Raw genomic sequence first — 56,645 nt, forward strand, 5'->3', positions numbered from 1 at the left:
ACGCGGCTTCGCCACCCTCAAAAACTGGCGCATCCTCACCCGCGCCCGCTGCAGCACCCACCACGTCACCACCCACGCCAAAGCCATCCTCACCCTCGAACACCAAGGATGAAAAAGGCTCATTGCAGGTCGGCCGGTCCACGGGGCCGGCGGCGAGCGCCGGCGTGCCCCGTGAGCGGGGTGGGTGGTCGTGCCCACCCACGGGCATCGGCATTGCCTGGGCTCCATGAGGTGAGCGGGGAAGATTCGGGACGTTGACCGTCCTGAACCCTCCCCCTCGACTGATCCGAGGGTGAACGACGAAGGACCAAACCCGAGGCGCACCCGCGACGATGGAGGAACCGGGACACTCAACGTCCCGATTCCTCCATCGTCAGCGCCGGAACCCCACCCGGGCGCGCGAGGCTAACACGAAAATCCGCCGATGTAACATCTTGAAAGTTAAGTTAACACGATCCATGATACGCTGAACACGACGTCATGGAGGCGTGCATGAACCAGGTAACATCGCCGTTATCGCGATCCGGGAGCGGGTTCGCCCGCGTACTGAACCGCTGGGGTCTCCCCGCTCCGCTGTTCCTCGGCTATGCCGGCCTGCTGCTGTTCATGATCGGCGACGGGGTCGAGTCGGGCTTCATCGCGCCGTTCATGGCGGACAACGGCGCGGGCACCGAGATCAAGGCCTCGTACGTGATCACGGTGTACGGCGTCGCCGTGATGCTGGCGTCGTGGCTGTCGGGCGCATTGTCGGACCTTTGGGGGCCGCGTCGCGTGATGATGATCGGCCTGGCCATCTGGCTGGTGTTCGACGTGCTGTTCCTCGCGGTCGCGGTCTCCGGTGAGAGCTACCCGTTGATGCTGGTGTTCTACGGCCTCCGCGGTTTCGGCTATCCGATGTTCGCGTTCGGTTTCCTGGTCTGGATCACCGCGGTGGCGCCGGTCGCCAGGCTCGGTGCGGCCGTCGGCTGGTTCTACTTCGCCTTCACCGGCGGGTTGCCGACGCTGGGCGCGCTGGTCGCGAGCTTCACGAACCCGGTTTTGGGCCAGTACGGCACACTTTGGGTGTCGGTGGTGCTGCTCGCGCTCGGCGGCTTGCTGGCGATCTTCGGCGTCCGGCAGCGGACGGGGTACACGCGGCTCGCGCCGCCGGACGTGAAACCGGTGCAGAGCCTGGTTTCCAGCGTGTCGATCGCCTGGAAGAAACCCCGCGTCGGCGTCGGGATGCTCGTCCGGGTCATCAACACCGCCCCCGAATTCGGGATGCTGGTGTTCTTCCCGACGATCTTCATCGAGGGCATCGGGTTCGGGGAGAGCCGCTGGCTGCTGCTGGTCTCGGTCATCTACGGCACGAACATCTTCTTCAACCTGATCTTCGGCGTGCTGAGCGACCGGATCGGCTGGCGCACCACGATCTTCTGGTTCGGCGCGATCGGCTGTGCGATCTCGATCCTGCTGCTCTACTTCGTCCCGGTCGCCATGGGTGCGGAGTACTACTGGCTCGCGCTGCTCGTCGGCGCGCTGTACGGCGCCACGCTCGCCGGGTTCGTGCCGATCTCGGCGCTGCTCCCCTCCCTCGCCCCGGAGAACAAGGGCGGCGCGATGGCCCTGCTGAACCTGGGCGCGGGCGCGGCGGCGTTCGTCGGGCCGGCGATCGTCAGCCTGTTCCTCGGCCCGCTGGGCGCGGCCGGCGTGGTGATCGTCTTCGCCGCGCTGTATCTGGTCGCGGCGGTCATGGTGCGCTACCTGAAATTGCCCGAGGAGACGGCGAAGGCGATCGAAGAGGACAAAAGTCTGCAGGAAGTCGGAGAGAAGGTCGTCACCACGTGAACCAACCCGTCACGATCGGCATCGACGTCGCCACCGCGGGGGTCCGTGCCCTCGCGGTGTGCGGCGGCACCGTTCTCGCTTCGGCCGCCGCGCCGCTGCCCGCGCCCGTCCGCGACGGTCGCGGGCGCAGCGAGCAGGACGCCCGGTCCTGGTGGCCCACGGTGAAGACGGTGCTGGCGAAGGTCACCGGCGAGCTGCCGGGCAGGGGCGGCGAGGTCGCCGCGGTGGCCGTCGCCGCGACGTCGGGGACGATCGTCGGGGTCGACGCCTCGGGCGAGCCGGTCACGCCCGCGCTGATGTACGACGACAGGCGCGGTGCCGAGCTCAACCGCGAGGCCACCGAACTCGGCGCGGATCGCTGGCGGCGGCTCGGCTTCGGAGTGTCCGCCACGGCCGCGCTCGGCCGCATCGCCTGGCTGGCCGAGCGCGTCCCCGGCGTCGCCGGGATCCGGCACACGCCCGATCTGATCGCCGGGGAACTCACCGGCGGGCCGGTGGCGAGCGACTGGTCGCATGCCTTGAAAAGCGGTTACGACCCGCTCGCCCTGGAATGGCCAAACGAGGTCTTCGATGCCTTGCGGGTACCGGAGAGCTTGCTCCCGCCGGTGGTCGCGCCGGCCACCGTGCTGGGCACGGTGGCCCGTCCGGTCGCCGGGCTCCCGGCAGGCTGCCCGGTCGTGGCCGGGATGACGGACGGCTGCGCGGGCCAGCTCGCGGCCGGCGCGGTCACGCCAGGGAGTTTCGTCGGGATCCTCGGCACGACGTACGTGCTCAAGGGAGTCACCGAAAACCTGGTGCCGGATCCGACGGGAGCGATGTACAGCCACCGTCATCCGGACGGCTGGTGGCTGCCCGGCGGCGCGTCGAACACCGGCGGTGAGGCCGTCGCCCGCGAGGGCCGCCTACCCGAACTCGACGCGGCGGCGGCCGCGGCGGGCCCGGCGAAGGTGGTCGCGTATCCGTTGCGGCGCAAGGGCGAGCGCTTCCCGTTCGCCAGTGCGGACGCCGAGGGTTTCGTAACCGGCAAGGGCGGCGAGGTCGGCGTGGTGGAGCTGCACCGCGCCAGGCTGGAGGGAGTCGCCTTCCTCGAGCGGCTGGCGCTGGACCATCTGCGCCGTCTCGGCGTCACGCTCTCCGAACCGCTGCTGGCGGCGGGCGGCGGCAGCAAGAGTCCTTTGTGGACACGAATCAGGGCGACCGTCACCGGGCTCGGCCTGCGGGTGTCACCGCAGGCCGAAACGGGTTACGGCGCCGCCCTGCTCGCTGCGGCGGGAATCCTGCCGGGTGGGCTCACCGAGGCGTCCGAAGGGCTCGGCCAGGGAACACTGGTCGAACCCGACGAGCGCGAAAGTGCCGCGCTCGCCGAGTCCTACCTGAGGTTCTGCACCGAACTGCACACCAGGGGCTGGATCGACGACGAGCTGTTCGCCGTCGTCCGGCGTTGAGGCATCAGGAAGGACGTGGTCCATTGGTCTTGTTGGGAGTCGGCTTCGGTGTGGACGCCGCAGGTTTGGCGGCTTCCGGCTTCGCGACCTCGGGCGCAGCAGTGGTCTCGGGAGCGGGAGACAGCAGCCGGATGGCCTCCTGGACGGCGACGTCCGTGGCGGAAAGCCGCTCGGCGACCTTCGACCGGAGTTCCAGTGAGAGCTTCCGAGCCTGCTGAGCGTCGGCCTGCTGGGTCCTCGCGTCGGTGAGGGCCTCCGCGACCTGCTCCTGCTTCGCGGCGATGTCCTCCGCCGAAGACTTCTCCGCCTTGGCGATCTTCTCGGCGGAGATCCGCTCGGCTTCGGCACGCTTTTCCGCCGACACCCGGTCGGCTTCCGCGATCTTGTCCGCGGACGCCTTCTCCGCCTCCGCGCGACGAGCCGCCGAAGCCTCCTCGGCCTTCTTGTCCGCGGCGGCGCGGTTCCGGACGCTCTCCATGTCCAGTTCCTTGCGCTTCTGTGCCGCCTCGGCGTTCAGCCGCTCGATCTCGGCCTTGGCGTCCGCGAGCAGCTTCTCGCGTTCCGTCTGCGCGTCCTTGGCCGCCTTGTCGCTCGCGCGCTGCGTCTCGTGGGCGTACCTGTCCGCTTCGGCCCGTGTCGACTTGGCGTCGGCTTCCGCGGCGGCCTTGAGGTCGGCGATCTCCTCCTCGGCGAGCTGCATCATCATGCGGACACGTTCGGCCATCGCGCCGGCGCCGGACGGGCTCGCGCTCATCCGCACGAGTGCGGCCTTGGTCTCGTCCAGTTCCTTCTGGGCGTGGCCGAGCGCCTTGGTGAGTTCGGCGGCGGTCGCGACGGCCTCGTCGCGGTTGCGCGAGAGCTGCTTGAGTTCGATCGACAGTTCGGCGAGCCGCTCGTCCACCTGTCGCTTGTCGTAGCCACGCACGGAGCCCGCGAATTGGGGCGATTTCGCTGAGGGCGCCTGAGGCGCCGTCTTCTCAGGAGCGACCATGGCGGCCACCTTAATGAGCAGGGGCCCGTCAGGCAGTACCGCCAAACGGCTGCACTCGGAGTGCGACGGGGCGATCACATGGCATCCTGCATTGTTGACAGGTCGTAAGCAGGGGAGGCCCGGTTGGACATCTCGGCGATCCTCGAAGACATCCGTGAGCACTGGCACATCTACGCCACGATGCCCTTCATCGCCGCGCTCATCGGCTACATCACGAAACGCGTCGCCATCGAGATGATGTTCCGGCCGCTGGAGTTCGTCGGGATCAAACCCTTCCTCGGCTGGCAGGGGGTCATCCCGGCCAACTCGCGCCGGATGGCGACCACCGCCGTCGACCTGCTGACCAACAACCTCGTCGATCCGCAGGAGATCTTCTCCCGGCTCGATCCCGACGAGGTCGTCAAGGAACTGGAAGAGCCGCTCCTCAAGGCCGTCGAGGACGTCACCCGCGAGGTGATGGAGCAGTACCAGCCCAGACTGTGGGAACTGCTGCCGACCCGGGCGCAGCGCATGCTGGTCGATCAGGTGCGGGCGCAGGCGCCGAAGGTCGTCGCGCGGCTGATGCGCGAGGTGTCGACGAACATCGACGAGGTCCTCGACGTCAACGAGATGCTGATCAACGCGATGGTCCGCGACAAATCGCTGACCTGCCGCCTGATCAAGGAGGTCGCGACCCCGGAGCTGCGCTTCATCGCCCGGTCCGGCATCTGGTTCGGCTTCGTCATCGGCCTGATCCAGTTCGTCGCGTGGGCGCTGACGAAGCAGCCGTTGATCATGCCGATCTTCGGTTTCGTCACCGGCTTCGTCACGGACTGGCTGGCCCTGAAGATGATCTTCTATCCGCGTGAGCCGCGCCGGTTCCTGTTCTTCAGCTGGCAGGGCATGTTCCAGAAACGCCGCCAGGCGGTCGCCAAGGACTACGGCGCGCTGATCGCGGACGAGGTCCTCACCGTGCGGAACGTGATGGAGGCCGTGCTCACCGGGCCCAAGTCGGACAAGCTGTTCGCGATGATCACCCGCGAGGTGCAGCGGACCATCGACGCACAGGCGAGCATCGCGAAACCGTTGGTGGCGCTGACCGTCGGCGGCGTGCAGTACCAGGAGATGAAGAAGGCGGCGGCCGAGAAGGCGATCGCGTATCTCCCCGAAACGGTGAAACACGTGGAGAGCTACGCCACTGACGCGCTCGACGTCCGCAACACCATCGTCACGAAGATGCAGCAGCTGACCCCGCTCGAGTTCGAAGGGATCCTCCGACCCGCCTTCCAGCAGGACGAATGGAAGCTCATCGCGGTCGGCGCGGTGATCGGCGGGCTCGTGGGTGAACTTCAGGTCCTGCTACTCCTCCATTGAGGACAGGCGGCTAGGTTCCCCTCAATCGAGACGCGGGAGGGGCTTCAAGTGGACGCCGTCATCGCCGACCTCGGCGAGCACTGGCCGGTGTACGTCACCATGCCGTTCATCGCGGCGCTGATCGGTTACGTCACCAAACGCGTCGCCATCGAGATGATGTTCAAACCGGTGGAGTTCGTCGGGATCAAGCCGTTCCTCGGCTGGCAGGGGGTGCTGCCGGCGAACGCCGAGCGGATGGCGGCCACCGCCACCGAGATGCTGACGAGCAACCTCGTCGATCCGAAGGAGATCTTCGCCAGGCTCGACCCGGCTCAGGTGGCGAAGGAGATCGAACAGCCGCTGCTCCGCGTCGTCGAGGACGTCACCCGCGAGGTCATGGAGCAGTACCAGCCCAGACTGTGGGAAGTGCTGCCGAACACCGCCCAGCACCTGCTGCTCAAACGCGTGCAGGCCGAGGCGCCGCGCGCGATCACGAAGATCATGGGCGAGATCGCCGAGAACATCGAGGACGTGCTCGACCTCAAGCACATGGTCGTGACGAACCTCGTGCGCGACAAGGCCTTGCTCAACCGGCTGATCCGCGACATCTCGCGGCCGGAGATGCGGTTCATCGCCCGGTCGGGGATCGTGTTCGGGTTCTCCCTCGGCTGCGTGCAGCTGCTCGTGTGGGCGCTGACGAAGTCGCCGATCGTGCTGCCGCTGTTCGGTATCGGCATCGGCTGGTTCACCGACTGGATCGCCTTGAAGATGATCTTCCTGCCGCGCGAACCGAAACGGTTCTTCGGCTTCTACACCTGGCAAGGCGTGTTCCAGAAACGCAAGGACCAGGTCGCCGCCGACTACGGCGACATGATCGCGCGAGAGATCATCACCATCCCGAACCTGCTCGAAGCCGTGTTGAGCGGGCCGAAGTCGGACAAGCTGTTCACGATGATCACCCGCGAGGTGCAGCGGACCATCGACGCGCAGGCGAGTGTCGTGAAGCCGTTCGTCGCGATGGCCGTCGGGAGCAGGCGGTTCCAGGAGATGAAGCAGACGGCGGCGGCGAAGGCGGCGGCACGGATCCCGGAGACGATCCGGCACGCCGAGAGCTACGCCGTCAACGCGCTCGACGTCCGGAACACCATTGTGGACAGAATGCGGCGGCTGAACCCGCTCGAATTCGAGCAGTTGCTGCGCCCGGCGTTCCGGCAGGACGAGTGGAAACTGATCGCCGTCGGCGCGGTGATCGGTGGCCTCGTCGGTGAACTTCAGGTGCTTCTGCTGCTCCACTGACGGCCACCCGATACCGTTTCCCCCTTCCCTGAGCGAAGCGAGGAGGTCGTGTGGACGCCGTCCTGGACGATCTCGCCCGCCATTGGTGGCTGTACGCCGCGATCCCGTTCGTCGCCGCGCTGATCGGCTACGTCACCAAACGCGTCGCCATCGAGATGATGTTCAAACCGCTGGAGTTCGTCGGGATCAAGCCGTTCCTCGGCTGGCAGGGCGTGGTGCCCAAACACGGCGGGCGGATGGCGGCCGTCGCGACCGAGTTGCTGACGTCGAACCTGCTGGACGTCAAAGAGGTCTTCCGCCGGATCGACCCGGCGATCATCACGCGCGAGATCGAGCAGCCGCTCCTGCGGGCCGTGGACGAGGTCGCCCGCGAAGTGCTCGAAAAGCACCATCCCAGGCTCTGGGAGGTCATGCCGACGATGGCGCAGGAACTGCTGATCAAGCAGGTCCAGTCGGCGACGCCGCGGCTGGTGCGCGAGTTCATGGAAGAAATGACCGCGAACCTCGACGAGGTGCTCGACTTCCAGCATATGACCGTGCAGCGGCTCACCAGGGACAAGAAGCTGCTCGTCCGGCTCATCCGCGAGACGTCGCGGCCGGAGATGGCGTTCATCGCGCGCACGGGGATCTACTTCGGCTTCGGGCTCGGCATCGTGCAGGCGTTCGTCTGGGCGCTGACGAAGGAGCCGTGGGTGCTGCCGATCTTCGGCGGCTGCATCGGGCTGTTCACCGACTGGCTGGCGATCAAGCTGATCTTCGTGCCGCGCGAGCCGGTGCGCGTCGGCCGGGTGATCCTGCAGGGCAAGTTCCAGCGGCGGCGGGCGGAGGTCGCGCATCAGTACGGCGAGATGATCGCGAACGAGATCCTCACCGTGCCGAACCTGCTCGACGCCGTCCTGCGCGGGCCGCGGTCGGACCGGCTGTACTCGCTGGTGGAACGGCTCGTGTCGCAGGCCGTCGATCGGCAGGCGAGCGTCGCGAAACCGATGGTCGCGATGGCCGTCGGCGGGCAGCGGCTGAACGAGATCAAACAGGCGGCCGCGCGGAAGGCGCTGGAGCGGCTGCCGCCGACGATCCGCCACGCCGAGGGCTACCTGACCGAGGCGATGGACGTCGCGAAGATCGTCGAGCGGCGGATGCTCGGGCTGACGCCGCTGGAGTTCGAGGGCCTGTTGAGGCCGGCGTTCCGGCAGGACGAGTGGAAGCTCATCGCGGTCGGCGGGCTCATCGGCTTCCTGGTCGGTGAGCTGCAGGTCCTCCTGATGCTCCACTGACGCCGGATCGCGTTTAGCCCGCTGAACGCGCTTTGGGGGCGGTTCTCATGTGCGGGAGACACGGGATGATTACGGTGGAGGGGTGGCGTCCGAACCCCAGCAACTGCCAGCCGTCCACGAGGCGTGGCTTCCGCGTGAACACGCGTTGCACCGTCCCCGCCACGGTGGCAGGCAGCTGACCGCGCTGATCAGCGCGCTCCTGTTCTTCACCACCCCCGCGTTGCTGTGGGTGTTCGGCGTGCGGCCTGGTGAGATCGAGAACCACAAGCTCGCGAGTTTCCCCGGCCTGGACAAGGGCTGGGGGTTCTTCACCGATCTGCCGACCTGGGCCATCGACCAGCTGTCGTTCCGGCCGGGCGCGATCGCCGCCGCCGACGCGATCAGCCGCGGTGTCTTCGGCGAGGGCGCCCCTCTGGACCAGCCGCCGCCACAGCAGCAGGCAGGCCCGATCCCCGCGCCGCCGGCGCCGGCACCGTCCAAAACCGCGCCCACGCAGGGGCCGACGCCGAACGCCGCGTCCGGTTACCGCCGGGTGGTGCAGGGCCGCGACGGCTGGCTGTACTACGGCTACGACGCGGACGCGAAATGCGATCCGTCCCGTCCGCTGACCGAGACGATCGCCAAGATCAACGAGCTGCGGCGCGCGGTCGAGCAGTCCGGGCGGCGGTTCGAGCTCGTCGTCGCGCCGGACAAGTCGACGATGGTCCCGCAGTTCCTGCCCGGCACCTATCCCGGCAAGGACTGCTCGCGGTCGGCCGAGGCGGCCACCTGGCACCGGATGCTCAAGGACGCGCGCGCGATCGACCTGCGGCCCGAGCTGCGCGCGTCCGAGGGCCGGGTGCAGCGGCCGGTGTACCCGCCGAACGACACGCACTGGGCCGACGAGGGCGCGCTGGTGATGACGCGCGCCATCGCGAACGCGATCAAACCGGGCGTCACGCAGACCTGGGTCAGCGTTCCCGTCGGCCAGTACGACACCGTGGCCGATCTGCCGCCGCTGATCAGCAAGCAGGGCACGAAGACGAACACGCTGTACAGCCTCCGCCCGGACGGCGTCGTCGAGCGCGCGGGCGAGCCGAACGGCGACATCGACCGGCCGGTGTACCGCACCGCGAGCCCGCTGATCGGGACCGTGGACGACAAGATCCTGATCTACGGCGACTCGTTCACGAAGGCGTCTTCGCGGTATCTCTCGGGCGCGTTCACGAACCTGACGATGCTGGCGCACTTCACCCAGAAGACGCCACAGGCCGAGGCCGTCGACGCTTTCGTGAACGCGAACGTCGTGGTCATCGAGGCCGTGGAGCGCAGCGTGGCCGGCGGTCAGCTCGCGTTCATCGACCCCGCCTTCCTCGAAGCGGTCAAGAAGGCATTGGCCGAGCACCCGGTGCGCTGAGCGCCGGTTCCGGATCGGCGGGCTCGACGCGGATCCGCGAGTTCCTGCCGCGCAGCCACGCGATGAGGCGGCAGACCAGGTAGATCACGAACGAGATCGCCGTGACGAACGCGCTCACCGGCTTCCCGGGCGCGAGCGAGAGGATGATCCCGCCGAGTGCCGCGATCTCCGCGAAGACGATCGACAGCACTGTCGCCTTCCACGGGCTCGCCGTGACCCGCGCGGCCGCCGCGGCCGGGGTCACCATCAGCGAGACCACGAGCAGCGCGCCGACGATCTGCACGCCGAGCGCGCTCGAAATCCCGACGAGTACCGCGAAGATCAGCGACAGCAGCCGCACCGGCACGCCGCGCGCCGTCGCGACCGCCGGGTCGACCGTGGCGAACAGCAGCGGCCGGTAGATCACCGCGAGCACCACCAGTACGACGACCGACGCGCCGACGAGCAGGTTCAGGTTGGTCGAGTCGATCGTGATGATCTGGCCGACGAGGATGCCGAACTTGTTGGCGCTGCGGCCCTCGTAGAACGACAGCAGCAGCACGCCCATGCCGAGGCCGAAGGCGAGGATCACGCCGATCACGGAGTCGCGTTCGGACTCACGGCCGCCGAGGATCCCGATCAGCAGCGGGGCGATGACGGCGCCCGCGAGGCCGCCGAGTTCGACGCCGACCCCCAGCAGCAAAGCACCCGCCGCGCCGGTGAAGGCCAGTTCGGCGGTGCCGTGCACGGCGAACGACATCCGCCGCATGACCACCAGCGGCCCCAGCACCCCCGCGACCAGGCCGAGGACGGCGGCGGCGAGCAACGCCGTCTGAACGAAGTCGAGGCCGAGCAGCTCACCGGTGAGCGCGAAGTCGAACATCTTGTCCACGGTGCTAGCTGGCCCGTTCGTCGATGTGGTGGGGTTCGTCCTCGCACAGCGCGCTCTGCGCCCCGGCGACGTGGATCTGACCGCCGACCTTGAGCACCTCGATCCGCGTGCCGTACAGCTCGGACAGCGTCTCCGAGTTCATCACCTCGTCCGGCTTGCCGACCCGGAACTGGCCGTTCACCAGATAGAGCACCCTGTCCACATAGGACAGGATCGGGTTGATCTCGTGGGTGACGAACAGGACGGCGGTGTCCGCCGAACGCCGTCGCTCGTCGATCAGCTCGCTGACCGCGCGCTGGTGCGCGAGGTCGAGGGAGAGCAGCGGCTCGTCGCACAGCAGGACTTCGGGGTCGCCGACCAGCGACTGCGCGACGCGGAGCCGCTGCTGCTCGCCGCCGGAAAGCCGCCCCACCGGCTGTTTCGCGTACGCCTGGGCGCCGACGGACTCGATGGCCCTCGACACCAGTTGACGTCGTTTCGAAAGCCCGAAGAGCCCGGTGCCCCACCGGTGCCCGTCCAGGCCGAGGCCGACCAGGTCCACCCCGCGCATCGTCAGGCCTTCGTCGAGGGCGCGCTGCTGCGGGATGTAGCCGATCCGCCGGTTCGTCCCGCCGGGACGCCGCCCCGCGATCTCGACCGTGCCCTCCGGCAGCCCCTGCTGACCGAGCAGGACCTTGAGCAGGCTGCTCTTCCCGGAGCCGTTCGGCCCGAGGATCGCGAGGAACTCGCCGGGTTCGACGTCGAGGTCGAGCCCGGACCAGAGGGTCCTGGAGCCGAACGCGAGGCTCGCCCCGCGGACATGGACCGCGGGGCGAGCCTCGGCAGGTACGGAACTCACTACTTCAGCGCTCCCGCCAGCGAGTCCACTTCCTTGGTCATCCATGCAATGTAGTCGGTCACACCCTGGGGAAGCGTTTCGGTGACGTCGACGACGGCGATCCCGGCGTTCTTGGCGTCGCCGACGACCTGCTGGGTGACCGGGGTGGTGGTCTGCGCGTTGTTGATCAGCGCCTTGACCTGCTTGCCTGCGATCAGCTGCTTGACCTCGTTGAGCGCGGCGGCGGGCACGTCCTGCTCCGCTTCCACGGCCTCGGCGAAGGCGGGCGGAGTCGCGTCCGTGACCTTCGCGCTGTCGAGGAGGTAGTGCGCGACGGGCTCTGTCGCGACGACGTTGACACTCGAGCCGTTCGAGCCGCCCAGGCCCGAGACCTTCTTCAGCAGTTCCTGGGTCTTGCCCTTGAACGCGGTCGCGTTGGCGGTGAAGGCGTCCTTCGAGGCGGGCTGGATCTCGCCGAGCTTCGCGGCGACCTGGTCGGCGATCTTCTCGACGCCGGGCAGGCTGTACCAGACGTGCTCGTTCTCGTTGCCGGTCGCGGCGATGTCGACGGCGACCAGTTTCTGCGCGCCGGTGGCCTGGTCGGCGAGCTTCGAGAAGAAGTCGTCGTAGCCGCCGCCGTTGGACAGCGTCAGCTTCGCGTTCTTCGCGGCGATGGCGTCGCTCGCGGTGGTCTCGTAGGAGTGCGGGTCGGCCGAGGGGTCGTGGATGATCGAGGTGACCTCGACCTTGTCGCCGCCGACGGCGGTCACGACGCTGCCCCAGACGTCGGTCGAGGCGACGACCTTGATCTTCTCGCCGCCGCCCGGGTTCGCGGCGGACGCGTTCTGCGAGCCGGAGCTCGTCGACGCCTTGTCGCCGGACGCGCAAGCCGTCGCGCCGAGCGCGAGGACGGCCAAGGCCGACACGGCCGCGAAAACACTCTTAGTACGGCGGGAATTCATTTACTGCACTCCTGCGGAAGCCCAGGCCAGGTGTCCCCAATGCCGGGTAATGGAAACCGTTGTCAGATTCAACTGTACCCCATACGGCTGACAGGTCCCTCCGCGCTGGTATGACCTGTACCCAGGGTCACTCTGAATCGAGACCTGCCACACGTCGGGTGATGCTTCTGCAAAACGTTCTGAACCGTTACGGTTTGCGGATGGGCCGTCCTATCCGCACCAGGAGGCAGGCGACACTGGCGTCGTTGGCCGCAGAGCTCGGTGTGTCGAGGACCACCGTCTCGAACGCCTACAACCGGCCAGACCAGCTGTCTCCCGAGTTGCGCCGTCGCGTCCTCGAGACCGCGCGCCGCCTCGGCTACCCGGGCCCGGACCCGGTGGCCCGTTCACTGCGGACGCGCAAGGCGGGTGCTGTCGGTCTTTTACTCACCGAAAACCTCTCCTACGCCTTCCGCGACCCCGCCGCGATCGGCGTGCTCGAAGGGCTCGCGCTGGCCTGCGAGGACGCGGGCGTCGGCCTGCACCTGGTCCCGGCGAGCCCCGGCCGCGAGGACGTCGCGGCCGTGCACCGCGCCGGCGTCGACGGTTTCGTCGTCTATTCGGTCCCCGACGACGACCCGCATCTCGGCGCCGTCCTGGAGCGCCCGGTGCCGACGGTGATCGTCGACCAGCCGCGCGTGGACGGGGTCGACCGGGTCGGCCCGGACGACGCGGCCGCGGTCACCGCGATGGCCGAGCACCTCATCTCTCTCGGGCACCGGCAGATCGGCGTGCTGTGCATGCGGCTCGCCCGCGAGCGCAACGACGACTTCGTCTCCATCCAGCGGCAGAGCGCGGCGCATTTCCACGTCCAGCGGATCCGGCTGGAGGCGCTGGCCGCCGCGTTCTCGGCGGCCGGGGTCGACTGGGCGACCGTGCCGGTGGTCGAGCGCTTCGACCACACCGTCGACGACGGCGCTTCGGCCGCACGGCAGCTGCTCGACGCGTATCCGCAGGTCACCGCCGTGATCTGCACCTCGGACATCCTCGCGCTCGGCGCGCTGGCCGAAGCCGAACGCCGGGGGCTGCGCGTGCCGCAGGATCTGACGGTCACCGGTTTCGACGGCATCACCGAGGCCGAACGGTCCGGGCTCACCACGGTCCACCAGCCGGTGCTCGAGAAGGGCAAGGCGGCGGGCAAGCTGCTGCTCAGCTCGGCGGACCGGGTCGGGCCGAAGGTGATCACCCTGGCCACGGAACTGCGGGTCGGCCGCACGTCGGCACCGCCGCGGACAGCCGAAGAGCGCTGGTTCGGGCCGTGACATGAGCCCCGAAGTGTTGCCCTCCTCCGGCCCGCCCGGTTCCAATGAGCCGGTGACCTCCATCGACGTACTGCTCAAGCGCAATCAGGAGCTGGGCGATGTCACCCCTGGTGACCGTTCTTCCCCGAGGCCATCGCTCCACGTGACGATTTTGACCTGCATGGACGCCCGTATCCGGGTGTTCGAGATCTTCGGCCTGATCCAGGGCGAGTCGCACATCCTGCGTAACGCGGGCGGCGTCGTCACCGACGACACGATCCGTTCGCTCGCGCTGAGCCAGCGGAAACTGGGCACCCGCGAGGTGCTGATCGTCCAGCACACCGACTGCGGCCTGTCCATGGTCACCGAAGACGACTTCAAGGACGAGCTCGAAGCCGCCAGCGGGCTCCGGCCGACCTGGTCGGTCGAGGCGTTCCGTGAGGTCGAGGACAGCGTGCGCCGGTCGGTGCAGCGCGTCCGGCGCAGCGACTTCCTGCCGCACACCGACAACGTGCGCGGCTTCGTCTACGACGTGAAACTGGGCCGCCTGACCGAGGTCGCGTACTGACGGAAACCCGCCGAAGGGGCGCGGAGCGCCCTTTGGGAGACGCCTTCGGGCCTGGCGGGTCGCACCTTTAAGCTTGGCCCGGTGGGCGTCGACGCGGATGTGCTGACCGAATGGTTCGACGAAGTGGGCCGCGACCTGCCCTGGCGCGAGCCGGAGTGCACCGCGTGGGGCGTACTCGTCAGCGAGATCATGTTGCAGCAGACGCCGGTCGCGCGCGTCCAGCCGATCTGGCTCGAATGGATGGCGCGCTGGCCGGTGCCGTCGGCGCTGGCGGCGTCGTCGCAGGGCGAGGTCGTACGTGCCTGGGGCAAACTCGGCTACCCGCGGCGCGCGTTGCGGCTGCACGCCGCGGCGGCCGTCATCGCCGCCGACCACGGCGACGTTGTTCCGTCCGATGTGGACACTCTGCTCGCGTTGCCGGGTATCGGCGCGTACACGGCGCGCGCGGTCGCGGCCTTCGCCTACGGCAAGCGGGCGCCGGTGGTGGACACGAACGTCCGGCGCGTGGTGGCCAGGGCGGTGCACGGCGCGGGTGACGCCGGGCCGCCGTCGAACACCCGCGACATGGCCGACGTCGAAGCGCTGCTGCCGACGGAGGACGCGCCCGCCGCGAAGCTTTCGGCGGCGCTGATGGAACTCGGCGCGCTCGTCTGCACCGCGCGGTCACCGCGGTGCGCGGACTGCCCCATCTACGAAGACTGCGCCTGGCAGCACGCGGGCAGACCCGCCTACGCCGGGCCCGCGAAGCAGGTCCAGAAGTTCGCCGGGACCGATCGTCAGGTGCGCGGGTTGCTGCTCGACGTCCTGCGCGGCAGCGAAGGTCCCGTCGAGAAGGCGCGGCTCGATCTCGTCTGGAGCGAATCCGGGCAGCGCGACCGCTGCCTCGACTCGCTACTGGTCGACGGCCTGCTCGAACAGACCGGGGACGGCCTGTTCGCACTCCCTGGCGAACACTAACGCATTACGACAAAAGTTGGTCAATGGTTGTCATCGGCGCGATGGCGGGTTAGTTTTCCGGCCAACGCGCATGATGGGAGTTTCGCCCGTGGCCGACTTCGACCGACGTACCGCGCTCAAGGGCGGCCTGACGGTAAGCGCCGTCGGGCTACTGGGGACAGCAACGATTTCCGCCGCGAACGCGGCGTCCGGGGTGGCAGAACCGAAGATCTACGGCACGTCCGCGTGGAGCGCGCGGCCGCCGAACGGCGCGATCGAGGTGCAGAACCACAAGCCGACGTACATCGTCGTGCACCACACGGTCGACCCGGGGAACGTCACCGACTACACGCTCGAACACGCCTTCTGGGCGTCACGTTCCATCCAGAATTTCCATATGGACACCCGCGGCTGGATCGACACCGGCCAGCAGTTCACGAACAGCCGCGGCGGGCACATCACCGAAGGCAGGCACCGCAGCCTGGAGATCCTGCGCGGCGGGACCCAGCACGTGCTGGGCGCGAACGTGGGCAACAACAACAGCACCTGCATCGGGATCGAGAACGAAGGCCTCTACAGCAAAGAGGACGTCACTCCGGCGCTCTGGGACTCCCTGGTGAAGCTGGTCGCGTACATGGCTTCGCAGTACGGGATCTCGCCGGAGTTCATCAAGGGACACCGCGACTTCAACTCGACCGAATGCCCGGGAACCGTGCTGTACAACCGGCTTCCGGAGCTGCGCACCGAGGTCGGGAAGCTGCTGGGCACCGCTTCGCCCAAGGTGGACCTGCCGGAGTGGCCGCTGCTGAAACCCGGTGACAGCGGGCCGCGCGTGCGGACGGCACAGGAACTCCTGCGGGCACGCGGTTTCGCCGTGCCCGTCGACGGCCTGTTCGGACAGTCCACAAAGGACGCCGTCGTCGCGGTGGCGGCGCGGCACGGGCTGGAGCGCGACACCTGCGGCGCGACCGCGGCGACCGACGAGACCGGGTTCCTCGGCTCCGACGTCTGGCCGCTCATCGTCGGGTCCGGTACCGATCCGCGGGCGCTGAAAGCACGACTCGCCGGCTGAACAGCAGTGGCGAGAGGACGACCAAGGCGGCGCACCAAGGGAGCAGGCCCGTTCCCAGTGGCAGCGGCGATCCGCCGATGAGCGCTCCCCCTGCGACGGCGCCGTTCCAGGCCGCGATCGTGAGCGACTGGGCGGCGTCGGCCGCAGGGCCCGCGATGAGGGCGGTGACGGCCTGGAAGGCGGTCGGCGCGCCGCCGGACCCCAGGCCCCACAGGCTCGCGGCGGCCGGCGCCAGACCGTGGCCCCCGTCGCTCACCCCCAGCAGGACGATGCATCGCCGCGTCGAGCCCGGCGAGAACCGGCCCGATGCAGGTGTAGGCCATGTTGTGCCCCACGGCGCCACCTGGTGCCCGCCGTGCCGCCAGATGACGCCGGTGATCGAACGGCTCGCCGGTGAATACGGCGGCCGGTTCCTGCTGGGCGAGGTCGACGTCGACCAGAGCCGCGCCTGGATCGACGCTCAGCTGGCGAAGGGCTGACCGATGACGTCGGAGAGAAACGCTTCGACGGCGCCGAGGTAGGTCTCCGGCGCTTCGTCGTGCACCACGTGCCCGGCGCCTTGGACGACGATGTGCCGTCCGAGGCCGCCGGGCACGCGGGCGGCCAGCTCGGCCTGCTGGCCGTGCGGCATCGCGGTCCGCTCGCCCTCGATCGCGAGCAGCGGGCATTTCACGCGTTCGACGAACTCCCAGAAATCGCGCCGTCCCCATTCCGCCGCGATCTCGTACAGGTCCGAGAGCGACGCGATCAAGTGGTAGCCGTCCTCACGTTCCTCGACGCATTCGATGAAGTAGTCGCCGGTTTCGCCGAAGAACTCGCGCACGTGGGCCAGCGACCGGAACGGGACCGGCCACGACTCGAAGTACCCGCGCCAGGTGTCCACGGTCCGGCCTCGCTGATCCGGCGCGAAATCCTCGCAGACCACGGCGCGGACAAGGCCGGGATGGATCGCCGCGGTGACCCAGGCGTGCAGGCCGCCCATCGAATGCCCGATCAGGACGGCGGGCTCGTCGAAGGTCCGCAGCACCGCGGCGACGTCGTCGGCGAACCGCTCGGTGCGCCAGGGCCCGCCGCGCGGCCCCCGTCCGTGACCACGCGCGTCGAGGCCGCGGACACGCCCGTACGGTTCGAGCCTTCGCGCGACCCGCCACCACGTCGTCGCCCTGCCCATGAGCCCGTGCAGCAGGACGATCGGCGGCCCGTCGCCGCCGAAAGTGATCAACCCGTCGCGCTGGATCACCACTAAGCTCCCCTCCATGCGCAGCCGTGTCCCCGCCGCCGGCCTGGTCCTGGGGCTGGTCTGCGCCCTGATTATCGGCTGTACCGCCGATCCTCCGCCTGCCACGCCCCCACCGCCGCCCCCGATGAACCCGGCTCCCGGCGCTTCGGGCGCGGGCGACCCGTATTACCCGATGGACGGCAACGGCGGTTACGACGCGGCCGAATACCAGGTCGGGATCACTTACGACCCCGCGAAAGGACGTCTCGACGGCGACACCACGGTGATCGCGAAAGCGACCCAAGACCTCAATCGGTACAACTTGGACTTACGCGGCTTGACGGTCCAATCCGTTGAAGTGGAGGGGAAACCGGCGAAGTTCGCGCGCGAAGGCGAATTCGAACTGGTGGTGACGCCCGCCGAGCCGATCCGGAACGGGACCACCTTCCGCACGAAGATCCTCTACGGCGGCGACCCGTCGGCGACCCCCAAGGCGGGGGGCAGCGAGAACGGCTGGCAGAAGTCGAAGGACGGCGGCGCGTTCATCGTCGGCGAGCCGCATTCGGCGTCGTTCTGGTATCCCGTCAACGAAACCCCGCGCGACAAGGCGATGTTCACCCTTACCGCGCGGGTGCCGGACGGCTGGACCGTCATCTCGAACGGGCGCGAGATCCAGAAGACCTCGGCGAACGGCTGGAGCACGACGTCCTGGCAGGAACGCACGCCCGTGGCGGCCTATCTGACCACGGTGGCGATCGACAAGTTCACCGTCGACCGGATGGCACTGCCGGACGGGACACCGGTCGTGAACGCGTACGCGCCGGGTGCCGAAGACCGGCGCGACACCGGCAGGCGGCTGCCGGAGATCATCGGCTTCCTGAGCTCGAAGTTCGGACCGTACCCGGTGGACGCGGCCGGCGGCATCTACCTCGACGAGGACATCCATTTCTCGCTGGAGACCCAGACCAGGCCCACCTATGCGAAATGGGCCGACCTGATCACCGTGGTGCACGAAACCGCACACCAGTGGTTCGGCGATTCGGTGACGCTGAATTCGTGGTCCGACATCTGCCTCAACGAGTGCCTCGCCTCGTACGCGCAATGGCTGTGGCAGGAATCGCGGGACAACGAGAACCTGGACGACCGCTACCGCGCCGCCCTGGAGATCATGGGTGGCAGCAAGGACTTCTGGGCGTCGAAACTGGTCGACATGGGAGCAGGGCAGGAGTTCCACGGCGTCTACGACAAGGGGATCCTGGCCATCCACGCGCTGCGGCGGAAGATCGGCGAAGGAGCGTTCGCGCGGCTGCTGAAGGAGTGGCCGGCGGCGTACCGGAACTCCAACGCCTCCTGGGCGGATTTCGAGGCGTTCACGATCAAGCTTTCGGAGCAGGACCTGCGGCCCTTCTTCGACGCCTGGTTCCACGGCACGACGATCCCGCCGGACGCCGAACTGCTGCCGGGCACCCTGCGAGGCTGACGCCCCCGCAATTCGTCATCTACTTGCGGCAGACGCTCCTCGCGCACTCTCGCAAGCAGGTGACGAATTGCGGTGTGGGTCAGGCACCGGGGTAGTCCGGCAGGTCGATGCCGTTCACCACGTCCCGCATCTTCCGCGAAGCCAGCGCGGCGAACGGCTTGAGCCGCATCACCCGCATCGCCAGGTAGCGCATCCGCAACGCCGTCCGCGACTTCGCGAAGATCGACTCCGCGTTGGCCCGCCCCATCTCCTGCGTCTTCTCGACGAACTCGCGCATGACCGCTTCGTAGCGTTTGAGCCCGGTGTCGAGTCCCGCGGCGAGTTCCCCGGCGAGGACGTACGCGCCGACGAACGCCAGGCTCGTGCCCTGCCCGGAGAGCGGCGAAGGGCAGAACGCGGCGTCGCCCACTAGCCCGATCCGGCCGCGCGACCAGGAGTCCATGATCACCTGGGCGCACGAGTCGAAGTAGAAGTCGGAAGCCTCGTCCAGCTGCTCCAGCAGCCAGGGCGCTTCCCACTCCATCCCTGCCGCGAACTCGCGCACCAGCGCCTTCTGCGCCTCGACGTCGCGATAGTCGTGATCCACCTTCTCCGACGCGAACCCGAAGTAGGCCATCGCCTCGTCGCCGTCGCGGATGCCACGGATCCCGGCGGACCGGCCGACGTCGTCGTAGCCGATCGCCCAGTTTCGCAGGCCGAGCCGGTTCGGCACCGAGAAGAACGCCAGGTACGAGCTCAGATGCCGGACGAACCGGGACTCGTCGCCGAAGGCCAGCGCCCGCACTCCCGAATGCAGCCCGTCGGCCCCGATGACCAGGTCGAACGTCCTCCGCGACCCGACGGCGAAGGTGACGTCGACGCCGTCGGCCCGCTCGTCCAGCGCGGTGATCCGGTCGCCGAAGACGTACTCCGTCTTCTCCTTGGTCGCCTCGTACAGGACTTCGGTCAGGTCGCCGCGCAGGATCTCGATCTCGGCGATGACGCCGTCACCGTCGAAGTCGTCGGCGCGGAGAGTCGCCTTCGCGCGGTTCTTCCCGTCGACGAGTGTCTCGCCCTTCGTGTCGGTGCACGCCGCGCGGACGCGTTCGTCCAGGCCCATCCTTCGGACGACCTCTTTGGCCGTTCCGCGCAGGTCGACGGCCTAGCCGCCGGGGCGCAGCGTCGGTGCGCGCTCCACAACGGTCACTTGGAAGCCGTACCGGGTGAGCCAGAAGGCCGACACCGGTCCGGCGACACTCGCTCCGGAGATGAGGATCTTGGTGTCAGCCATCCCCTGGGAAGGTCCCACGCATCACATCGCGGCGCAAAAGAGTTTCGTCGTAGGCTGGCGGCATGGCTGTCGTGAAGATCAACGCGATCGAGGTACCCGAAGGCGCAGGCCCCGAGCTGGAGAAGCGGTTCGCCGCGCGGCTGCACGCCGTCGACAACCAGCCGGGCTTCCTCGGCTTCGAGCTGCTCCGCCCGGTCTCCGGCGAGTCCCGCTACTTCGTCTACACCAAGTGGGAGTCCGAAGAGGCGTACCAGGCGTGGGCGTCCGGCCCGGCGCGTGAGGCGCACGCGGGCGAGCGCGCGAAGCCGGTCTCCAGCGGCGCGAATCTGCTGGAATTCGAGGTCGTCCAGGCTTCTGAGCCGGGTGAGTGAGCTCGAACGAGCCGCGGAACTGATCGACGGCGCCGGCGCGCTGCTCGTCTGCGCCGGCGCCGGGATGGGTGTCGACTCCGGCCTGCCCGATTTCCGGGGTGACGAGGGTTTCTGGAAGGCGTATCCGCCGTACGAGCGGCTGGGCATCAGCTTCGTCGAACTCGCCGACCCACGGCATTTCGCCGAAGATCCCGGACTGGCCTGGGGTTTCTACGGGCACCGGCTCGCGCTGTACCGCGCCACCGTCCCGCACGACGGCTTCGGTCTCCTGCTGTCCTGGGGAGCGCGCAAACCCGGCGGCACGCGCGCCTTCACGTCCAATGTGGACGGACAGTTCCAGAAGGCGGGCTACCCGCACGTCGCCGAAGCGCACGGGTCCATCCACCACTTGCAGTGTCTTGCCGAATGCACCGGCGAGATCTGGCCCGCCGACGACCTCGACGTCCCGATCGAAGAAGACACGATGCGCGCGCTGGAGCCGTTGCCGTCCTGCCCGCGCTGCGGTGGCCTGGCCCGGCCCAACATCCTGATGTTCGGCGACTACGACTGGCTCGGCAGGCGTAGCCAGGCCCAACTCGACGAGCTGACCGCGTGGCGTCGCACGCATCGCGGCCTCGTGGTGGTGGAACTCGGCGCCGGACAGGCCGTGCCGACGGTGCGGCGCTATTCGGAACTGGCCAGCGCCGCGACCGGTGCGCTGATCCGGATCAACCCGCGCGAGCCGCAGGTCCGGCACGGTCGCGGCGTCTCGCTCGCGAGCAACGGCCTCGAAACACTCAGGGCTCTGGACGCGCTGCTCACCTCGTGAGTGGCGATTCGGGTTCTAACCCGAATCGCCACTCACGAGCCTCAAGGCAGCACGACCTCCGCGTAGACGGCGTCGTGATCGCTACCGGGCGTCTCCAGCACCTTGAAGTCCGCGATGGCCGTCCGCTTGTCCGCCAGCACGTGGTCGATCGGCACCGGCGGCACCATCCCGTTCGTCCAGGTGCCCTGCAACGCCTTCCCCAGCTGATCGGCCGCGTCCACGTATCCCCTGGTCAGCAGCTCACGGAAGAGCGCGTGGTCGAGGCTGGCGTTGAAGTCGCCCGCCAGGATCCGGATGTCGTGTTCGGCGTCGGCATACGGCAGGTCCTTGGCCTCGTCGACCCACGCGTGCCTGTCCCACATCGGCGCCGACGGATGGACCGCGACGACCTCGATCCGCACGCCGTCGCCGAGGTCCACGCTCGCGCTGGGCTGTTTCTCGTCCGAATCGCCGCTCAGTTTCAGCGGCGTGAGCGGGTACTTCGACACCAGCCCGGAGCCGTACGCCCACTCGGCCGGGTGCAGCACGTGGTACGGCAGCAGGTCGAAGAGCCCGGCCCGGTCCAGCCCGGTGATCGACTCGGGCGTCATCTCGGTCAGGCTCAGGACGTCGACCTGGTGTTCCTTCACGTAGCCGACGATCACGGCCGGATCCGCCTGGCCGCCGAGCAGGTTCGACGCCAGTACGCGGACGTGCTTCCCGCCCAGCGCCTTCTGCTCACCTCCGAACGCGCGAGGCAGCACCATCGACGCGATCGTGCAGGTCAGTACCAGCGCGACGGCCGCGGTCCACCAGCGGCGAAGTCCCAACGCCAGGATCCCGAGCACCAGCGTCGCGATGCCGGCGTACGGCGTCAGCGCGAGCGCCGCGATCGTGTAGGTGTTGCCGTCGTAGCCCACCAGCCGCAGCGCCGTCAGCACCGCGAACGGCACGATCGCCGCGATGAGCAGCCCACCGGCCAGCTTCCGCCCGGTACCCCGGCGCGCCGGTCGGACCACCCGTTCTTCGATCACCATGACGTCGAGTATGCCGATCACCGGCGTCTCGGCGGCGGTCTCCACAACACCTCCACAACCTCCTCACGCCGCGTCTACCAGCGCGTATCAGGTCCTGTCAGGTCCTGCCAGCGCTTTGTGCGCGCTCTGACAGGCGCGGCGTGCACCTTTGTCCACGGGGCGAGATCCACAGGAGGAAACGATGACTCACGCGATCAGGGCCGAGGGCCTGGTCAAACACTATGGGGAGACGAAGGCGCTCGACGGGGTCGATCTGGAGGTCCCGGCGGGCAAGGTGGTCGGGGTGCTCGGGCCGAACGGCGCGGGGAAGACGACCGCCGTCCGGATCCTGGCCACCTTGATCCGGCCGGACCGCGGCCACGCGAGCGTCTTCGGCCACGACGTCGTCAAGAACCCGATGGCGGTCCGGAGCATGATCGGGCTGACCGGGCAGTACGCGTCGGTCGACGAGGACCTTTCCGGTACGGAGAACCTCGTGCTGATCGGCAGGCTGCTGGAGTTCTCGAGGGCGGACGCGAAGAAGCGCGCGGCCGAGCTGCTGGAGCGGTTCGAGCTGACCGGCGCCGCCGGGCGCGCGATCAAGACCTACTCGGGCGGGATGCGGCGGCGGCTCGACCTCGCCGCGAGCCTGGTCGGCCGTCCCAAGGTGCTGTACCTGGACGAGCCGACCACCGGGCTCGACCCGCACGCCCGCAACGAGGTCTGGGCCGTGGTCCGGACGCTGGTCGCGGACGGCACGACGGTGCTACTCACCACGCAGTACCTGGAGGAGGCCGATCAGCTGGCCGACACGATCACCGTGTTCGACCACGGTCAGGTCGTGGCGAACGGGCGGGCCGACGAGCTCAAGCGGCGGACCGGCGGCCAGACGCTGCAGGTCCGGCCGAGCGCGCTCGGCGACCTCGACGCCGTCGAGCGCATCCTGGCCGGGCTCACCGGGACCCGGCCGAACCGGGACGACGACACCGGGCTGCTCACCGCGCCCGTCGCCGACCCCGTCCTGCTGTCCACCTTGGTCCGCAAGCTGGACGAGGCCGGGATCACCGCGGACGAGCTGGCGCTGCGGCTGCCCAGCCTCGACGAGGTGTTCCTCGCGCTGACCGGCAAGAAGACCGGCCAGTCCACAAAGGACACGACTCCGGAAGGGAGCCTGGTATGACGACCATCGCGATGCCCGCACCACCACGGCACGTTTCACCGTCGAGCAGTGTGCGGCACGGGCTTTCCCTTGCCTGGCGCGGGATCCTGAAGATCCGCAAGAACCCGGAACAGCTGGCCGACGTCACCATCGCGCCGATCATCTTCCTGGTCATGTTCGTCTACCTGTTCGGTGGCGCGATCATGGGCAGTACGGAGAGCTACCTCCAGAACATCGTGCCCGGCATCATGGTGTTCAACATCCTGCAGGCCAGCATGACCGTCGGCGTCCAGCTGAACACCGACGTCACCAAGGGCGTGTTCGACCGGTTCCGGGCCATGCCGATCGCCCGGTCCGCGCCGCTGATCGGCGCCGTACTGGCCGACATCGTGCGGTACCTGGTGTGCATCGCCGTGCTGATGGTCGTGGCGACGATCATGGGTTACCGGATCCAGACCGGACCGGCCGAGTTCGCGCTGGCGATCGTGCTCGTGATCGCGTTCGCGCTGGCGTTCTGCTGGGCTTCGGTGTTCGTCGGGATGCTGGTGAAGAGCCCCGGCGCGGTGCAGGGCCTGATGTTCGTGGTGCTGATGCCGCTGACCTTCGGCAGCAACGTGTTCGTGGGGACGAGCACCATGCCCGGCTGGCTGAAGGCCTGGGCCGACATCAGCCCGGTGACGCAGATGTCCGACGTCCTGCGCGGGCTGATGAACGGCGGACCGGTCGCCGGGCCGCTGACCGGGGCGCTGATCTGGATGGCGGCAGCGATCGCGGTCTTCTTCCCGCTCGCCACGTGGGCTTACCGGAAGCGCGTCTGACGGGGGTCAGGGGGAGCGCGCGTGGGTCGTGAGTGGCGTTTCGGGTTCTAACCCGAAACGCCACTCACGACCCCATCTCGGCGCTGATCCAGGCCACCAGGTCCGGACGCGACAGTCCGGCGTCCTGCACGAGCAGCTCTTCGTAGCGCTCCTCGCCGAAGTGCTCCTTCAGGTCTTCGATGAGTTGCCGGATCCCGGGTTCCCCGAGGTCCTGCCTGCCGCGCAGGAGCTTCGCCGCGCCGAGCAGCCGGACAGCCGCCTCAGGCCGCCCCTGCCGGAACCGGACCAGCCCGCAGACCTCGACGATCCGCCCGAGATCGGGCATGTCGCCGCGTTCCGCGGTGGACTTCACGACGATCGCGGCACCGCGCTCGGCACCGTCCAGATCTCCGGTGGCCAGCGCGATCTCCGTGTCGATGTACCCGCCGTACTCGTCGCCGAACATGCCCGGCATCGGCACCGTCTCCATCAGCTCCCGGAACCGGGCGCCGACCGCGCGTGCCTCGTCGACGCGTCCGGCGCGGCAGAGCAGATCGGCCTTCCCCACCAGCACCATCACCGCGAGCTGGTCGTTGCCCGTGTCGATCGCGTAGCGCTCCGCGTCGCGCATCTCGCGCATCGCCGTGTCGAGGTCACCGGCCCGCGCGTACTCCGTCGCGAGCCGCCAGCGCTGCTGGATCACGTCGTCCTGCGACCCCAGTTCGAGCGCGAGGTCGAGGCCTCGCCGGTACAGCGCGAGCGCGGCGTCGTGATCGCCCGACATCGAGATGTCGCTCGCCTTCATGCCCACGGCCATCGCGGTTCCCCAGCGGTCGCCCACGGCCGTGAACCCTTCGTAGGCCCTGTCCCTGGCCATGTCCGCGCCCTCGGGGTCGCCGTCGTCGGCGAGGATGAAGCTGCACGCCCACGACCCCGCCGACCTTGCCCACGGGTCCGGGCTCGCCAGCGCCCTCTCGACCTCGCGATGCGCGAGTTCCTTGTTCTGGCTGAAGAAGGCCAGCATCGGCAGGCCGATGGCCAGCCCGGCGAACCGGGTGTGCGCGTTCGTCCGCACGCAGTCTTCGATGAGTTCCCGCACGGCTTCGCGGTCGCCGGCTCCCGGCACCATCGAGGTGATCTCGCCCATCGCCCGGAACGCGGCGGCGAAGTCCTCCTCCAGCCGGTCGCCGAAACCGAGCACTTCGGCGACGAAGGACTCGACTCGGTCGCTGTCGCCCTTCACCAGCCAGTACCAGAAGGTGTTCCCGAACAGGCGCGTCGCCATTTCCGCGTCGCCCGCGTCGATGGCCTGGCGAAGCGCTGTCACGATGTTGCCGTGTTCCGCGTCGTAGCGGGAGATGGCGACGAGCTGATCCGCGGTCCGCAGCATCGGCTCCAGCCGCTCGGCGAGCTGGGCGTAGTAGCGGTGATAAGCCTTTGTGAGCTGTTCTCGCTCTTGGGCCTCGTCGAGCCGTTCCGCCGCGTACGCCCGGATGGTCTCCAGCATGCGGTACCGCGGCTCGCCGTGATCGCCGGTGATCGCGTCCACAATGGACTTCTCGACGAGCGATCCGAGGACGTACAGGACGTCTTCGGCGGCCAGGCCGTCTCCGGCGCAGACACCTTCGACGGCTTCGACCTCGGCACCCGCCCCGAATACCGAAAGCCGCCTGGCGAGCACGCGCTCGGTGTCGTCGAGCAGATCCCAGCTCCACTCGACGACGGCACGCAGTGTGCGCTGCCTCGGCAACGCCGTCCGGCTGCCTGAGGTCAGCAGGCGGAACCGGTCGTCGAGACGCTGCGAGATCTGCGCGACGGTCATCGACCGCAGCCGCGCGGCGGCCAGTTCCAGCGCCAGCGGCATGCCGTCGAGCCGTCGGCAGATCTGCGCGACCGCGTCCACAGTGGACTCGTCGAGGAGGAAGTCCGGGCGCACGGCCACCGCCCTGTCGACGAACAGCCGGATCGCGCCCGCCTCGGCCGCCTGCGGGACGGTCGGCGTCCCGTCCGGGACGGACAGCGGGCCGAGCGGGCACAGCGTCTCTCCGTCGATGGCCAGCGCCTCGCGGCTCGTCGCGAGGATGCGCAGCGTCGGCACGCGGCGCAGCAGGGTGTTCGCCAGCTCCGCGGCCGCGTCGACCAGATGCTCGCAGTTGTCCAGCACCAGCACCGACTCGCCGGCGCCGAGCGTCTCCACGACCCTGGCCAGCGCGTCCACCGGACGCCGCATCGGATCGCCGCCGTGCGAAAGGCCGAGATCCCACAGCTCCAGGGCGGCGAAGACCGCGCCGGGCAGGTCGCCGGGGTCGCGGACGCCGGCGAGCGGCACGAACCAGACGCGTCCCCGCGCGTGGGCCGGATGCCGCGTCGCGACCTCGGTGGCCAGCCGGGTCGTCGCGACGCCGCCGGACCCGACGAGCGTCACCAGCCGCGCGCCCGCGAGGAGCTCGGCGACCAGCTTCAACTCGTCGTCACGGCCGACGAAACTGGTCAGCCGGACCGGAAGGTGATCGACGGCCGCGGGCGGCGGGCCGAGCTCACCACGCAAAGCGGCGAGATGGATCTCCTGGAGTTCGGCCGACGGGTCGACGCCGAGCTGGTCGGCCAGCGCCGCGCGGACCTCCTCGTAGGCGGCGAGGGCGTCGGACTGCCGGTCCGCCGCGCACAACGCCCGGATCCACAGCCCGGCGAGCCGTTCACGCAGCGGATTCCGGGCGGCCGCCTCCTTCAGATCCGCCAGCACCCGCCCGTGCCCACCGAGCCGGATCTCCGCTTCGAAGCGATCTTCGACGGCTTCGATCCGCAGATCCTCCAACCGGGTCGCCGGTGCCTGCGCGAAAGAGGCTTCGAGCACGTCGGACAGCGCTTGACCACGCCAGAGCCCGAGCGCTTCGGCGAGGACCGCGGCCGCACCGGCGTCCCGGCCCGCCGCCAACTCCGCGCGGCCCTCCGCCGCCAGCCGTTCGAAGCGAAACACGTCGACGTCCTCGCGGGCGACGTCCAGCCGATAGCCGCCAGGGCCGGAGTCGAGAGCGACGCCATCGGCACGCAGGACCTTGCGCAACCGCGAGACCAGCGACTGCAACGCGTTCGCCGCGTCGGCAGGCGGTTCCGCGCCCCAGAGACCGTCGACGAGGGCCGTCGCCGGGACCGCGCGGCCGGCGTCCAGCGCGAGCCTGGCCAAGAGCATGCGGAGGCGGGCACCGCCGATGTCGACCGGGGTGCCGTCACCGGCCTCCGCTCCGACCGGGCCCAGCAGCGTCACACGCACGCCCCCAGCTTTCCAGAAGCCGCAAACGGATAGCCCCATCAGGCTGTGTCTCTCAAAGCGGGCTGTCGGGGTTCCGGACTCCGATCAGGCGACGGAAGTGGGGATTATCCGGGCACGAAGGATCTTTCCGGGCGGACGGCCGAGGTCACGGCGCTACGTTTCTGACCAAGTGTTCGTGACCGAGTCACAGCCGATCGACTGGGAGCGTGAATGAGGTACCGGAGTACGGCCGTCATCGCCGCCGTTCTGGCCGCGAGTGTCCTCGGCGGCGGGACCGCCCTCGCCGACACCGGGAAACCCGGCGCCGACGGCGCGGGCGACAGCTACTACCCGCAGGACGGCAACGGCGGCTACGACGTCGGCGACTACAACCTGAAAATCGGCTACGAGCCCGCCACCAAACAGCTCACCGGCCTCCAGACGATCACCGGCCGGACCTCCCAGGCGCTGAGTTCGTTCAATCTCGACCTGCGCGGGCTGACCGTCGACTCGGTCAAGGTCAACGGCCGAAAGGCGGCCTTCACCCGTACCGGTGACCACGAACTCGTGATCACCCCGGCGCGGTCACTGCGGAACCACGAGCGGTTCACCGCCGAGATCGCCTACCACGGCGTCCCGCGGCCGATCGAGGATCCGTCACTGGGCGAGAACGGCTGGCAGTACGCGAAATCCGGCGGCGCGTTCGTCGCGGGCGAGCCGAAATCCGCGACCACCTGGTACCCGGTCAACGACACCCCGCGGGACAAGGCGACCTTCCACCTCGCGGTCACCGTTCCCTCGGAATGGGGCGTCATTTCGAACGGCCGCGAGCGCGGGCAGTTCGCTTCGGGGAAGAACACCACGTACGTCTGGGCAGAAGAGACCCCGGCCGTGCCGTACATGACGACGGTCGCGATCGACAAATGGGAGTTCGAGCGGACGAAGCTGTCCGACGGCACCCCTGTCGTCAACGCCTACGCCCCCGGCACCCCCGCGGCGACGAAGGAGGCCGAGGCGCGGCTGCCGGAGATCATCGACTTCCTGGCGTCGAAGTTCGGGCGCTACCCGGTGGACGCGGCGGGCGGCATCTTCCTCGCCGAGCCGATCGGCTTCTCCCTGGAGACGCTGAGCAGGCCGATCTACTCGGGCGCGGCGGGCAACGTCCCGACGATCGTGCACGAGAACGCCCACCAGTGGTGGGGCGACTCGGTCGCCGTCGACAAGTGGAAGGACGTCTGCCTCAACGAATGCTTCGCCTCGTACGCGGAATGGCTTTGGTCCGAGGCGAAGTCGGGGCAGGACCTCAAGGCGCGCTACCTGACCGCCGTGCAGAAGGCGACGGACCGGTTCTGGGCAGGGAAGCTGTACGACATGGGGCCCGGCAACGAGTTCACGTACGTCTACTCGAAGGGCCCGGTGGCACTCCACGCGCTGAAGAACTACATCGGCGCGGCGCCGTTCGACCGCGTCCTGAAGACGTGGCCCGCCATCCACCGCGACGGCAACGCGAGCCTGCCGGAGTTCCAGAAGTTCGCCGAACGCGTCGCGCACAAGGACCTCCAGGGCTTCTTCGACGCGTGGTTCTACGGCAACGCCAAACCGGCGCCCGAGTTCCTCTACCCGGGAGACCTCAAGCCTGCTGCCTGACCGTCGTCACACGTTAGGGTGAGGGCATGACGTCAGTGCTCCTCACCGGTTTCGAACCGTTCGGCGGTGAGCGGGTGAACCCGTCGTGGCAGGCGGTTTCCCTGCTCACCGGCCGGCGGCACGACGCCGTTGCCGTCGAACTGCCGTGCGTGTTCTCGCGTTCGCTGGTCACCTTGCGCGACGCGATCGACGAGTACCGGCCGGAACTGGTGGTCTGCGTCGGACAGGCGGGCGGCCGCCCCGGCGTCACCCCGGAACGCGTCGCGATCAACCTGATCGACGCCCGCATCCCGGACAACGCGGGCTCACAACCCGTCGACGTCCCGGTGATCCCCGGCGGGCCCAACGCGTACTTCACCACTCTGCCGGTGAAAGCGTGTGTCGCGGCGATCGAGCACGCGGGACTTCCCGCGTCGGTCTCGCACACCGCCGGGACTTACGTGTGCAACCAGGTCTTCTACGGGCTGATGCACTTGCTGGACAACGACTTTCCCGGCGTACGCGGCGGTTTCGTGCACGTGCCGTACACCCCGGAGCAGGCCGCGCGGACGACCGCGCCGAGCCTGGCCGTGCACCGCGCGGCGGAGGCGCTGGAGATCATCGTGGACACCGCGCTTTCGGTGACCGAGGATCTCTCGACACCGGCGGGCACCCTGCACTGATCAGGGCTTGAGCTGTGCGGTGAAGAACTCGACCATCTCCGCGGTCGTGCGCGAGGTGCCGTCGCTGCGGGTCGAGACGAGCATCGCGCTCAACGGCGCGTCTTCGGTCCCGAAGAGCACGATGCCGCTTCGCTTGCCCGCGCCCGCCAAGTACCGCCCACGGAGCCCGTCGGCCGCCCAAGTGCCCTCCACGGGCTTGCCCTTGGTCATCCGCTGCCGGACGCCGTCCTCCAGACCGGTCATCGCGACGCCCTGGTAATAGTTGATCGCGTTCGACGCCTTGTCATCCTTGAAAACACAGGTGACCGCCGACGACGCCCCCACCGTGGCGGCCGCGTCCGGCGCCTCCCGGCAGTCGTCCCCCTTCGGGACGACCGCGGCGATCCGGCGGAGGCAGTCCGTGAACCCCTGCGCGTCCTTCGTCCCCGGCTGGTCGCAGCTCACCGGTTTCGCCGGAGCCGGTCCGGCGACCGGCGCTTCCTCGCCGCCGCCGAGCAGGACGATCGTCGTCACGATCGCCGCGAGGGCGAGCACGATGACGCCGTACGTCGTGGGCTTCTGCCAGCTCCGGCCCGGCGGGGGCGGAGGCGGCGTCCAGCGCGGCGGCTGCGGGCGCCGCGGTTGTTGTTGCTGCACTGGCTGTTGCCGCACCGGCGGCGCGACCGGCGCGAAGGCGGGCACGGTCAGCTGGGAGTCCTCGCCACCCGCGGGCACGTGGTGGAGCCCGAACGCGACCGCCGTCTCCGGCTGATCCTGCGTGGTCGGCGCGATCCTGAGCTGATTCGCCAGCAGACTCGCCAGCAACGGCATCCGGCTCGGCCCGCCGACGAGGTAGACGCCGCCGAGCCGGTCCGGGGACAGCCCGGCGCGGCGGATCGTGGTGGCCAGCAGCTCGGCGCTGCGCAGGAAACTCGGCCGGACGAGCGCTTCGAGCTCCGTCCGCGTCACCCGCACGTCGCCGAACGGCTCCGGCATCGGGATCTCGGTCTGCTGGTGCCGGGACAGGCTTTCCTTGGCGTCACGGACATCCTGCAGCAACGACCGGCGCGTCCGGCGGTCGCTGACCGACTGCGGGCGCAGGATCCGTTGCCACCGCGCGGGTTCGGAATGCGACACCTCGCGGCCGATGTGCACCAGCAGCGCCTGGTCGATGTCGAGACTGCCGAGATCGGGCAGGCCGTCCTCGGCGAGCACGGCGAACCCCTGCGCACTGACACCGACGACCGCGCAGTCGAAGGTGCCCGCCCCGAGGTCGTACACCGCGATCGGACCGGGCGGCCGCTGACCGTGGTTGAGGGAGGCGTAATGCGCGGCCGCGGCGACCGGCTCGGGAATGAGCACCGTCGTGGGAAAACCGGCCTTGAGCGCGGCGTCGCGGAGGATCTGCTTGCGATCCGGGCCCCAGCCCGCGGGATGGGAGATCCGCACCTGCGCGGGCAGGCGCTGGAGGAGCAGCTCGGCCTCTTCGCCGACCCGGCGCAGGACCGCGGCGAAGGCGTCGGCGATCGGCAGCGTGACCTCACCGAGCTGGAGAGCGCCCTCGTCGATGCGCCGCTTCGGATTCGCCTCGAACCGGCTCGGATCCAGCCGGGCCCGGCGTTCGGCGTCGCGGCCGACGAAGACGGTGCCGTCCTTGTCGACGTAGATCGCGGACGACATCGTCACCGACCCGTCGATCTCGACGACCTGCGTCCCCCTGCCGTGGATCGAAAGCACCCCCACCGTGCTGGAGGTACCGAAATCGATCGCCAGAACGTCCACCTGACCCCCTCCCGGACCCGAAGGCATCGTCTCACGTCCCCCGATCACGCGAGTTCCGCCTCTGATCACGCGAGTTACGTCCCCAATCACGCGAGTTACGTCCCTGATCACGCGTGTCGTCCGTCTGATCACGTGAGTTCCCCATCCACGCACGCAGGCCCTCTGCGCGGAAAGGCGAACTCACGTGATTGGGCGCGTAACTCGCGTGATCGGGAGTCCGGAACGCGTCAGACTGCGGTCGAAATGGTGACGTCGTGATCGTCGAAATCGGCGACCACCCGCATCCGGCCGCCCAAGGCGACGATGTACCTGCGGAGCGTGTCCAGTTCCATCTGGCTCGGATCGCCCTGCTCGAGCTGGCTGATCCGCGGCTGGCTCACGCCCATCCGCTTGGCGACCTCGGCCTGACTCAGCCCCACGTCCTCGCGCAGTTCCGACAGTCGAAAGCCGAGAACGTACGCCTGAGTGGCTTCTCGCGCCTCGGCCCGCGCGGCTTCGACGTCGCGGCCCGCCTCACGATCCGCGGCGAGCTTTTCGGCCTTGACCTCTTTCCAGGACCGACCCATTTCAGCATTCCTCCATCGCGTCCAGATGCCGCCGGTATCGCTCCTCCGCGATCGGGATGTTGACGTCGTACCACCGTTTCCAGTTTCCGGCCTTGTCACCGGCCACCAGAAGCACGGCCCTGCGCAACGGATCGAAGACGAACAGGATCCTGATCTCGGTGTGCCCAGCCGACGCCGGGCGCAGCTCTTTCAAGTTGTGCCTGCGCGAGCCACTGATCCGGTCGACCAGTGGCCGTCCGAGTCGCGGTCCTTCACGAGCCAGCATGTCGATCGCCTCTTCGACCCGGTCGGCCGTACGCGGTTCTTCCCGGCACAACGCCGCGAACCAGCGATCCACTTCGTCGTGAAGTTCGATCTCCCACTGCATCAGGCGACCATAATGTAGACCTTATATCGATCAGGGCGCGAAGGCCAGAGTTCCCACGGAGGTGCGCTTCCACCACTGAATGTTCCGCAGATGCAATGCCTCGCCACTCACGAGTCGTCCGTCTGATCACGCGAGTTCCGGGTCCAATCACGCGAGTTACGTCCCTGATCACGTGAGTTCCCCATCCACGCACGCAGGCCCTCTGCGCGGAAAGGTGAACTCACGTGATCAGGCGCGTAACTCGCGTGATCAGACGGACGACTCGCGTGATTGAGCGGACGACACGCGTGATCGGGGCGCGAACGCGAAAGTGCCCGCCGCGGCAAACCCACGACGGGCACTTCCGGAACCGACTGGGCTTTACTCGCCCTCGGCTTCACCGTTCTCTTCGGTCGAGCCGGCACCGATGGTCACCGGCGGGGCGTCCGGGACCGACGAGGGCCGGGCTTCGCCGCGGAAGACGAAGTGCGCCTTGTCGTCCTTCTCGCCCTCTTCGTCGTTCCAGCCTTCGACGTCGACCAGGATGATCTGACCGGCCTGGATCTCGCCGAACAGGATCTTCTCCGACAGCTGGTCCTCGATCTCGCGCTGGATCGTGCGGCGCAGCGGCCGCGCGCCCAGCACCGGGTCGAAGCCACGCTTGGCGAGCAGCGCCTTGGCCTTGGGCGTGAGCTCGAGCTCCATGTCCTTGGCCTTGAGCTGCTTCTCGACCCGGGCGGCCATCAGATCGACCATCTGGATGATCTGGTCCTTGGTCAGCTGGTGGAAGACGATGATGTCGTCGATCCGGTTCAGGAACTCAGGCCGGAAATGCTTCTTCATTTCCTCGTTGACCTTTTGCTTCATCTTCTCGTACCGGTTGGCGGTGTCGCCTCCCTGCGAGAACCCGAGCGAGACGGACTTGGAGATGTCCGAGGTACCCAGGTTCGAGGTGAAGATGAGCACGGTGTTCTTGAAGTCGACCGTACGACCCTGGCCGTCGGTGAGGCGGCCGTCTTCGAGGACCTGCAGGAGCGTGTTGTAGATCTCCTGGTGGGCCTTCTCGATCTCGTCGAACAGCACCACCGAGAACGGCTTGCGCCGCACCTTCTCGGTCAGCTGGCCGCCCTCTTCGTAGCCGACGTAGCCCGGAGGGGCACCGAAGAGCCGCGAAGCGGTGTAGCGGTCGTGGAACTCGCCCATGTCGATCTGGATGAGCGCGTCGTCCTCGCCGAACAGGAACGCCGCGAGCGCCTTGGACAGCTCGGTCTTACCGACACCGGACGGGCCGGCGAAGATGAACGAGCCGGAGGGGCGCTTCGGGTCCTTCAGGCCGGCGCGGGTGCGGCGGATCGCCTGGGAGACGGCCTTGACGGCGTCCTCCTGGCCGATGATCCGCTTGTGCAGCTCGTCCTCCATGCGGAGCAGACGCGTGGTCTCCTCCTCGGTGAGCTTGAACACCGGGATGCCGGTCCAGTTGGCGAGGACCTCGGCGATCTGCTCCTCGTCGACCTCGGCGACGACGTCGAGGTCGCCGTCCTTCCACTGCTTCTCCCGCTCACCCTTCTGGCCGAGGAGGGTCTTCTCCTCGTCACGGAGGCGGGCGGCGCGCTCGAAGTCCTGCGCGTCTATCGCGGACTCCTTGTCCCTGCGCACGTCGGCGATCTTCTCGTCGAACTCGCGCAGGTCCGGCGGCGCGGTCATGCGGCGGATGCGCATCCGGGCGCCGGCCTCGTCGATCAGGTCGATCGCCTTGTCCGGGAGGAAGCGGTCGTTGATGTAGCGGTCCGCGAGGGTGGCCGCCTGCACCAGCGCGCCGTCGGTGATGGAGACGCGGTGGTGCGCCTCGTACCGGTCGCGGAGACCCTTCAGGATCTCGATCGTGTGCTCGAGCGACGGCTCGCCGACCTGGATCGGCTGGAAGCGGCGCTCCAGCGCGGCGTCCTTCTCGATGTACTTGCGGTACTCCTCGAGGGTGGTCGCGCCGATCGTCTGCAGCTCACCACGGGCCAGCATCGGCTTCAGGATCGACGCGGCGTCGATCGCACCCTCGGCGGCACCCGCGCCGACGAGCGTGTGCAGCTCGTCGATGAACAGGATGATGTCGCCGCGGGTCTTGATCTCCTTGAGCACCTTCTTGAGGCGCTCTTCGAAGTCACCGCGGTACCGGGAACCGGCGACCAGGGAGCCGAGGTCGAGGGTGTAGAGCTGCTTGTCCTTCAGCGTCTCGGGCACCTCGCCCTTGACGATGTTCTGCGCGAGCCCCTCGACGACGGCGGTCTTGCCGACGCCGGGCTCACCGATCAGGACCGGGTTGTTCTTGGTGCGCCGCGACAGCACCTGCATGACCCGCTCGATCTCCTTGCCGCGGCCGATGACCGGGTCGAGCTTGCCTTCGCGGGCCTGCACGGTCAGGTTGCGGCCGAACTGGTCGAGCACCAGCGACGACGACGGGGTGCCTTCACCGCGTCCGGAGCCGGTCTCGGTCGACTCCTTGCCACCCTGGTAGCCCGACAGCAGCTGCAGGACCTGCTGACGCACCCGGTTGAGGTCCGCGCCGAGCTTGACGAGCACCTGTGCGGCGACGCCTTCGCCCTCGCGGATGAGACCGAGCAGGATGTGCTCGGTGCCGATGTAGTTGTGGCCGAGCTGCAGCGCTTCGCGCAGCGACAGCTCAAGCACCTTCTTGGCCCGCGGGGTGAAGGGGATGTGCCCGCTCGGGGCCTGCTGCCCCTGGCCGATGATCTCCTCGACCTGTTGGCGGACGCCCTCCAGCGCGATGCCCAGCGATTCCAGCGCCTTGGCGGCGACACCTTCACCCTCGTGGATCAGACCCAGGAGGATGTGCTCGGTGCCGATGTAGTTGTGGTTGAGCATCCTGGCTTCTTCTTGGGCCAGGACGACCACCCGCCTCGCGCGGTCGGTGAACCTCTCAAACATGTGCACTCCCTCGACTGCTGCGACGGCGGCCCGTTTCCATCGTGCTTTCACCGCGATGGATTCAGCACCGTGAGACCACTCTAGTAGCCACGCGGTCGCGCTGGCGTACCACTACGGCTGATTGCGGCCCGTTCGCGCCCGGCCCGTTCTCCGGCCGTGCGCTCTTTCATCTTCCGGTTGCCCTGCACCTTTACGTCAAGCACAACGTGCGGACACGCGTCCGGATTCCGCCGGACGGGCGTTGTCCGCTGAGCGCGAACACGGGTCCGCCCAGTGGATGGACACCCGTCCGGAGTAGTCACGGATCGTATGTAAGGTTAGGCGTACCTAATGACGGGAGGCCGGTGTGTCACGACACTACGCGCTCGCGTCCCCCGTGGACGGGCTCCGGGCCTCCCTCGCCAGGATGCCCGGGGACGCCCGGCTCCGCGGAGACGTGCCGGAGGGCGAGCCGGACTGGGTCCGCTGCGGCGACCTGCTCGGCGAACCGGCCCGTCTCGTGCGCTGGCGGGAGCGGCTCACCGGCTGGCTGGCCGAGACGTACTCGGAAGCCCCTGCGATCCCCGAGCGGACCCCGGCGAGCTGGATCCTGTCCTGGTATCTGCACGTCCCGGCCTTCGCCGGCGCGATGCTGCTGCACCACGAACGCCGCGTCCCGTCGCTGGCGCCGTCCGCGCTGGCGTTCCGGATCGGCGCCGACCGGCCCCACCCCGACTCCGTCGCCGTCCTCGGTGACGGTTTCCACTGCCTGCCGACGGACCCGGGCTCGGCGCACCCGGAGGCGGTCGTCGTCCCGGACGAGCGGGCGCTGGCGACCGTCCTGCGGGGCAGGTTCGTCGCGCACGCGAGCCGGTTCATCGACGTCTACGGGCCGCTGACGAGGCTCGGGCGGCGGCAGCTGTGGGCGGCAGCCACGGACGCGCTCGACAACGCGCTGTGGTCGGCGGGACGGCTGGGCGGGACCCCGGAGGCCGAGGGCGCCGGGGACGAGTTCGGCGCGCTGGTCCTCGAATCGCGGTTCCCGCCACTGACGTCGGCGTCGAAGCTGACGTCGGCGCCGGGAGCCGACGGCCGCCGCGAGTGGGCGAGAAACCGCGAAAGCTGCTGTTTCTCCTATCTGCTGCCCGCGGAATCGGAATGCGGCGGCTGTCCGCGAATCCGTTAAGGGGTCCAGGCGGGATTCCGGCCCGTCGCGCCCAACGCGCGCTCGAACGTCGTCGCGCCTTCCGCGACGGTCACTTCGTCGCCGTACACCTTCATCGCCCGCGCCTGATCACCGATCTCCAGCGCGATGGCGTACACGGCGTCGGCGACTTCGGGGAGAACGGTGAACTCCGCACCGGTCGCCCTGGCGAGGTCCCAGCCGTGGAAGACGAACTCGTCCAGCACCATGTAGCCGGCCATCGACGCGGGCATCGGGTTGCCACCGAAGGTGGTCTGCCCCTGCCACGCCTCGGGCGTCCCGAAGACGTCCACGAGCCGCGCGGTCTGCTTCTCGATGTCACCGAGCCATCCGCCGCCGACGAGCCCTGCCTCCTCCTCGCCGGAGGACACCTCGGGCGGCGGTGTCTTGCGCCCGGCTGCTTCGAGCCAGGGTCCCCAGTAGAGAAGGTGGTTCAGCAGGGCGCGGACGTCGTATTCGGCACACGGGGTGCGGGCGGCGAGGTCGGACTCGCCGATCCCGCGCAGGATTCCGGCGAATTCCGCGGCGGCGGGGGCGATCAGGGCAGCGTGTTCGGACATGGGGGCATCAGTTCACGGAAACCGGCGCACCGTCTTGAAGAAACGCGACAGGGTTAGGTTGAGGGGGTGAGCGGGCACCGGATCCCGGCGGGGATCGTCAACGCGCGGCAGGCGAAGTTCAGCCTCGTGCGGCATCCACCCGCACCGGGCCTGCGCCCGTTCGTCGACCACCACTGGGTGCTGCGCTGGGATCTGAGCGGCCGTCCGCCCCACGAACAGGTGGTCCTGCCCAATCTCGCGGTGAACGTCACGTTCTTCCGCCACGCGGAAGGTGTCTTCGGACCGGGGAAACGACCTTTCCGCCACACCGTCGCCGGCGCCGGCCACGGTATCGGCGTGCGATTCCGGCCGGGGGCATTCCGGGCATTCCTCACCGGCCCGGTCACGATGATCTCCGGCGGTTCCGTTCCACTCACCGATCTCTTCCCCGGCGCCGGACCGGTGACGGAATCGGTACGGAATGCGACGAACGACTTCGAAATGGTCCGCCGGTGCGAGGAACTGCTCCTCGCGAAAGATCCCGTGCTCACCGCCGCGGCCAGGTCGGCCATCGAAGCCGTCGAAACAATCGCGGCCGATCCGGCCGTTACCAGAGTCGGCGAGCTGTCAAGCCGAACGGGCCTGTCTCAGCGAAGCCTGCAACGCCTGTTCGCCGAACATGTCGGCGCCACCCCCAAATGGGCGATTCAGGTGTACCGATTGAACGAGGCGGCGGCACGGATCGCCGCCGAGGATCGGCCGGACTACGCGGAACTGGCGTTCACGCTGGGCTATAGCGACCAAGCCCACTTCATCCGGGATTTCCGCTCCGTGACCGGATGGGCGCCCACCGAGTACGCCCGCTTGAACCGTGTACAAGAACAAGAAAGCCGCCGGGAACAGTTTCCCGGCGGCTTGTGAGTCCGAAAGACCTCAGTTCTTCTTGTGGTAGGCCTCCACGACCTCGGACGGGATACGTCCACGGTCGGAAACCTGGAAGCCGTTCTTGCGGGCCCAGGCGCGAATGGCCTGGTTCTGCTCACGGTCCACGGTCGCGGGGCGGGCGGCGGCCTTCACGCCGGCGACCGGACGAATGGCGGTGCGCTTACGGCCACCCGCGCGACGGGCGTGCTCCACATACTGGGCCAGCGCGTCACGAAGCTCTTCCGCGTTTTCCGCGGAAAGGTCGATCTGGTAGCTCACACCGTCCAAACCGAACTCGACGGTCTCTTCCGCCTCAGTGCCGTCGAGGTCGTCGACGAGAGAGACGAGCACCTTCTGTGCCATCTGTTTCCTCCTGCTGGGGGCTTACACGAATGATCTGGTACGGGGCATGCCCCGGACAGAAGACTTTGTCTAGCGACATTAATACCCGCTACCGAGACATAACGCAAATCTTGTTTACGAGAACGATCGAGGTATCTGTCACGCGGACGGGTTATTCGGGTCGGACGAGCGGGAAGAGGATGGTCTCCCTGATACCAAGGCCGGTCAGCGCCATCAGCAACCGGTCGATCCCCATTCCGACACCACCGCTCGGCGGCATTCCGTACTCCAGCGCACGGAGGAAATCCTCATCCAGGTTCATGGCCTCACTATCACCCTGCGCACCCAGCCGAGCCTGTTCCACCAGACGCTGACGCTCCACCACGGGATCGACGAGCTCGGAGTATCCGGTGGCCAGTTCGAATCCGCGCACGTACAGATCCCACTTCTCGGCCACCCCCGGCTTGCTGCGATGTTGCCTGGTCAGCGGGGATGTCTCGACCGGAAAATCACGGACAAAAGTGGGTTCGTGAAGATGATCTCCGACGAGATGTTCCCAAAGTTCTTCGACGAGTTTGCCGTGGCCTAACTTTGGGTCGAGCTCCAGCTCTCGCGCTTCGGCATAGGAACGCAGCTTGTCCGCCGATGTCTCGGGAGTGACCTCTTCCGACAACGCCCCGGACAGCGACTCGTACATTCCGAGCGTGGTCCACTCGCCGGACAGGTCGTACTCCGAACCGTCGGCGAGAGTAGCCACCTGAGTACCGAGAACGTTCTGCGCCGCCTCCTGGATGAGCTGGCGCGTCATCACCGCATTGGAGTCATAGGTCGCATACGCTTCGTAGTACTCGAGCATCGCGAACTCCGGCGAGTGGGACGAGTCGCTGCCCTCGTTCCGGAAGTTCCGGTTGATCTCGAAGACCTTCTCGATACCGCCGACCACGCAACGCTTGAGGTACAGCTCCGGTGCGATCCTCAAGTAGAGGTCGAGGTCGAAGGCATTCGAATGTGTGACGAATGGCCGCGCCGCCGCGCCGCCGTGCAGCGTTTGCAGCATCGGGGTCTCGACCTCGAGGAATCCCCGGCCGTGAAACGAGTCACGCAGGGAACGCAGCACACCGGCCCGGGTGCGGACCACGTCCCGCGCCTTGGGACGCACGATCAGATCGACATAACGCTGCCGGATCCGCGTTTCCTCGGCCAGCTCTTTGTACATCACCGGCAACGGGCGCAATGCTTTCGACGTGATCCGCCATGAGTCGGCCATCACGGAAAGCTCACCGCGCTTGGAGGTGATGACCTCGCCCTCGACGAATACGTGATCGCCGAGATCGACATCGGACTTCCACGCCGCGAGCGCGTCCGCGCCCACCTTCGCGAGGCTGATCATCGCCTGCAACTCGGTGCCGTCGCCTTCACGGAGACTCGCGAAACACAGTTTGCCGGTATTGCGCATGAACATGACCCGGCCGGTGACGCCGACGATCTCGCCGGTGGCGGTGTCGACCGGAAGACCGGAATGCTTCTCGCGCACTTCGGCCAGCGAGTGCGTCCGGGGCACCTCGACCGGATACGGATCGATACCCTCCGCGATTATCCGGTCGCGCTTGTCCCGGCGCACCCGCATCTGTTCCGGCAGGTCTTCGTCGGGGCTCACGCCCTCGGATGCGGGGATTTCAGTCATGGCGCACAGCGTACGAACCCGCCGCTTCCCTACGCCAACCGGATTACCTTTTCCGAGTCCGGACCGGCCGGTTTTCTCTCCATTAACCTGGTTCGCGTGAACTCATCCACTCCCGGCATCGAACCCGAACTGCACGCCCGCCGCGCCGCTTCGTTCGGCGCGAAGGCCGCCGCCTATGCCGCCCATCGGCCCGGCTATCCGGAAAAGGCACTGGCCTGGGGGCTGGCAGGCGCCCGGGGAACACCGGAACGGGTCCTCGACCTCGGCGCGGGCACCGGCAAGGTCAGCCAGGGCCTGCTCGCACTGGACGTCGCGGTCACCGCGGTCGAACCGGACGCGCAGATGCTCGAAGAGCTCGCCAAGGCGCTCCCGGCCGTGACCCCGCTCATCGGGACCGCGGAGCGGATCCCGCTGCCGGACGAGGCCGTGGACGCCGTGGTCGTCGGGCAGGCGTTCCACTGGTTCGAACTCGACCGGGCCTATCCGGAGATGGCCAGGGTGCTCAGGCCGGGCGGAGTCGTTGTGGCGCTGTGGAACCACGACGACGAGTCGACGGGCTGGCTGGCGGAGTTCAACACGCTGATCAAGAGCTCGATGAGCAGGCGCTGGTTGAGCGACTACGAATCGCTGCCGGAACACGAGGCCTTCGAGCCGTTCGAGAAGGAGACCTTCAGCTACAAACAACCCAGGACGGCGGAAAGCCTGGTGGAGACGATCGCCACCCATTCGCATCTGCTGGTGGCGCCGGAAGCGGAACGCGCCGCCAAACTGCGCGCGGCGCGGGAATTCCTCGACCGGAACCCGGAAACCGCCTCGGGGGAATTCGACCTTCCGCTCACCACCACGGTCTTCCGGGCGGGTAAACGATGACCGACTGGAAGGCCGCGTTCACCACGACGTTCGGCGCGCCCGCGTCCGCGGTCTCGGCGGGGATCTGGGCCGACGTCTACGGCGACGAGTACCCAGCCGAACTCGACACCTACAGCTTCGTGACCCGGACCGACCTGCGCGACATCGTGGCCGGGGCGCGACTGGAACCGGGCGGGCGGCTGGCCGACATCGGCTGCGGGCGCGGTGGGCCGGGCCTGTGGGTCGCCGCGCGCACCTACGCGACGCTCACCGGCGTCGACATCGCGGAGACGGCGCTGGCTTCGGCGCGGCGCCGCGCGGAGGCGATGGACGTCGAAGCCACCGACTTCCAGATCGGCAGTTTCTCGGACACGGGGCTGGAAGACGCGTCGTTCGACGCGGTGATGAGCGTCGACGCGCTGCTGTTCGCGCCCGACAAACGGCGCGCCTGCGAGGAGTTCGCGCGGATCCTCGCGCCCGGCGGGCGCCTGCTCGTCACGACCTGGGACTTCGACGGGCAGCCGGAGAACCGGCCACCGCAGGTGCCCGACCACCGGCCGTTACTGGAAGCGGCCGGGTTCGACGTCCATTCCTACGAGGAGACGACGGACTGGCGGGCGCGGCAGCGGCGGACCGGGGAGCTCTCGCTGGAGCGCGTGGCCGAACTGGCGGCGGAATCCGGCGCGGATCCGGCGAAACTGCGGGCGAGCATCGAGCTCACGCTGCGGAACCAGGACCTGATGACGCGGCGGGTGCTGATCGTCGCCTCACGCCCGTGACCGAAGGCGTAACTCGCGTGATCAGAGGCGTAACTCACGTGATTGGAGGCGTAACTCGCGAGTTACGCCTCCAATCACGTGAGTTACGTGTCTGATCACGGGCGGGCGGAGGCGTGGTTGCGCTCGTAGACGAGGCGCAGGCCAAGCAGGGTGAGATCCGGCGCGTGCTCGGTGATCGTTTCGGACTCCTCGAGCACCAAGGGCGCCAGGCCACCGGTCGCGATCACCGCGACGGGATCGGTCCCGCCGGGCGAGAGCTCGCGTTTGATCCGCTTCACCAGGCCGTCGACCTGGCCGGCGAACCCGTAGAGGATGCCGGATTGCAGGCATTCCACGGTGTTCTTCCCGATCACCGACCGCGGCGGCACCAGTTCCACCTTGCGCAGCGCCGCGGCCCGTGCGGCCAGCGCGTCGACCGAGATCTCGATGCCGGGCGCGAACGCGCCGCCGAGGAACTCGCCCTTGGCGGAGATGGCGTCCACATTGGTCGAAGTCCCGAAATCCACCACCACGCAAGCGGTGGACGGGTGCAGATGGTGCGCGGCCAGGGTGTTCACCAGCCTGTCCGCCCCCACCTCCTTGGGATTGTCGACCAGGAGCGGCACGCCGGTGCGCACCCCCGGCTCGATGACGATCTTCGGCAACCGCCCGTAGTAGCGCGAAAGCATGACGCGCAGTTCCCGCAGCACGGCGGGAACCGTGGACAGCGCGCTGATCCCGGTGATCGCGTCCGCGTGCGAGCCGAGGAGGCCGCGCATGGTCAACGCCAGTTCGTCGGCGGTCATCCGCGCGTCGGTGCGCATCCGCCAGTCGCCGATCAGCTCTTGGCCGGAGTACAGGCCGAGCACGATGTTGGTGTTACCGACGTCGACCGTGAGCAGCAAGGGCTCAGCTTTCGGCGTGCAGAAGCGCGTCGAGACGGCGGGCGTCGGCGGTTTCGGCGACCGGGAAGGTCATCGTGTCGTCGTCGGCCAGCGTCACGGTGCCGCTCAACAGACCGGAACCCTCCGGCGCGTGACCGGGGTTGGCGCCCTTCTCGACGATCCGGTTGTCCGCGTCGACGAAGACGACCCGCGGCCGGAACGACGCCGCCTCGGCGTTCTCCATCTGCGCGTACGAAATCAGGATCACCAGATCCCCGGGGTGCACCAGATGCGCCGCGGCGCCGTTGATGCCGAGCACCCCGCTGCCGCGTTCGCCCGCGATCACGTAGGTCTCGAGCCGCGAGCCATTGGTGACGTCCACAATGGACACCTGTTCGCCCGGCAGCAGATCCGCCGCGTCCATCAGGTCCTCGTCGACGGTCACCGAACCGACGTAGTGGAGATCGGCCTGGGTGACCGTCGCCCTATGGATCTTCGATTTCAGCATCGTGCGGTACATCGTGGACTCTCCTTATTCCCCTGCGTCCAGCGCGTTTTCCGGATGATCGACGGCTGCGCCGAGCATCACCGGGACGTTGTCGATCAGCCGGGTACTCCCCACCCTGGCCGCGATCAGCAACCGCGCTTCACCGTCCGCGGGCGCGGGCCCGAGGTCGGTTCCCCTCAACTCCAGATAGTCGACCTCGACCGCGGGACGCGCGGCGAGGGTCTGCCTGGCGGTCGCCAGCACGGCTTCCGCACCGTCGCGTCCGACGAAGGCACCCGCGGTGAGTGCCGCCGACAACACGATCGCGTCCTCGCGTTGTTCCGGAGTCAGGTAGACGTTGCGCGAGGACAACGCCAGCCCGTCGCGTTCCCGGACCGTCGGCACCCCGATGACACGGGTGTCGAAGTTCAGGTCACGCACCATCTTCTTGATCAGCACCAGCTGCTGGTAGTCCTTCTCCCCGAAGAAGGCGTAGTCCGGCCGCACGATGTTGAACAGTTTCGCCACCACGGTCAGCACGCCGGCGAAATGCCCCGGCCGCACCGCGCCTTCCAGCTCGTCGCCGAGCGCGCCGGGATGCACCGTGACGGTGGCCCCGTCGGGATACAGATCCGACGCCTTGGGCAGGAAGCCCAGCTCGACGCCGTCCTCCTTCAGCACCTCGAGGTCCTTGTCCAGCGGACGCGGGTACGCCTCGAAGTCCTCGCCCTCCCCGAACTGCAGGGGATTCACGAAGATCGACGTCGCGACGACCGTGTTCGGCAGCCGCTTCGCCCGGCGGATCAGCTCGCGGTGCCCCGCGTGCAGGGCGCCCATCGTGGGCACCAGCGCGACCTTGCGGCCGACGCCGTGCAGGGCACGCGTCACCTTGCTGACCTGCTCGGGCGGCTGGAAGGTGTGCAGCGTGCCTCGGGCGAATTTCGGTGTGGTCACTGGTTTTGCTGCCCTTCGGCGGGATCTGCGGGATCACTCAGGAGTTCGGTGAGCTCGGCGGCGGCCGAGGCATCCAGTAGCCCGGCGGCGTCGCCGCGCGCCAGCGTGCGCCTGGCCAGCGCGCGATAGCTCGGGGCGACGTCGGGGCCGCGTTCGGCCAGCACCGCGAGATGCTTACGCACGGTGCCGAGGTCACCACGGGCCACCGGCCCGGTCAGCGCCCGGTCCCCGTGTCGGAGAACATTATCCAACGCCGCCGACAACAACGGAGCCACCAGGCGTTCGGGCTGGGCGATTCCCGCCTCCCGCAACAATTCCGCGCAATCGGCGACCAGGGTCATCAGGTGGTTCGCACCGTGTGCCAACGCCGCGTGATAGAGCGCTCGCGCTTCGTCAGGGACCCGGACGGGCTCCGCGCCCATCTCCACGGTCAGCGCCTCACCGACGTTCCACGCCGCTTCGTCACCCTCTGTGGCTGTGACGCCGATGCTGCACGCGGCCAGCCTGTCGAGGTCTTCGGCGCGGCCGGTGAAGGTCATCACGGGGTGCAGGGCCAGCGGCAGCGCCCCGGCCTCGGCGGCGGGCGCGAGGACGTCGATGCCGTGCGACCCGGAGGTGTGCACGACGATCTGGCCGGGCCGCAGGGAGCCGGTGGCGACGAGGCCGCGCACCATCCCCGCGAGCGCGTCGTCCGGCAGGGCCAGCAGGACGAGGTCGGCGCGGCGGGCCACCTCGTCGGGAGGCAGGAGGGGTACGTCGGGGAGCAGTTGCTCCGCCCGGCGAACCGAAGCGTTGGAAAGGCCCGAAGCGGCGACGACGGTGTGCCCGGCCCTGGAGAGCGCGGCACCGACGACACTGCCGACCCGGCCCGCGGAAACGACGCCGACGGCCAGGCGAGCGGGCCTCATCATGGCGTGCGCCAGTGGACGCTCATGGTCGAAAACTCCTCAACTCGTTCCAGTCCCGCTCGGTGGGCGCGGGTACCAGACGACGGCGCGAGGGTAACCCTCCGGCCCGTGTCTGAAACGGCCCTCGTGACCAGCTTCACCTGACCGTGGTCACCCGCGTGGCGCGCCGTCGGCCAGCCGCACGGCCTCGGCGCGCGACGTCTTGAGCACCTGGAGCAGCTCGCGCTGCCGCTGTTTGGCCTCGTCGGTGAGCTTCCGTCCACGCCGCAGGAACGCGAGCTCGGTCACGCTGGCCTGGTAGCGGCCGACGGCCTTCGCCGCCTCCCGCCCCGACTGCTTCCGCGCCTGTTTCCGCCACGACCGCCGTCCGGACAGACTGGCCAGCAGCGGCACCTCGGACGGCGCGATCCAGCGCGCGTCGACCATCAGCGGCAACGCGGCCGCGACGATCCGCTGCTCGCGGCGCCGCTGCATGACCACCACCGAGAAGACCCCGATGAACAGCGGCACCATGATCAGGAAGTAGACGTTCAGGAAGGTCTTGGCGCCGCCGAGCAGCGCGGCGCCGTTCCACAGCGCGTGCAGCAGCACCGCGACGACGTAGCCGCCGATCGGCGCCAGGATCCGCAGCGAGCGCACCTTGCTGCTCGCGGCGACGCCGAGCCCGATCCCGGTCATGACGGCGAACAGCGGATGGGTGAACGGCGAAAGCACCCCGCGGAGGAAGAACGCCGCGAGCACGCCGGCGCTCGTGCCGTCACCGAAGCCGTGTTCGGCGAAGGCGCGGCCGAAGTAATAGATGTTCTCGGTGAAGGCGAACCCGGCCGCGGTGAAGCCGGCGTAGACGATGCCGTCCACGACACCGTCGAACTCGATCGGCCGGCGCCACCACAGGAGCAGGATGAAGGCGGCCTTCGCGGCTTCCTCGACCAACGGCGCGGAGACCAGTCCGCTGATCTTGCTTCCGACGCCGGTGCCGAGCAGCAGGTCACCGACGGCCTCGGCGCCGCTGTTGAGCAGCAGCGCGATGATCGTCGCGACACAAGCGCCCCAGACGAAGGACAGCAGCAGGAGCTTCGGTGGCTCCGGTTCCCAGCGGTCGACCCACAGGAAGGCCGTGACCACCACGGCGACCGGGACCAGCGCCGCGAGCACACCGATCGTCACCGCGGGCAACCCGACCTTCTCGGTCACCGTGCCGAACACGAACAACCCGCACAGCGCGACGGCGATCAGCCCGAGCACCGGCAGCAGCACGGTGATCGACCGAGACCGGCGTGGCCGGTCGGGACCGGGCGCCGGGGAGGAAGGCTCGCTCACAGCGGGTCACCCTACCGTCGGTACGGGATACGAGCGGTACGTGGAGCTGAAGTACGCGGTGGTACCGGGCCGCAAGTGAACCCGCCCGGGTCGACCAGCGAGCGCCCTGCCGACGTCGATCGCGGTCGCGGGTTCACCTTCGAAAATGCTCAGTCCTCGGCACGCCGCCTGCGCCGCGGGGTGGACTCGTTCGCGCCGTTCGCCGCGAGCAGGTCCATCACCGACCGGCCGGAGGCGTGGGAACCCGCGGCGGGCGTCTCCGGACGGCTGTGTGACGACCCGTTGCGCGACGGCGCCTCGTCGTCCGGCTTCGCCCGCCTGCCGCCGTGACGACCGCCGGAGGACTCGGAGCTCTGCCAAGCCGGGGGCTCGCCGTCCGGGCGGCGGCGACGGCCGCCACCGGTGGGCTCCGGCACGTTCGGGGCCGGGGTGAGCGAGACCGAGGAGTCCTCCGCCGCCCGGCGACGGCGTCCGCCGCCGTTCTGCGTCAGGCGGACCTCTTCGGGAAGCGTCGGGTTGACCGCGGGCGGCTCCTCGGTGCCGCCGCCGTGCCGCGACGGCGCCTCGGCGGCCGGACGGCGCACCGGTTCTGGCTCCGGCTGCCGCACGGGCTCTGCCCGGCGAGGCGGCTCGGACACGACCGGGATCGGCATGGGGATCGACAGCGGGGTCGGCGGCTCCGGATCACGACGCGGCTCGGGGCGCGGTTCCGACCGCGGCTGGGACGCCGACGGCTGGGGCTGCTGCTGCGGTTTCGGTGGCGGCGTGGGGCGCAGCCGGTCCTGGAAGTCGTCCTTCCTGGGGAACGCCGCGCTCAGGTCGGACACCGGGCGCTCCTGCGTCCACGACGGCTTCCACTCGCCGGTGGCCTCCATCGGCTCCGGTGCGGCGGGTTTGTTCGCGGGCGGCGGCGTGCCACCGGCCGGGTGGGACCGTTCGACCGGCTTCATCCCGGGACGGGTCAGGCCGAGCTCGCGGTTCGGCCGCGGACGGTCCGGCTCGACCCGCTTGACCGGCTTCGCCTGCGCGGCGGGCTTCACCGGCGGCGTCTCCTTGCGGGTCTGCTCCTCCGGGCGCGGCGCGGGCGGCCGCTGCACGGTGCCGGCGTCGAGCCGCTGCTGCAACGAAGGCTGCTGCGGACGGCGAGGCGGTTCGTTGCGCTGGGGTTCCGGGCGCTGGGGTTCCGGGCGCTGGGGCTGCCGGGCGACGGTGGGCATCGACGGCTGCGAGACCTCGGCGCGGGAGACGCCTGGCATGGACGGGCGCGACACCTCGGCGGGCGTCACCGGCGGCGGGGTCTTGCGCTGCGGTTCTGGACGCTGGGGCTGCGAAACTTCGGCGGGCGACATACCGGGGTTGGACATCTCGATCCGCTCGCGGCGGGCGGCTTCGGCGGCGAGCGCCTCGGCCGCCTTCGAAGCGCGGGCGTCCGCCTTGCGCATGCTGCGGCGAGTGGATTCGTCGACCGGCTTCGGCCGCTGGACCTGGTTGCTCTGGCCGTAGCCATTGGTGCCGTTGACCTGGCCGTTCGACGGCTTGCGACGAGCGGCCGGCGGCGTCCCCGCCCGCGCGGACGCGGGTTCGAGGACGCGGTCGATCATCTCGGTCGGGCGGTCGCGCTCACGCTCGTCGACGTCGATGGTGGTGCTCTTGGCGGGCATCAGCTGGGGTTTGCCGTTGCCATTCTCGGATCCGGCGCTCATCAGCTGCTTGTTGTCGAGGGACCGCATCCGGGTGGCCTGCGCGGTGAGCGCGACACGTTCGAGGAGAACCTCGCCGCCGCCGAAGAGCGACTGGAGGCTTTCACGCAGGGCGCTCACCTCGGCTCTGAGCGCTTCGAGCTCGTCATGGGAGCGGTTCTCGGCGACCTGCCGGCTCTCCGCTTCGATCTCCAGCTCGAACTCGCGGCGTGCGGCGATCTCGCGTTCCAGCTCAAGCTCGTAGACGGCCTGCGCCTCGGCGACGGCGTCCTCGCTCTGTGACACGTGCTTGCGGTAGCGGACCGCCAGGAACGCACCGATCAGGGCGGCCCACAGCGCCGCGACGATGCCCAGCCGCAAGTAGCGGAGGTCGTCGGAAAGCACCAATGCGAGAGTCGCGCCGACGGCGAGAACCAAGCCGACGACAAGCCACGGCCTACCCGCAAGGCGGCCGCGCGAGTCGTCACCCACCCCGGTCATGCCCAACACCGTACCTTCTAGTAATCCGAACGAGACCTAGTCGGTACTTCGAGCGGTGGCTCTCGAGCGTTAACCGGTCGGCTCGGGACCGGGGTCCCGATCACCGCCCTCGGGGGTCCGGCAGCAGTGTTCGAGCCACAAAGCCGCAGCTACCAGGGCCACCGAGCTGACGATCCCGACCGTCGCCGAACGGAGGTCACCGCCCGCCGCGAGGAGTTCGTCACGTCGCGGAAAAAGATACGCGAAAGCCGCCAGCCAGACCCCCGTCATGGCGGATCCGGCGAGCGACGAGGCCTTGGCCAGGGCCACCGATCGAGCGACGGAGATCGCGGCGAGCACGCGGCCCTCCTTGATCCGCGAACGGATGATGAAGGCGAGCACGACCTCGCAGAGCGCGAGGACGAGCAACGTGATTCCGGCGAAGAGCGGAAGCGCGGGGATCGATCCGTAGGCGACCTGGAAGACCAGATAGGCCAGGACCAGACCCAGGAGGCCGGCCACCGCCAGCTCGCGTGGCCGCGTGAAGTGCATGGAACAACGCTACCTGGCAGGCTTGACTCTCCACCAACTGGAGAGTCGACGATGAAGCATATGGGCACCGCAGCGGTTTTCACCATCGGGGAGCTGGCCAAACGGACCGGCCTGCCGGTGAAGACCATCCGCTTCTACTCCGACGAAGGACTACTGCCACCGACCGACCGCACCGACGCCGGCTACCGCCTCTACGACGCCACCGCGATGGCGCGCCTGGAGCTGGTCCGGACGCTGCGGGAACTCGGACTGGGCCTCGCGGACGTGGAGCGGGCGCTGACCAGGGAAGCGACCATCGGGGACCTCGCGGTCCAGCACGTCGCCGCCCTGGACGAGCAGATCCGGCGGCTCGAACTGCGCCGCGCGGTCCTGCGAGCGGTGGCCAAACGGGATTCACCACTGGAGGAGGTCGAACTGATGAACAAACTCGCGTCGATGTCGGACGAGGACCGCAAACGTTTGCTCGACGGGTTCTGGGCGGACATGGTCGAAGGACTCGAACTGGACCCGCAGTTCTACGAGCGGATGCGCTCGGCGAAACCGGAACTGCCCGACGACCCGACGCCCGAGCAGCTGGAGGCCTGGATCGAGTTCGCCGAACTCGTCCAGGACGAGGAGTTCCGCGCGTCGATCCGCCGGATGAGCGAGTGGCACTCGCAGCTCCGGAAGCAGGACGGAGCGGACTTCGGCGCGAAGCAGCAGGAGCTGTGGATAGCGTGGAGCGCGAAGGCGACCGAAGCGCTCGAAGCCGACCTCGCGCCGGACTCAGCCGAGGGCCGCGAGCTGGCGGAAACGATCTTCACCCAGTCTTCGCGGAACGGCCGTGACCCGGCCGACCCCGCCTGGCGGAAGCGGCTGACCGACGGGATGGCGATCAGCATGGACCCGCGCGCCGAGCGGTACTGGCACCTGCTGGGGAAGATGAACGGCTGGCCGTCGTTCCCCTCGCAGATGCGGGAGGCCGAGTGGATCATCGCCGCCCTGCGCTCCGCGCTGGGATAGCCCGCATTTCGTCACCTACTTGCGGTGGTTGGCATCGCGAACTTCCGCAAGTAGGTGACGAATTGCGGAGGCGGGCGGCGACCGTGTGGATTTCTGGTCATCCAACGCCCCAAAATCCACACAGTCCCCGCACTAGCGGCCCGGTCACGACCGGGAGGTGACCGAACGTGAGGGCCGCTGGAGGCGCGTTTCGTCATCTACTTGCGGTGGTTGGCATCGCGAACTTCCGCGAGTAGGTGGCGAACGCGGAGGGGGATCGGTCAGGCGAGGGTGAGCGACGTCAGCCGCACGGAGTCGCGGTCCGAAGCGGGGCGGGCGGCGAGAAGGTCGGCGACCGGACCGTGGCCGGGGAGCACCGCGCCGGGCTCGATCTCCAGCCAGGGGATCAGCACACTCGCGCGCTCCGGCGTGCCGGGATGAGGAAGCAGCAACTGGGGGTCGTCGGAGCGCACCCCGTCCACGGTCACTATGTCGACATCCAGCGTGCGCGGCCCCCAGCGGAGTTCGCGCACGCGCTCCGCCGCCTGCTCGGCGGCCTGCCCGGTGCTCAGCCAGTCCCAATGGTCACGCGCCGGGTCGTCGACCAGGACGACGGCGTTGAGGAAGTCCGGCTGGTCCTCGACGCCCCACGCTTTCGTCTCGTAAACACTCGAAACGGCGACGACCGCTGGCCGCACGGCGTCGACGGCGGACTGAAGGAACGCGAGCCGGTCCCCCAAGTTGGAACCGAGCGAAAGCAGCGCGCGGCTCATCGTTCGCGTCGCACCGTGACGGCGACGTCGTCGAAGTTCAGCGGGATCGGCGCGGACGGTTTGTGCACCGTCACTTCGACGGCGCTCAGCCGCTCGTCGCGCAGCACCTCGTCGGCGATCTTCCCGGCGACACTCTCGATGAGGTCGTACGGCTCGCCCGCGACGATCCCGGCGGCGAGCTCCGCGAGTTCGCCGTAGTGCAGCGTCTTGGTCAGGTCGTCGGAGGCGGCGGCCGGGCCGAGGTCCAGCCACACCACGATGTCGACGACGAACTCCTGCCCGTCCCGCTTCTCGTGGTCGAAGACCCCGTGCCTGCCGAAGACCCTCAATCCGGTCAACGTGATCCGGTCAGACAACGGGATTCCCCTTCCGCCAAGCCGCCGCGACGGTCACGGCGTCGATGCTCGCGCCGACCTCGTGCACCCGCACTCCCCAGGCACCGGCCGCCGCGGCGAGCGCGGACACGGCCGCGGTCGCGTTCTCGCGGCCGTCCGGCGGGGCGGGCTTTCCGTCCTTTCCGGACAAAAGACGCCCGAGGAACCGTTTGCGCGAGGCGCCGACGAGAACCGGGAAACCCAGTGACAGAACGGAATCCAGCCTGTTCAGCAGCGCCCAGTCGTGTTCGGCGTCCTTCGCGAACCCGAGCCCGGGGTCGAGCACGATCGCACTCTGGTCGACACCCGCGGCGACCGCTTCGTCCACTCGGGACAGCAGTTCGGCGCGCACGTCCGCGACGACGTCCTCATAGGACGCCAGCGCGTTCATGTCCTTGCTGTGCCCGCGCCAGTGCATCAGTACGTACGGGACACCGGTCTCGGCGGCGACCTTCGCCATGTTCGGATCGGCCAGCCCGCCGGAGACGTCGTTGATGACGGACGCGCCCGCCTCGACCGCGGCGAGGGCGACCTCGGCCCGCGTGGTGTCCACGGACATCGCGACACCATCGGCGGCGAGTGAACGGATCACCGGCATGATCCGGGAAATCTCGGTCTCGGCGTCCACTCGGGACGCTCCCGGCCGCGTCGACTCCCCACCGACGTCGATCAGATCCGCCCCGCGCGTCCACATCTCGTGCGCGTGCTCCAGCGCCTGCTCGACGCCCAGGTAGCGCCCACCGTCCGAAAAGGAGTCGGGGGTGACGTTCAGAATGCCCATCACCGCGCACCGGCCGGGCCGGGGCAGGGCGGTCATCGACGGCCCTTGATCAGATCCAGCGCCTCCGCCCGCGAGGACGCCGAAGTCTGCAGCAGCCCGCGCACGGCGGACGTCGTCGTCCTGGCGCCGGGCTTGCGGATACCGCGCATGGCCATGCAGAGATGTTCGGCCTCGACCACGACGATCGCGCCGCGGGGCTCGAGTTTGCGCATGAGCGCGTCGGCGACCTGGGAGGTGAGCCGCTCCTGGACCTGGGGGCGCTTGGCGTAGAGATCGACGAGGCGGGCCAGTTTGGACAGGCCGGTGACCTTGCCGTGGCCGTTCGGGATGTAGCCGACGTGGGCGACACCGTGGAAGGGCACGAGGTGATGTTCACATACCGAAAACATCGGGATGTCCGTCACGAGCACGAGTTCTTCGTGTGCCTCGTCGAACGTGCGGTCCAGGACGTGGTCCGGCTCGGTGTAGAGCCCGGCGAACATTTCCCGGTAAGCGCGAGCGACCCGGGCCGGGGTCTCAAGGAGACCGTCCCGGTCCGGGTCCTCACCACAGGCGAGCAGGAGTTCGCGTACGGCTTTCTCGGCCCGGTCCTGGTCGAAGACCGGGCTTGCGCCGTTACCGCTTGGTGTCGTCCTGTCCGTCGTCACGCCGTTGCTGTCCTTCGTCCTGCTGACCGCCGGGCTGGTCAGCGAACCAGCCGTCGCGCGGGCGGTCTTCGGCGGGACGCCAGGGCTGGTTCGGCTGGCCGCCCGGCTGCGTGGCCGGGGTCCATCCAGGAGGAGCCCCGTAGTTCGGCGGGCCGCCAACGGGCCCACCCTGGTAACCGCCTGCCGGACCACCCGGCTGCTGCCCACCATATGCCTGGGGCCAGTGGCCGGTGCCGTTCGGCCCACCGTTGAGGCGACCACCGTTGGGGTAGGCGCCCGGCGGCGGCGGAGCGTACGGGTTCGCGTTCGGGTCCGGCGGCGGAGCCGGCTGCGCGTACGGCGGGCCACCGGGAAGGTCGCCGCCGCCCTGCGCGGTGCCGACCGGGGTCGGCGCCGGCTGCAGCGCCGGCTGCTCCTTCTTCTCCTCCGGCGGAGGCCACGGCTCGCCGCGCTCCATCGCCAGCTCGCCGGGGGTCTTGATCGGCGGCTTGTCGGACGGCTTGCGGTCGCCGAACTCGTTGAAGATGGTGATGTGCGGGCGCTTCTCGACGGTCGCGAAGATCCGCTCGAGGTCCTTGCGGGTCAGCGTCTCCTTTTCGAGGAGCTCGATGACCAGCTCGTCCAGCACGTCGCGGTAGGTGCTCAGCACGTGCCACGCCTCGGTGTGCGCGGTCTCGATGAGCTTGCGCACCTCCTCGTCGATCTCGTGCGCGACCTCGAGCGAGTAGTCGGCCTGGCGGCCCGCCGAGCGGCCGAGGAACGGGTCGCCCTGCTCCTGGCCGTACTTGACCGCGCCGAGCCGGGCGCTCATGCCGTATTCGGTGACCATGGCGCGGGCGATCTTGGTCGCCTGCTCGATGTCGGAGGAGGCACCGGTGGTGGGCTCGTGGAAGACGAGCTCCTCCGCCGTCCGGCCGCCCATCGCGAAGACCAGGCGCCCGATCATCTCCGAACGGGTCATCAACTCCTTGTCGTCCTCCGGGACGAGCAGGGCGTGGCCGCCGGTGCGCCCGCGCGGCAGGATCGTCAGCTTGTAGACCGGTTCGATGTCCGGCATCGCCCACGCGGCGAGCGCGTGCCCGCCCTCGTGATAGGCCGTGATCTTCTTCTCCTTCTCGGAGATGATCCGGCTCTTGCGGGCGGGGCCGCCGACGACGCGGTCGACCGACTCCTCCAACGCGGCGTCGGTGATCACGTGCCCGTTCTCGCGGGCGGTGAGCAGCGCGGCCTCGTTGAGCACGTTCGCGAGGTCGGCGCCGGACATGCCGACGGTCCGCTTCGCGAGACCGCTCAGGTCGGTGCCCTGCGCGATCGGCTTGCCCTTGGCGTGCACCTCGAGGATCGCCTTGCGGCCGCGCATGTCCGGCGCGGACACCGGGATCTGGCGGTCGAAGCGGCCGGGACGCAGGAGCGCCGGGTCGAGGATGTCGGGACGGTTGGTCGCGGCGATCAGGATGATGCCGCCGCGCGCGTCGAAGCCGTCCATCTCGACGAGGAGCTGGTTCAGCGTCTGCTCACGTTCGTCGTGGCCGCCGCCGAGGCCGGCACCGCGCTGGCGGCCGACCGCGTCGATCTCGTCGACGAAGATGATGCAGGGCGCGTTCTGCTTGGCCTGCTCGAACAGGTCGCGGACGCGGGACGCGCCGACACCGACGAACATCTCGACGAAGTCGGAACCGGAGATCGTGTAGAACGGCACGCCCGCCTCACCGGCGACGGCTCGCGCGAGCAGCGTCTTACCGGTACCGGGCGGCCCGTAGAGCAGCACGCCCTTGGGGATCTTCGCGCCGAGCGCCTGGTAGCGCGCCGGGTTCTGTAGGAAGTCCTTGATCTCGTACAGCTCTTCGACGGCCTCGTCGGCGCCCGCGACGTCCCCGAAGGTCGTCTTGGGCATGTCCTTGTTGAGCTGCTTGGCCTTCGACTTGCCGAAGTTGAGGACGCGGTTCCCGCCGCCCTGCGCGTTGTTCATCATCCACATCAGCAGGCCGAGCACCAGCGCCAGCGGGATGGCGAAGATCAGGATCTGGGTGAGGACGTTCTGCTGGGTGACCTTGGTGGTGAACTTGACCGGGTTGTCACCGCTCTTCAGGCCGATGAGCTGGCCGTAGATGGTGCCCGCGACGTTCGCCGGGTACTGCGCGATGATCTGGTCGACCTGCTGGCCTTCGACCTCGATCTTCTTGTTCAGCAGCAGCTTGATCTGCTGCTCCTTGTCCTCTTGCGAGGCTTCCTTGACGTTGTTCGTGGTGATCTGCTGGTTCGCGATCGAGATCGGCACCTGGGTATAGCCACGATCACTGTCGAAGATCGTGTTGTATGCGAGAAACGCCAGTACCGCCGCGAGAATCCAGAGCACTGGGTTCTTGAGCACGCTCTTCCGGTTCATACGACTCGGCCCTGGTGGCCTCGACCCTTCCTGGTTGGGCGGCTCCTGTGATACCCGCCATCACGATCTTGACGACCCATGGTGCTCCGACACCCGCCCCTCAGGATACCGCCCGCCTGGACGGACGAGGGTGGTGAGCCTCTCGGACGTAAACGGCGGACGCCGCGCGAGGGTTCCCGGAGCGTGACCGGGGCGGCCACCCTAACGTGTGTCAACCGCCACACCAGCGGCCATTTCGCCCAGTCGCGTGCGCAGTGTCTTGATGTCGGCGGGTGACACGGTGACCCATTCGCGGCCGTCCGGACCTGCCTGTGACGTGCTGAGGTAGCGCCCGCTGGCGGTGTCGAACCAGCCGAGGACCCGTGACCGCTGCTTGGCGCCCACGTGGGACCGGCTGTTCGCTGCCAGCTGACCGCCGCGCAGCCTCGGCTGGCCGGTGAGCTTGCCGAACGCCTCACGCGGATCCGCGGTGATGCGTTCACTGAGCGAGACGCGGGACTTCTCCTTGCGACGGACCTTCGCCGCTTCGGGCTCCTCGGCTTTCTTCGTCGGGTTGACGGCGGCGCGGATCGGCTCGGTGCGGCGGGCGTCGTCGATCGGCAGCGTGACGGACGCCTCGGAGCCGCGCTGACCCGGCGGCAGCAGCTCGACGACCGCTGTCGGAAGGCCGTCGGCGGGTGCCTCCCGCAGCCAGATCCCGGACTGGTCCTGGATCGCGATCACCCCGTCGCGGCCGTCGGTGGCGCCGAGCAGGGCGACCGTCGGGGCCTGGAACTCCGGGATGTGCAGCGCGTCGATGGTCAGCGAACCGCGGGCGAGGAGGTACAGCCAATCCTCGATCCTCCGCTCCAGCCTTCCCCGGGCGTCGCGGATCCCGCGGGCTTGGAGTTCGACGTCGGCGCGCTGGCGCAGCGCCCGGCGCTCGGCCTCCGTCGCGCCGTGCGAACGGACGCGCAGCGGATAAGGCAGGTCGCCGAGCTCGGCGGACTCCCAGAGGAAGTCGAACGCCATCGGTGTGAAGTGTTCTTGGTGCATGCTCCGTGCCCTCCCGGCACCTTGGCTCCTGGGCCTCGGGACACCCAGGGGGTTCACGATAGCGAAGGGGTACGACAGTCGGCGGCCGGATCCGGGAAACGTCCGTGTTCCGGCGCCGGGGCGTGCAATGAAAGGCCCCTTCATTGCAAAATTTGCAATGAAGGGGCCTTTCATTGCACGCGAAGGAACCGAGAGGTCAGCGTGCGGGCGAAGCGTCCGCCGCGATCTTCCCCAGCATTTCCGTGAGCCGGTGCCGCAGCGTCGCCGGGTCCGCGGGCGCGATGGTGATCCAGTCCCGTCCGTCGGAACCGCGCGTGGCCTGGGTGAAGTACCGGCCGGACTGGGTGTCGAACCAGCTCAGCACCGAAGACCGGGTGCGCGTGCCGTGTTTGCTGCGCGCGTTGGCGCCGAACTGGCCGCCGCGAAGCCGCGGCTGCGCCTGGAGCCGCGACAGGGCCTTGCGGTCTTCGTCGGACGTCGCCGAGCCGTCGACCTGCGGCTGACGACGCTGGAGGAAGTCCGCGCCGGAGGCGCCGACCAGGCCGTCCAGCGGGAGGGTGATCGACTTCTCCGTGCCGCGCGAACCCGGCGGCAGGAGGGAGACGATCGCGCTCGCGAGGCCGTCCGGGGCGATGGGGTGGAAGTGGAATCCGCGCGGGTCCTGCACCGTCAGCAGGCCTTGCCCGCCGACCAGCGACGCGACCGCGAGCAGCGGTTCGGTGTTGGGATTGTTGAGCTGGACGCAGTCCAGGCTCAGGTCCGGCCGCGCGAGGACACCGAAGTAGTC

Annotated in this window: 54 protein-coding genes (1 of these 54 running past the window's edge); 23 read left to right on the forward strand and 31 right to left on the reverse strand. The window is 68.8% G+C overall.

The window, feature by feature from the left end:
- The first annotated feature begins 492 nt into the window (after positions 1 to 492).
- Positions 493 to 1,827 carry an MFS transporter gene (locus DL990_RS00010; RefSeq protein WP_125786127.1) on the forward strand — a complete coding sequence of 445 codons (1,335 nt, stop codon included), beginning with the start codon at positions 493 to 495 and terminating at the stop codon, positions 1,825 to 1,827.
- On the forward strand, positions 1,824 to 3,272 hold the full coding sequence (locus DL990_RS00015) for an FGGY-family carbohydrate kinase (protein WP_125797554.1): 1,449 nt from the start codon (positions 1,824 to 1,826) through the stop codon (positions 3,270 to 3,272). The genes DL990_RS00010 and DL990_RS00015 overlap by 4 nt, the downstream gene beginning before the upstream one ends.
- A 4-nt stretch (positions 3,273 to 3,276) precedes the next feature.
- Here the strand turns inward: DL990_RS00015 and DL990_RS00020 are convergent, their stop codons facing one another.
- Positions 3,277 to 4,263 (reverse strand): DivIVA domain-containing protein, encoded by a 987-nt coding sequence (locus DL990_RS00020; protein ID WP_125797555.1) that lies wholly within the window; start codon positions 4,261 to 4,263, stop codon positions 3,277 to 3,279.
- A gap of 123 nt (positions 4,264 to 4,386) precedes the next feature.
- On the opposite strand from DL990_RS00020, the gene DL990_RS00025 reads away from it, so the two are divergent.
- The 4 genes from DL990_RS00025 to DL990_RS00040 all read left to right on the forward strand — a co-directional run bounded on the left by DL990_RS00025 (position 4,387) and on the right by DL990_RS00040 (position 9,561).
- Positions 4,387 to 5,616: a DUF445 domain-containing protein gene (locus DL990_RS00025; RefSeq protein ID WP_125786130.1), complete on the forward strand. Its 1,230-nt coding sequence runs from the start codon at positions 4,387 to 4,389 to the stop codon at positions 5,614 to 5,616.
- A 48-nt stretch (positions 5,617 to 5,664) separates the two neighbouring features.
- A complete protein-coding gene (locus tag DL990_RS00030) occupies positions 5,665 to 6,891 on the forward strand; it encodes a DUF445 domain-containing protein (protein ID WP_125786131.1) in 1,227 nt (408 codons plus the stop codon).
- A gap of 50 nt (positions 6,892 to 6,941) precedes the next feature.
- The gene (locus tag DL990_RS00035; protein WP_125786132.1) at positions 6,942 to 8,165 is read left to right on the forward strand and encodes a DUF445 domain-containing protein; all 1,224 of its coding nucleotides are present in this window, start codon (positions 6,942 to 6,944) and stop codon (positions 8,163 to 8,165) included.
- 82 nt (positions 8,166 to 8,247) lie between these two features.
- A complete protein-coding gene (locus DL990_RS00040) occupies positions 8,248 to 9,561 on the forward strand; it encodes a hypothetical protein (RefSeq protein WP_125797556.1) in 1,314 nt (437 codons plus the stop codon).
- On the opposite strand, the gene DL990_RS00045 is transcribed toward DL990_RS00040, so the two are convergent.
- From DL990_RS00045 to DL990_RS00055, 3 genes are read right to left on the reverse strand one after another with little or no spacing between them, the layout of a single operon-like run.
- Entirely contained in the window at positions 9,527 to 10,432 is a 906-nt protein-coding gene (locus DL990_RS00045; protein ID WP_125797557.1) for a metal ABC transporter permease, read from the reverse strand. The two genes, DL990_RS00040 and DL990_RS00045, sit on opposite strands and share 35 nt — an antisense overlap.
- Positions 10,433 to 10,436: 4 nt before the next feature.
- On the reverse strand, positions 10,437 to 11,270 hold the full coding sequence (locus DL990_RS00050; RefSeq protein WP_125786135.1) for a metal ABC transporter ATP-binding protein: 834 nt from the start codon (positions 11,268 to 11,270) through the stop codon (positions 10,437 to 10,439).
- Entirely contained in the window at positions 11,270 to 12,211 is a 942-nt protein-coding gene (locus DL990_RS00055) for a metal ABC transporter solute-binding protein, Zn/Mn family (protein ID WP_125786136.1), read from the reverse strand. The genes DL990_RS00050 and DL990_RS00055 overlap by 1 nt, the downstream gene beginning before the upstream one ends.
- A 200-nt stretch (positions 12,212 to 12,411) precedes the next feature.
- Here DL990_RS00055 and DL990_RS00060 point away from each other — a divergent pair, with 200 nt between their 5' ends.
- The 4 genes from DL990_RS00060 (at position 12,412) to DL990_RS00075 (ending at position 16,067) form a co-directional block, all read left to right on the forward strand.
- Entirely contained in the window at positions 12,412 to 13,512 is a 1,101-nt protein-coding gene (locus DL990_RS00060; protein ID WP_125786137.1) for a LacI family DNA-binding transcriptional regulator, read from the forward strand.
- A 52-nt stretch (positions 13,513 to 13,564) separates the two neighbouring features.
- The gene (locus DL990_RS00065; protein ID WP_125797558.1) at positions 13,565 to 14,059 is read left to right on the forward strand and encodes a carbonic anhydrase; all 495 of its coding nucleotides are present in this window, start codon (positions 13,565 to 13,567) and stop codon (positions 14,057 to 14,059) included.
- An 81-nt stretch (positions 14,060 to 14,140) separates the two neighbouring features.
- Positions 14,141 to 15,016, forward strand: coding sequence for an A/G-specific adenine glycosylase (locus DL990_RS00070; RefSeq protein ID WP_125797559.1), 876 nt, complete (start codon positions 14,141 to 14,143; stop codon positions 15,014 to 15,016).
- Positions 15,017 to 15,104: 88 nt separating this feature from the next.
- Entirely contained in the window at positions 15,105 to 16,067 is a 963-nt protein-coding gene (locus tag DL990_RS00075; protein ID WP_125786140.1) for an N-acetylmuramoyl-L-alanine amidase, read from the forward strand.
- Here DL990_RS00075 and DL990_RS41665 read toward each other — a convergent pair.
- Positions 16,012 to 16,323: a hypothetical protein gene (locus DL990_RS41665; RefSeq protein ID WP_233620351.1), complete on the reverse strand. Its 312-nt coding sequence runs from the start codon at positions 16,321 to 16,323 to the stop codon at positions 16,012 to 16,014. The two genes, DL990_RS00075 and DL990_RS41665, sit on opposite strands and share 56 nt — an antisense overlap.
- A gap of 109 nt (positions 16,324 to 16,432) precedes the next feature.
- Here DL990_RS41665 and DL990_RS41670 point away from each other — a divergent pair, with 109 nt between their 5' ends.
- Positions 16,433 to 16,546 carry a hypothetical protein gene (locus DL990_RS41670; protein WP_233620352.1) on the forward strand — a complete coding sequence of 38 codons (114 nt, stop codon included), beginning with the start codon at positions 16,433 to 16,435 and terminating at the stop codon, positions 16,544 to 16,546.
- Here the strand turns inward: DL990_RS41670 and DL990_RS00085 are convergent.
- On the reverse strand, positions 16,528 to 17,325 hold the full coding sequence (locus tag DL990_RS00085; RefSeq protein WP_125797560.1) for an alpha/beta fold hydrolase: 798 nt from the start codon (positions 17,323 to 17,325) through the stop codon (positions 16,528 to 16,530). The two genes, DL990_RS41670 and DL990_RS00085, sit on opposite strands and share 19 nt — an antisense overlap.
- On the opposite strand from DL990_RS00085, the gene DL990_RS00090 reads away from it, so the two are divergent.
- Positions 17,324 to 18,766 (forward strand): M1 family metallopeptidase, encoded by a 1,443-nt coding sequence (locus tag DL990_RS00090; RefSeq protein ID WP_233620353.1) that lies wholly within the window; start codon positions 17,324 to 17,326, stop codon positions 18,764 to 18,766. The two genes, DL990_RS00085 and DL990_RS00090, sit on opposite strands and share 2 nt — an antisense overlap.
- A 79-nt stretch (positions 18,767 to 18,845) precedes the next feature.
- On the opposite strand, the gene DL990_RS00095 is transcribed toward DL990_RS00090, so the two are convergent.
- The gene (locus tag DL990_RS00095) at positions 18,846 to 19,865 is read right to left on the reverse strand and encodes an FAD-dependent monooxygenase (RefSeq protein WP_370451222.1); all 1,020 of its coding nucleotides are present in this window, start codon (positions 19,863 to 19,865) and stop codon (positions 18,846 to 18,848) included.
- Between the two features lie 42 nt (positions 19,866 to 19,907).
- Positions 19,908 to 20,036, reverse strand: a complete 129-nt coding sequence (locus DL990_RS42285) for a hypothetical protein (protein ID WP_305015699.1) — start codon at positions 20,034 to 20,036, stop codon at positions 19,908 to 19,910.
- A 62-nt stretch (positions 20,037 to 20,098) separates the two neighbouring features.
- On the opposite strand from DL990_RS42285, the gene DL990_RS00100 reads away from it, so the two are divergent.
- Positions 20,099 to 20,407, forward strand: coding sequence for an antibiotic biosynthesis monooxygenase (locus tag DL990_RS00100; RefSeq protein WP_125786143.1), 309 nt, complete (start codon positions 20,099 to 20,101; stop codon positions 20,405 to 20,407).
- Positions 20,400 to 21,215, forward strand: coding sequence for a Sir2 family NAD-dependent protein deacetylase (locus DL990_RS00105; RefSeq protein WP_125797561.1), 816 nt, complete (start codon positions 20,400 to 20,402; stop codon positions 21,213 to 21,215). The genes DL990_RS00100 and DL990_RS00105 overlap by 8 nt, the downstream gene beginning before the upstream one ends.
- A gap of 41 nt (positions 21,216 to 21,256) precedes the next feature.
- Here the strand turns inward: DL990_RS00105 and DL990_RS00110 are convergent, their stop codons facing one another.
- Positions 21,257 to 22,276, reverse strand: coding sequence for an endonuclease/exonuclease/phosphatase family protein (locus tag DL990_RS00110; RefSeq protein WP_125797562.1), 1,020 nt, complete (start codon positions 22,274 to 22,276; stop codon positions 21,257 to 21,259).
- A gap of 136 nt (positions 22,277 to 22,412) precedes the next feature.
- Between DL990_RS00110 and DL990_RS00115 the strand changes: the two genes are divergently transcribed.
- The gene (locus DL990_RS00115) at positions 22,413 to 23,390 is read left to right on the forward strand and encodes an ATP-binding cassette domain-containing protein (protein ID WP_125797563.1); all 978 of its coding nucleotides are present in this window, start codon (positions 22,413 to 22,415) and stop codon (positions 23,388 to 23,390) included.
- Positions 23,387 to 24,187 (forward strand): ABC transporter permease, encoded by an 801-nt coding sequence (locus DL990_RS00120; RefSeq protein ID WP_125786147.1) that lies wholly within the window; start codon positions 23,387 to 23,389, stop codon positions 24,185 to 24,187. The genes DL990_RS00115 and DL990_RS00120 overlap by 4 nt, the downstream gene beginning before the upstream one ends.
- 64 nt (positions 24,188 to 24,251) lie before the next feature.
- On the opposite strand, the gene DL990_RS00125 is transcribed toward DL990_RS00120, so the two are convergent.
- Positions 24,252 to 27,437 (reverse strand): BTAD domain-containing putative transcriptional regulator, encoded by a 3,186-nt coding sequence (locus DL990_RS00125; protein ID WP_125797564.1) that lies wholly within the window; start codon positions 27,435 to 27,437, stop codon positions 24,252 to 24,254.
- A gap of 210 nt (positions 27,438 to 27,647) precedes the next feature.
- On the opposite strand from DL990_RS00125, the gene DL990_RS00130 reads away from it, so the two are divergent.
- Entirely contained in the window at positions 27,648 to 29,063 is a 1,416-nt protein-coding gene (locus tag DL990_RS00130; RefSeq protein ID WP_125797565.1) for a M1 family metallopeptidase, read from the forward strand.
- 26 nt (positions 29,064 to 29,089) lie between these two features.
- Complete coding sequence (gene pcp / locus DL990_RS00135) at positions 29,090 to 29,725, forward strand: pyroglutamyl-peptidase I (RefSeq protein WP_125786150.1); 636 nt, start codon at positions 29,090 to 29,092, stop codon at positions 29,723 to 29,725.
- Here the strand turns inward: pcp and DL990_RS00140 are convergent, their stop codons facing one another.
- The 4 genes from DL990_RS00140 to DL990_RS00155 form a co-directional block, all read right to left on the reverse strand.
- Positions 29,726 to 31,486: an Hsp70 family protein gene (locus DL990_RS00140; protein ID WP_125797566.1), complete on the reverse strand. Its 1,761-nt coding sequence runs from the start codon at positions 31,484 to 31,486 to the stop codon at positions 29,726 to 29,728.
- A 227-nt stretch (positions 31,487 to 31,713) separates the two neighbouring features.
- Complete coding sequence (locus DL990_RS00145) at positions 31,714 to 32,052, reverse strand: XRE family transcriptional regulator (protein WP_125786152.1); 339 nt, start codon at positions 32,050 to 32,052, stop codon at positions 31,714 to 31,716.
- A gap of 1 nt (position 32,053) precedes the next feature.
- Entirely contained in the window at positions 32,054 to 32,419 is a 366-nt protein-coding gene (locus tag DL990_RS00150; RefSeq protein WP_125797567.1) for a type II toxin-antitoxin system RelE/ParE family toxin, read from the reverse strand.
- Positions 32,420 to 32,779: 360 nt separating this feature from the next.
- Positions 32,780 to 35,338: an ATP-dependent Clp protease ATP-binding subunit gene (locus tag DL990_RS00155; RefSeq protein WP_125786154.1), complete on the reverse strand. Its 2,559-nt coding sequence runs from the start codon at positions 35,336 to 35,338 to the stop codon at positions 32,780 to 32,782.
- 406 nt (positions 35,339 to 35,744) lie between these two features.
- On the opposite strand from DL990_RS00155, the gene DL990_RS00160 reads away from it, so the two are divergent.
- Positions 35,745 to 36,503 carry a (2Fe-2S)-binding protein gene (locus tag DL990_RS00160; RefSeq protein ID WP_370451239.1) on the forward strand — a complete coding sequence of 253 codons (759 nt, stop codon included), beginning with the start codon at positions 35,745 to 35,747 and terminating at the stop codon, positions 36,501 to 36,503.
- Here DL990_RS00160 and DL990_RS00165 read toward each other — a convergent pair.
- Positions 36,500 to 37,081: a TIGR03086 family metal-binding protein gene (locus DL990_RS00165; RefSeq protein WP_125797569.1), complete on the reverse strand. Its 582-nt coding sequence runs from the start codon at positions 37,079 to 37,081 to the stop codon at positions 36,500 to 36,502. The two genes, DL990_RS00160 and DL990_RS00165, sit on opposite strands and share 4 nt — an antisense overlap.
- 66 nt (positions 37,082 to 37,147) lie before the next feature.
- Here DL990_RS00165 and DL990_RS00170 point away from each other — a divergent pair, with 66 nt between their 5' ends.
- Positions 37,148 to 37,981 carry a helix-turn-helix domain-containing protein gene (locus tag DL990_RS00170; protein ID WP_125797570.1) on the forward strand — a complete coding sequence of 278 codons (834 nt, stop codon included), beginning with the start codon at positions 37,148 to 37,150 and terminating at the stop codon, positions 37,979 to 37,981.
- A gap of 12 nt (positions 37,982 to 37,993) precedes the next feature.
- Here the strand turns inward: DL990_RS00170 and DL990_RS00175 are convergent, their stop codons facing one another.
- Together DL990_RS00175 and lysS are read right to left on the reverse strand one after the other, a co-directional pair.
- The gene (locus tag DL990_RS00175; RefSeq protein WP_005165380.1) at positions 37,994 to 38,347 is read right to left on the reverse strand and encodes an Lsr2 family protein; all 354 of its coding nucleotides are present in this window, start codon (positions 38,345 to 38,347) and stop codon (positions 37,994 to 37,996) included.
- A 151-nt stretch (positions 38,348 to 38,498) separates the two neighbouring features.
- Positions 38,499 to 40,010 carry a lysine--tRNA ligase gene (lysS, locus tag DL990_RS00180; RefSeq protein ID WP_125786158.1) on the reverse strand — a complete coding sequence of 504 codons (1,512 nt, stop codon included), beginning with the start codon at positions 40,008 to 40,010 and terminating at the stop codon, positions 38,499 to 38,501.
- 96 nt (positions 40,011 to 40,106) lie between these two features.
- Here lysS and DL990_RS00185 point away from each other — a divergent pair, with 96 nt between their 5' ends.
- Positions 40,107 to 40,880 carry a class I SAM-dependent methyltransferase gene (locus DL990_RS00185; RefSeq protein ID WP_125797571.1) on the forward strand — a complete coding sequence of 258 codons (774 nt, stop codon included), beginning with the start codon at positions 40,107 to 40,109 and terminating at the stop codon, positions 40,878 to 40,880.
- A complete protein-coding gene (locus DL990_RS00190; RefSeq protein ID WP_125797572.1) occupies positions 40,877 to 41,638 on the forward strand; it encodes a class I SAM-dependent methyltransferase in 762 nt (253 codons plus the stop codon). Before DL990_RS00185 ends, DL990_RS00190 begins: the two co-directional genes overlap by 4 nt.
- A 95-nt stretch (positions 41,639 to 41,733) precedes the next feature.
- On the opposite strand, the gene DL990_RS00195 is transcribed toward DL990_RS00190, so the two are convergent.
- The 7 genes from DL990_RS00195 to DL990_RS00225 all read right to left on the reverse strand — a co-directional run bounded on the left by DL990_RS00195 (position 41,734) and on the right by DL990_RS00225 (position 48,881).
- Positions 41,734 to 42,522, reverse strand: coding sequence for a type III pantothenate kinase (locus DL990_RS00195; protein WP_125786161.1), 789 nt, complete (start codon positions 42,520 to 42,522; stop codon positions 41,734 to 41,736).
- 4 nt (positions 42,523 to 42,526) lie between these two features.
- Positions 42,527 to 43,021 carry an aspartate 1-decarboxylase gene (gene panD / locus DL990_RS00200; protein ID WP_125786162.1) on the reverse strand — a complete coding sequence of 165 codons (495 nt, stop codon included), beginning with the start codon at positions 43,019 to 43,021 and terminating at the stop codon, positions 42,527 to 42,529.
- 12 nt (positions 43,022 to 43,033) lie between these two features.
- The gene (gene panC, locus DL990_RS00205; RefSeq protein WP_125786163.1) at positions 43,034 to 43,942 is read right to left on the reverse strand and encodes a pantoate--beta-alanine ligase; all 909 of its coding nucleotides are present in this window, start codon (positions 43,940 to 43,942) and stop codon (positions 43,034 to 43,036) included.
- Positions 43,939 to 44,853 (reverse strand): Rossmann-like and DUF2520 domain-containing protein, encoded by a 915-nt coding sequence (locus tag DL990_RS00210; RefSeq protein ID WP_125786164.1) that lies wholly within the window; start codon positions 44,851 to 44,853, stop codon positions 43,939 to 43,941. Before DL990_RS00210 ends, panC begins: the two co-directional genes overlap by 4 nt.
- A gap of 147 nt (positions 44,854 to 45,000) precedes the next feature.
- On the reverse strand, positions 45,001 to 46,170 hold the full coding sequence (locus tag DL990_RS00215; RefSeq protein ID WP_125786165.1) for a PrsW family intramembrane metalloprotease: 1,170 nt from the start codon (positions 46,168 to 46,170) through the stop codon (positions 45,001 to 45,003).
- A 149-nt stretch (positions 46,171 to 46,319) separates the two neighbouring features.
- Positions 46,320 to 48,350, reverse strand: a complete 2,031-nt coding sequence (locus tag DL990_RS00220; RefSeq protein WP_125797573.1) for a DUF6779 domain-containing protein — start codon at positions 48,348 to 48,350, stop codon at positions 46,320 to 46,322.
- Between the two features lie 69 nt (positions 48,351 to 48,419).
- Complete coding sequence (locus DL990_RS00225; protein WP_125786167.1) at positions 48,420 to 48,881, reverse strand: DUF3180 domain-containing protein; 462 nt, start codon at positions 48,879 to 48,881, stop codon at positions 48,420 to 48,422.
- A 60-nt stretch (positions 48,882 to 48,941) separates the two neighbouring features.
- Here DL990_RS00225 and DL990_RS00230 point away from each other — a divergent pair, with 60 nt between their 5' ends.
- On the forward strand, positions 48,942 to 49,883 hold the full coding sequence (locus tag DL990_RS00230) for a MerR family transcriptional regulator (protein WP_125786168.1): 942 nt from the start codon (positions 48,942 to 48,944) through the stop codon (positions 49,881 to 49,883).
- 260 nt (positions 49,884 to 50,143) lie between these two features.
- Here the strand turns inward: DL990_RS00230 and folK are convergent, their stop codons facing one another.
- From folK to DL990_RS00265, 7 genes are all read right to left on the reverse strand, one after another.
- Positions 50,144 to 50,635 carry a 2-amino-4-hydroxy-6-hydroxymethyldihydropteridine diphosphokinase gene (gene folK, locus DL990_RS00235; RefSeq protein WP_125786169.1) on the reverse strand — a complete coding sequence of 164 codons (492 nt, stop codon included), beginning with the start codon at positions 50,633 to 50,635 and terminating at the stop codon, positions 50,144 to 50,146.
- Positions 50,632 to 50,991 (reverse strand): dihydroneopterin aldolase, encoded by a 360-nt coding sequence (gene folB / locus DL990_RS00240; protein ID WP_125694967.1) that lies wholly within the window; start codon positions 50,989 to 50,991, stop codon positions 50,632 to 50,634. Before folB ends, folK begins: the two co-directional genes overlap by 4 nt.
- Positions 50,984 to 51,826, reverse strand: coding sequence for a dihydropteroate synthase (folP, locus tag DL990_RS00245; RefSeq protein WP_199746165.1), 843 nt, complete (start codon positions 51,824 to 51,826; stop codon positions 50,984 to 50,986). The genes folB and folP overlap by 8 nt, the downstream gene beginning before the upstream one ends.
- Positions 51,823 to 52,437, reverse strand: a complete 615-nt coding sequence (gene folE, locus DL990_RS00250) for a GTP cyclohydrolase I FolE (RefSeq protein WP_125786170.1) — start codon at positions 52,435 to 52,437, stop codon at positions 51,823 to 51,825. Before folE ends, folP begins: the two co-directional genes overlap by 4 nt.
- A complete protein-coding gene (gene ftsH / locus DL990_RS00255) occupies positions 52,406 to 54,823 on the reverse strand; it encodes an ATP-dependent zinc metalloprotease FtsH (RefSeq protein WP_125797574.1) in 2,418 nt (805 codons plus the stop codon). Before ftsH ends, folE begins: the two co-directional genes overlap by 32 nt.
- A gap of 201 nt (positions 54,824 to 55,024) precedes the next feature.
- Positions 55,025 to 55,858, reverse strand: coding sequence for an ESX secretion-associated protein EspG (locus tag DL990_RS00260; RefSeq protein WP_125786172.1), 834 nt, complete (start codon positions 55,856 to 55,858; stop codon positions 55,025 to 55,027).
- A gap of 196 nt (positions 55,859 to 56,054) precedes the next feature.
- Positions 56,055 to 56,645, reverse strand: partial view of an ESX secretion-associated protein EspG gene (locus DL990_RS00265; RefSeq protein ID WP_125786173.1) — the 3' portion only. Its footprint extends 204 nt past the window's final position; 591 of the gene's 795 nt are visible here — the last part of the coding sequence; its start codon lies off the right edge, out of view; it ends in the stop codon at positions 56,055 to 56,057.

Source organism: Amycolatopsis sp. WAC 01416 (assembly GCF_003947485.1).
Taxonomy (GTDB): domain Bacteria; phylum Actinomycetota; class Actinomycetes; order Mycobacteriales; family Pseudonocardiaceae; genus Amycolatopsis.

Excerpts from the sequence above, each read along its gene's own strand:
- DL990_RS00010 (WP_125786127.1), top strand. The coding sequence starts at position 493 with ATGAACCAGGTAACATCGCCGTTATCGCGATCCGGGAGCGGGTTCGCC.
- DL990_RS00020 (WP_125797555.1), bottom strand. The coding sequence starts at position 4,263 with ATGGTCGCTCCTGAGAAGACGGCGCCTCAGGCGCCCTCAGCGAAATCG.
- DL990_RS00055 (WP_125786136.1), bottom strand. The coding sequence starts at position 12,211 with ATGAATTCCCGCCGTACTAAGAGTGTTTTCGCGGCCGTGTCGGCCTTG.
- DL990_RS00060 (WP_125786137.1), top strand. The coding sequence starts at position 12,412 with ATGGGCCGTCCTATCCGCACCAGGAGGCAGGCGACACTGGCGTCGTTG.
- DL990_RS41670 (WP_233620352.1), top strand. The coding sequence starts at position 16,433 with ATGACGCCGGTGATCGAACGGCTCGCCGGTGAATACGGCGGCCGGTTC.
- DL990_RS00090 (WP_233620353.1), top strand. The coding sequence starts at position 17,324 with ATGCGCAGCCGTGTCCCCGCCGCCGGCCTGGTCCTGGGGCTGGTCTGC.
- DL990_RS00085 (WP_125797560.1), bottom strand. The coding sequence starts at position 17,325 with ATGGAGGGGAGCTTAGTGGTGATCCAGCGCGACGGGTTGATCACTTTC.
- DL990_RS00095 (WP_370451222.1), bottom strand. The coding sequence starts at position 19,865 with ATGGGCCTGGACGAACGCGTCCGCGCGGCGTGCACCGACACGAAGGGC.
- DL990_RS42285 (WP_305015699.1), bottom strand. The coding sequence starts at position 20,036 with ATGGCTGACACCAAGATCCTCATCTCCGGAGCGAGTGTCGCCGGACCG.
- DL990_RS00100 (WP_125786143.1), top strand. The coding sequence starts at position 20,099 with ATGGCTGTCGTGAAGATCAACGCGATCGAGGTACCCGAAGGCGCAGGC.
- DL990_RS00115 (WP_125797563.1), top strand. The coding sequence starts at position 22,413 with ATGACTCACGCGATCAGGGCCGAGGGCCTGGTCAAACACTATGGGGAG.
- DL990_RS00120 (WP_125786147.1), top strand. The coding sequence starts at position 23,387 with ATGACGACCATCGCGATGCCCGCACCACCACGGCACGTTTCACCGTCG.
- DL990_RS00130 (WP_125797565.1), top strand. The coding sequence starts at position 27,648 with ATGAGGTACCGGAGTACGGCCGTCATCGCCGCCGTTCTGGCCGCGAGT.
- pcp (WP_125786150.1), top strand. The coding sequence starts at position 29,090 with ATGACGTCAGTGCTCCTCACCGGTTTCGAACCGTTCGGCGGTGAGCGG.
- DL990_RS00145 (WP_125786152.1), bottom strand. The coding sequence starts at position 32,052 with ATGGGTCGGTCCTGGAAAGAGGTCAAGGCCGAAAAGCTCGCCGCGGAT.
- DL990_RS00150 (WP_125797567.1), bottom strand. The coding sequence starts at position 32,419 with ATGCAGTGGGAGATCGAACTTCACGACGAAGTGGATCGCTGGTTCGCG.
- DL990_RS00155 (WP_125786154.1), bottom strand. The coding sequence starts at position 35,338 with ATGTTTGAGAGGTTCACCGACCGCGCGAGGCGGGTGGTCGTCCTGGCC.
- DL990_RS00160 (WP_370451239.1), top strand. The coding sequence starts at position 35,745 with ATGCCCGGGGACGCCCGGCTCCGCGGAGACGTGCCGGAGGGCGAGCCG.
- DL990_RS00165 (WP_125797569.1), bottom strand. The coding sequence starts at position 37,081 with ATGTCCGAACACGCTGCCCTGATCGCCCCCGCCGCCGCGGAATTCGCC.
- DL990_RS00175 (WP_005165380.1), bottom strand. The coding sequence starts at position 38,347 with ATGGCACAGAAGGTGCTCGTCTCTCTCGTCGACGACCTCGACGGCACT.
- lysS (WP_125786158.1), bottom strand. The coding sequence starts at position 40,010 with ATGACTGAAATCCCCGCATCCGAGGGCGTGAGCCCCGACGAAGACCTG.
- DL990_RS00190 (WP_125797572.1), top strand. The coding sequence starts at position 40,877 with ATGACCGACTGGAAGGCCGCGTTCACCACGACGTTCGGCGCGCCCGCG.
- panD (WP_125786162.1), bottom strand. The coding sequence starts at position 43,021 with ATGTACCGCACGATGCTGAAATCGAAGATCCATAGGGCGACGGTCACC.
- DL990_RS00210 (WP_125786164.1), bottom strand. The coding sequence starts at position 44,853 with ATGATGAGGCCCGCTCGCCTGGCCGTCGGCGTCGTTTCCGCGGGCCGG.
- DL990_RS00220 (WP_125797573.1), bottom strand. The coding sequence starts at position 48,350 with ATGACCGGGGTGGGTGACGACTCGCGCGGCCGCCTTGCGGGTAGGCCG.
- DL990_RS00225 (WP_125786167.1), bottom strand. The coding sequence starts at position 48,881 with ATGCACTTCACGCGGCCACGCGAGCTGGCGGTGGCCGGCCTCCTGGGT.
- DL990_RS00230 (WP_125786168.1), top strand. The coding sequence starts at position 48,942 with ATGGGCACCGCAGCGGTTTTCACCATCGGGGAGCTGGCCAAACGGACC.
- folK (WP_125786169.1), bottom strand. The coding sequence starts at position 50,635 with ATGAGCCGCGCGCTGCTTTCGCTCGGTTCCAACTTGGGGGACCGGCTC.
- folP (WP_199746165.1), bottom strand. The coding sequence starts at position 51,826 with ATGACCGCCCTGCCCCGGCCCGGCCGGTGCGCGGTGATGGGCATTCTG.
- ftsH (WP_125797574.1), bottom strand. The coding sequence starts at position 54,823 with ATGAACCGGAAGAGCGTGCTCAAGAACCCAGTGCTCTGGATTCTCGCG.
- DL990_RS00260 (WP_125786172.1), bottom strand. The coding sequence starts at position 55,858 with ATGCACCAAGAACACTTCACACCGATGGCGTTCGACTTCCTCTGGGAG.